Annotated in this window: 59 protein-coding genes; 25 read left to right on the top strand and 34 right to left on the bottom strand. The window is 63.4% G+C overall.

Annotation, left to right across the window (positions count from 1 at the left end):
* Positions 1 to 240: 240 nt before the first annotated feature.
* The 3 genes from AX724_RS09030 to AX724_RS09025 all read right to left on the bottom strand — a co-directional run bounded on the left by AX724_RS09030 (position 241) and on the right by AX724_RS09025 (position 1,787).
* Positions 241 to 426 (bottom strand): hypothetical protein, encoded by a 186-nt coding sequence (locus AX724_RS09030; protein WP_066765546.1) that lies wholly within the window; start codon positions 424 to 426, stop codon positions 241 to 243.
* A gap of 638 nt (positions 427 to 1,064) precedes the next feature.
* Complete coding sequence (locus tag AX724_RS22775; RefSeq protein WP_082733466.1) at positions 1,065 to 1,472, bottom strand: GNAT family N-acetyltransferase; 408 nt, start codon at positions 1,470 to 1,472, stop codon at positions 1,065 to 1,067.
* 84 nt (positions 1,473 to 1,556) lie between these two features.
* Positions 1,557 to 1,787, bottom strand: coding sequence for a helix-turn-helix domain-containing protein (locus tag AX724_RS09025; protein WP_066765545.1), 231 nt, complete (start codon positions 1,785 to 1,787; stop codon positions 1,557 to 1,559).
* A gap of 323 nt (positions 1,788 to 2,110) precedes the next feature.
* Between AX724_RS09025 and AX724_RS09020 the strand changes: the two genes are divergently transcribed.
* Complete coding sequence (locus AX724_RS09020; RefSeq protein WP_197421528.1) at positions 2,111 to 3,931, top strand: putative bifunctional diguanylate cyclase/phosphodiesterase; 1,821 nt, start codon at positions 2,111 to 2,113, stop codon at positions 3,929 to 3,931.
* A gap of 62 nt (positions 3,932 to 3,993) precedes the next feature.
* Here AX724_RS09020 and AX724_RS09015 read toward each other — a convergent pair whose 3' ends face one another.
* The 4 genes from AX724_RS09015 to AX724_RS09000 all read right to left on the bottom strand — a co-directional run bounded on the left by AX724_RS09015 (position 3,994) and on the right by AX724_RS09000 (position 10,190).
* Entirely contained in the window at positions 3,994 to 4,647 is a 654-nt protein-coding gene (locus AX724_RS09015; RefSeq protein ID WP_066765543.1) for a lytic transglycosylase domain-containing protein, read from the bottom strand.
* Positions 4,648 to 4,677: 30 nt separating this feature from the next.
* Positions 4,678 to 7,659, bottom strand: a complete 2,982-nt coding sequence (gene mobF, locus AX724_RS09010; protein WP_066765540.1) for a MobF family relaxase — start codon at positions 7,657 to 7,659, stop codon at positions 4,678 to 4,680.
* Positions 7,656 to 9,734 (bottom strand): type IV secretion system DNA-binding domain-containing protein, encoded by a 2,079-nt coding sequence (locus AX724_RS09005; protein WP_066765538.1) that lies wholly within the window; start codon positions 9,732 to 9,734, stop codon positions 7,656 to 7,658. The genes mobF and AX724_RS09005 overlap by 4 nt, the downstream gene beginning before the upstream one ends.
* A 156-nt stretch (positions 9,735 to 9,890) precedes the next feature.
* Positions 9,891 to 10,190, bottom strand: a complete 300-nt coding sequence (locus AX724_RS09000; RefSeq protein WP_066765536.1) for a CopG family transcriptional regulator — start codon at positions 10,188 to 10,190, stop codon at positions 9,891 to 9,893.
* 533 nt (positions 10,191 to 10,723) lie between these two features.
* Here AX724_RS09000 and AX724_RS08995 point away from each other — a divergent pair.
* Complete coding sequence (locus AX724_RS08995; RefSeq protein WP_066765534.1) at positions 10,724 to 11,008, top strand: hypothetical protein; 285 nt, start codon at positions 10,724 to 10,726, stop codon at positions 11,006 to 11,008.
* A gap of 159 nt (positions 11,009 to 11,167) precedes the next feature.
* Here AX724_RS08995 and AX724_RS08990 read toward each other — a convergent pair whose 3' ends face one another.
* The 4 genes from AX724_RS08990 to AX724_RS23315 all read right to left on the bottom strand — a co-directional run bounded on the left by AX724_RS08990 (position 11,168) and on the right by AX724_RS23315 (position 14,543).
* Entirely contained in the window at positions 11,168 to 12,151 is a 984-nt protein-coding gene (locus AX724_RS08990; protein WP_066765532.1) for a DUF2493 domain-containing protein, read from the bottom strand.
* A gap of 474 nt (positions 12,152 to 12,625) precedes the next feature.
* Positions 12,626 to 13,624, bottom strand: coding sequence for a DUF2493 domain-containing protein (locus AX724_RS08985; RefSeq protein ID WP_066765531.1), 999 nt, complete (start codon positions 13,622 to 13,624; stop codon positions 12,626 to 12,628).
* An 89-nt stretch (positions 13,625 to 13,713) separates the two neighbouring features.
* Positions 13,714 to 14,175, bottom strand: a complete 462-nt coding sequence (locus AX724_RS08980; protein ID WP_066765569.1) for a DUF736 domain-containing protein — start codon at positions 14,173 to 14,175, stop codon at positions 13,714 to 13,716.
* A gap of 11 nt (positions 14,176 to 14,186) precedes the next feature.
* Positions 14,187 to 14,543: a hypothetical protein gene (locus AX724_RS23315; RefSeq protein WP_156448033.1), complete on the bottom strand. Its 357-nt coding sequence runs from the start codon at positions 14,541 to 14,543 to the stop codon at positions 14,187 to 14,189.
* A gap of 299 nt (positions 14,544 to 14,842) precedes the next feature.
* On the opposite strand from AX724_RS23315, the gene AX724_RS08965 reads away from it, so the two are divergent.
* On the top strand, positions 14,843 to 15,151 hold the full coding sequence (locus AX724_RS08965) for a DUF2461 family protein (RefSeq protein ID WP_066765528.1): 309 nt from the start codon (positions 14,843 to 14,845) through the stop codon (positions 15,149 to 15,151).
* A 67-nt stretch (positions 15,152 to 15,218) separates the two neighbouring features.
* On the opposite strand, the gene AX724_RS08960 is transcribed toward AX724_RS08965, so the two are convergent.
* Positions 15,219 to 15,923, bottom strand: coding sequence for a helix-turn-helix transcriptional regulator (locus AX724_RS08960; RefSeq protein ID WP_066765526.1), 705 nt, complete (start codon positions 15,921 to 15,923; stop codon positions 15,219 to 15,221).
* An 11-nt stretch (positions 15,924 to 15,934) separates the two neighbouring features.
* Positions 15,935 to 16,561 (bottom strand): glutathione S-transferase family protein, encoded by a 627-nt coding sequence (locus AX724_RS08955; RefSeq protein ID WP_066765520.1) that lies wholly within the window; start codon positions 16,559 to 16,561, stop codon positions 15,935 to 15,937.
* A 132-nt stretch (positions 16,562 to 16,693) separates the two neighbouring features.
* Here AX724_RS08955 and AX724_RS08950 point away from each other — a divergent pair, with 132 nt between their 5' ends.
* Positions 16,694 to 17,005, top strand: coding sequence for a DUF1905 domain-containing protein (locus AX724_RS08950; protein ID WP_129402923.1), 312 nt, complete (start codon positions 16,694 to 16,696; stop codon positions 17,003 to 17,005).
* An 8-nt stretch (positions 17,006 to 17,013) separates the two neighbouring features.
* Here AX724_RS08950 and AX724_RS08945 read toward each other — a convergent pair whose 3' ends face one another.
* From AX724_RS08945 to bufA2, 3 genes are read right to left on the bottom strand one after another with little or no spacing between them, the layout of a single operon-like run.
* Positions 17,014 to 17,802: an HvfC/BufC N-terminal domain-containing protein gene (locus AX724_RS08945; protein WP_066765515.1), complete on the bottom strand. Its 789-nt coding sequence runs from the start codon at positions 17,800 to 17,802 to the stop codon at positions 17,014 to 17,016.
* Positions 17,799 to 18,632, bottom strand: a complete 834-nt coding sequence (gene bufB, locus AX724_RS08940; RefSeq protein ID WP_066765514.1) for an MNIO family bufferin maturase — start codon at positions 18,630 to 18,632, stop codon at positions 17,799 to 17,801. Before bufB ends, AX724_RS08945 begins: the two co-directional genes overlap by 4 nt.
* A 51-nt stretch (positions 18,633 to 18,683) precedes the next feature.
* Positions 18,684 to 18,971, bottom strand: coding sequence for a BufA2 family periplasmic bufferin-type metallophore (gene bufA2, locus AX724_RS08935; protein WP_066765512.1), 288 nt, complete (start codon positions 18,969 to 18,971; stop codon positions 18,684 to 18,686).
* A gap of 179 nt (positions 18,972 to 19,150) precedes the next feature.
* Between bufA2 and AX724_RS08930 the strand changes: the two genes are divergently transcribed.
* The 11 genes from AX724_RS08930 (at position 19,151) to AX724_RS08875 (ending at position 29,419) form a co-directional block, all read left to right on the top strand.
* Complete coding sequence (locus AX724_RS08930) at positions 19,151 to 19,435, top strand: BufA1 family periplasmic bufferin-type metallophore (RefSeq protein ID WP_066765510.1); 285 nt, start codon at positions 19,151 to 19,153, stop codon at positions 19,433 to 19,435.
* 20 nt (positions 19,436 to 19,455) lie between these two features.
* The gene (locus AX724_RS08925; protein ID WP_066765508.1) at positions 19,456 to 19,929 is read left to right on the top strand and encodes a DoxX family protein; all 474 of its coding nucleotides are present in this window, start codon (positions 19,456 to 19,458) and stop codon (positions 19,927 to 19,929) included.
* Positions 19,926 to 20,456 (top strand): sigma-70 family RNA polymerase sigma factor, encoded by a 531-nt coding sequence (locus AX724_RS08920; RefSeq protein WP_066765506.1) that lies wholly within the window; start codon positions 19,926 to 19,928, stop codon positions 20,454 to 20,456. Before AX724_RS08925 ends, AX724_RS08920 begins: the two co-directional genes overlap by 4 nt.
* 1 nt (position 20,457) lies before the next feature.
* The gene (locus AX724_RS08915; protein ID WP_066765504.1) at positions 20,458 to 21,102 is read left to right on the top strand and encodes an NrsF family protein; all 645 of its coding nucleotides are present in this window, start codon (positions 20,458 to 20,460) and stop codon (positions 21,100 to 21,102) included.
* Positions 21,103 to 21,352: 250 nt separating this feature from the next.
* Positions 21,353 to 21,685, top strand: coding sequence for a helix-turn-helix domain-containing protein (locus AX724_RS08910; RefSeq protein ID WP_066765503.1), 333 nt, complete (start codon positions 21,353 to 21,355; stop codon positions 21,683 to 21,685).
* Entirely contained in the window at positions 21,682 to 22,977 is a 1,296-nt protein-coding gene (locus AX724_RS08905; protein WP_066765502.1) for a type II toxin-antitoxin system HipA family toxin, read from the top strand. Before AX724_RS08910 ends, AX724_RS08905 begins: the two co-directional genes overlap by 4 nt.
* 69 nt (positions 22,978 to 23,046) lie before the next feature.
* Positions 23,047 to 23,784, top strand: a complete 738-nt coding sequence (locus tag AX724_RS08900) for a DUF5131 family protein (RefSeq protein ID WP_066765501.1) — start codon at positions 23,047 to 23,049, stop codon at positions 23,782 to 23,784.
* Entirely contained in the window at positions 23,784 to 24,698 is a 915-nt protein-coding gene (locus AX724_RS08895) for a three-Cys-motif partner protein TcmP (RefSeq protein ID WP_066765499.1), read from the top strand. The genes AX724_RS08900 and AX724_RS08895 overlap by 1 nt, the downstream gene beginning before the upstream one ends.
* On the top strand, positions 24,695 to 25,957 hold the full coding sequence (locus AX724_RS08890) for a three-Cys-motif partner protein TcmP (RefSeq protein WP_066765497.1): 1,263 nt from the start codon (positions 24,695 to 24,697) through the stop codon (positions 25,955 to 25,957). The genes AX724_RS08895 and AX724_RS08890 overlap by 4 nt, the downstream gene beginning before the upstream one ends.
* Positions 25,954 to 26,784: a hypothetical protein gene (locus AX724_RS08885; protein WP_066765495.1), complete on the top strand. Its 831-nt coding sequence runs from the start codon at positions 25,954 to 25,956 to the stop codon at positions 26,782 to 26,784. The genes AX724_RS08890 and AX724_RS08885 overlap by 4 nt, the downstream gene beginning before the upstream one ends.
* Before the next feature lie 664 nt (positions 26,785 to 27,448).
* Complete coding sequence (locus AX724_RS08875) at positions 27,449 to 29,419, top strand: TonB-dependent receptor plug domain-containing protein (RefSeq protein WP_231736595.1); 1,971 nt, start codon at positions 27,449 to 27,451, stop codon at positions 29,417 to 29,419.
* Here AX724_RS08875 and AX724_RS08870 read toward each other — a convergent pair.
* Positions 29,382 to 30,053 carry a cation transporter gene (locus AX724_RS08870; RefSeq protein WP_066765491.1) on the bottom strand — a complete coding sequence of 224 codons (672 nt, stop codon included), beginning with the start codon at positions 30,051 to 30,053 and terminating at the stop codon, positions 29,382 to 29,384. The two genes, AX724_RS08875 and AX724_RS08870, sit on opposite strands and share 38 nt — an antisense overlap.
* A 67-nt stretch (positions 30,054 to 30,120) precedes the next feature.
* On the opposite strand from AX724_RS08870, the gene AX724_RS08865 reads away from it, so the two are divergent.
* Entirely contained in the window at positions 30,121 to 30,516 is a 396-nt protein-coding gene (locus AX724_RS08865; protein ID WP_066765489.1) for a MerR family transcriptional regulator, read from the top strand.
* A 32-nt stretch (positions 30,517 to 30,548) separates the two neighbouring features.
* Here AX724_RS08865 and AX724_RS08860 read toward each other — a convergent pair whose 3' ends face one another.
* The 5 genes from AX724_RS08860 to AX724_RS08840 form a co-directional block, all read right to left on the bottom strand.
* On the bottom strand, positions 30,549 to 30,962 hold the full coding sequence (locus AX724_RS08860) for a hypothetical protein (RefSeq protein ID WP_066765487.1): 414 nt from the start codon (positions 30,960 to 30,962) through the stop codon (positions 30,549 to 30,551).
* Positions 30,963 to 31,246: 284 nt separating this feature from the next.
* The gene (locus AX724_RS08855) at positions 31,247 to 31,621 is read right to left on the bottom strand and encodes a DUF5983 family protein (RefSeq protein WP_066765485.1); all 375 of its coding nucleotides are present in this window, start codon (positions 31,619 to 31,621) and stop codon (positions 31,247 to 31,249) included.
* Positions 31,622 to 31,672: 51 nt separating this feature from the next.
* Positions 31,673 to 33,364 (bottom strand): ATP-binding protein, encoded by a 1,692-nt coding sequence (locus tag AX724_RS08850; protein WP_066765483.1) that lies wholly within the window; start codon positions 33,362 to 33,364, stop codon positions 31,673 to 31,675.
* Positions 33,365 to 33,459: 95 nt separating this feature from the next.
* Complete coding sequence (locus AX724_RS08845; RefSeq protein ID WP_082733464.1) at positions 33,460 to 34,584, bottom strand: phosphoadenosine phosphosulfate reductase domain-containing protein; 1,125 nt, start codon at positions 34,582 to 34,584, stop codon at positions 33,460 to 33,462.
* Between the two features lie 29 nt (positions 34,585 to 34,613).
* A complete protein-coding gene (locus tag AX724_RS08840) occupies positions 34,614 to 35,090 on the bottom strand; it encodes a hypothetical protein (protein WP_066765479.1) in 477 nt (158 codons plus the stop codon).
* Positions 35,091 to 35,185: 95 nt separating this feature from the next.
* Here AX724_RS08840 and AX724_RS24725 point away from each other — a divergent pair, with 95 nt between their 5' ends.
* Complete coding sequence (locus AX724_RS24725) at positions 35,186 to 35,308, top strand: hypothetical protein (RefSeq protein WP_269454141.1); 123 nt, start codon at positions 35,186 to 35,188, stop codon at positions 35,306 to 35,308.
* A 54-nt stretch (positions 35,309 to 35,362) separates the two neighbouring features.
* On the opposite strand, the gene AX724_RS22760 is transcribed toward AX724_RS24725, so the two are convergent.
* Positions 35,363 to 35,857 carry a winged helix-turn-helix transcriptional regulator gene (locus tag AX724_RS22760; RefSeq protein ID WP_197421525.1) on the bottom strand — a complete coding sequence of 165 codons (495 nt, stop codon included), beginning with the start codon at positions 35,855 to 35,857 and terminating at the stop codon, positions 35,363 to 35,365.
* A 99-nt stretch (positions 35,858 to 35,956) separates the two neighbouring features.
* On the opposite strand from AX724_RS22760, the gene AX724_RS08830 reads away from it, so the two are divergent.
* Genes AX724_RS08830 through AX724_RS08815 form a run of 4 tightly spaced genes read left to right on the top strand, consistent with a single transcriptional unit; the run spans position 35,957 to position 37,643 of the window.
* Positions 35,957 to 36,403 carry an MAPEG family protein gene (locus AX724_RS08830; protein WP_197421524.1) on the top strand — a complete coding sequence of 149 codons (447 nt, stop codon included), beginning with the start codon at positions 35,957 to 35,959 and terminating at the stop codon, positions 36,401 to 36,403.
* Complete coding sequence (locus AX724_RS08825; protein WP_066765473.1) at positions 36,400 to 36,708, top strand: antibiotic biosynthesis monooxygenase; 309 nt, start codon at positions 36,400 to 36,402, stop codon at positions 36,706 to 36,708. The genes AX724_RS08830 and AX724_RS08825 overlap by 4 nt, the downstream gene beginning before the upstream one ends.
* 40 nt (positions 36,709 to 36,748) lie before the next feature.
* Entirely contained in the window at positions 36,749 to 37,147 is a 399-nt protein-coding gene (locus AX724_RS08820; RefSeq protein WP_066765472.1) for a VOC family protein, read from the top strand.
* Positions 37,148 to 37,169: 22 nt separating this feature from the next.
* The gene (locus tag AX724_RS08815) at positions 37,170 to 37,643 is read left to right on the top strand and encodes a cupin domain-containing protein (protein ID WP_066765471.1); all 474 of its coding nucleotides are present in this window, start codon (positions 37,170 to 37,172) and stop codon (positions 37,641 to 37,643) included.
* 58 nt (positions 37,644 to 37,701) lie between these two features.
* On the opposite strand, the gene AX724_RS08810 is transcribed toward AX724_RS08815, so the two are convergent.
* The 11 genes from AX724_RS08810 to AX724_RS08760 form a co-directional block, all read right to left on the bottom strand.
* Positions 37,702 to 38,775 (bottom strand): DMT family transporter, encoded by a 1,074-nt coding sequence (locus AX724_RS08810; RefSeq protein WP_231736594.1) that lies wholly within the window; start codon positions 38,773 to 38,775, stop codon positions 37,702 to 37,704.
* Positions 38,776 to 38,871: 96 nt separating this feature from the next.
* Entirely contained in the window at positions 38,872 to 39,159 is a 288-nt protein-coding gene (locus tag AX724_RS08805) for a DUF5983 family protein (RefSeq protein WP_066765468.1), read from the bottom strand.
* A 78-nt stretch (positions 39,160 to 39,237) separates the two neighbouring features.
* Positions 39,238 to 40,476, bottom strand: coding sequence for a DUF932 domain-containing protein (locus tag AX724_RS08800; RefSeq protein ID WP_331711436.1), 1,239 nt, complete (start codon positions 40,474 to 40,476; stop codon positions 39,238 to 39,240).
* A gap of 94 nt (positions 40,477 to 40,570) precedes the next feature.
* Complete coding sequence (locus tag AX724_RS08795; RefSeq protein ID WP_066765466.1) at positions 40,571 to 41,272, bottom strand: hypothetical protein; 702 nt, start codon at positions 41,270 to 41,272, stop codon at positions 40,571 to 40,573.
* A 24-nt stretch (positions 41,273 to 41,296) separates the two neighbouring features.
* Complete coding sequence (locus tag AX724_RS08790) at positions 41,297 to 41,929, bottom strand: hypothetical protein (RefSeq protein ID WP_066765464.1); 633 nt, start codon at positions 41,927 to 41,929, stop codon at positions 41,297 to 41,299.
* Positions 41,922 to 42,410 carry a hypothetical protein gene (locus AX724_RS08785; RefSeq protein ID WP_066765459.1) on the bottom strand — a complete coding sequence of 163 codons (489 nt, stop codon included), beginning with the start codon at positions 42,408 to 42,410 and terminating at the stop codon, positions 41,922 to 41,924. Before AX724_RS08785 ends, AX724_RS08790 begins: the two co-directional genes overlap by 8 nt.
* A gap of 39 nt (positions 42,411 to 42,449) precedes the next feature.
* Positions 42,450 to 42,749, bottom strand: coding sequence for a hypothetical protein (locus AX724_RS08780; protein ID WP_066765565.1), 300 nt, complete (start codon positions 42,747 to 42,749; stop codon positions 42,450 to 42,452).
* A 148-nt stretch (positions 42,750 to 42,897) separates the two neighbouring features.
* A complete protein-coding gene (locus AX724_RS08775; protein ID WP_066765563.1) occupies positions 42,898 to 43,155 on the bottom strand; it encodes an alkylphosphonate utilization protein in 258 nt (85 codons plus the stop codon).
* Between the two features lie 65 nt (positions 43,156 to 43,220).
* Positions 43,221 to 44,000 carry a DUF1275 family protein gene (locus AX724_RS08770; RefSeq protein WP_156448031.1) on the bottom strand — a complete coding sequence of 260 codons (780 nt, stop codon included), beginning with the start codon at positions 43,998 to 44,000 and terminating at the stop codon, positions 43,221 to 43,223.
* On the bottom strand, positions 43,915 to 45,576 hold the full coding sequence (locus AX724_RS08765; protein WP_066765457.1) for a SulP family inorganic anion transporter: 1,662 nt from the start codon (positions 45,574 to 45,576) through the stop codon (positions 43,915 to 43,917). Before AX724_RS08765 ends, AX724_RS08770 begins: the two co-directional genes overlap by 86 nt.
* Entirely contained in the window at positions 45,573 to 45,908 is a 336-nt protein-coding gene (locus AX724_RS08760) for a helix-turn-helix domain-containing protein (RefSeq protein ID WP_066765455.1), read from the bottom strand. Before AX724_RS08760 ends, AX724_RS08765 begins: the two co-directional genes overlap by 4 nt.
* Positions 45,909 to 45,980: 72 nt before the next feature.
* Here AX724_RS08760 and AX724_RS08755 point away from each other — a divergent pair, with 72 nt between their 5' ends.
* The 4 genes from AX724_RS08755 (at position 45,981) to AX724_RS08740 (ending at position 49,002) form a co-directional block, all read left to right on the top strand.
* Positions 45,981 to 46,262 (top strand): hypothetical protein, encoded by a 282-nt coding sequence (locus tag AX724_RS08755; RefSeq protein ID WP_197421523.1) that lies wholly within the window; start codon positions 45,981 to 45,983, stop codon positions 46,260 to 46,262.
* Between the two features lie 197 nt (positions 46,263 to 46,459).
* Positions 46,460 to 48,058: a phosphoenolpyruvate carboxykinase gene (locus AX724_RS08750; RefSeq protein WP_066765451.1), complete on the top strand. Its 1,599-nt coding sequence runs from the start codon at positions 46,460 to 46,462 to the stop codon at positions 48,056 to 48,058.
* Positions 48,051 to 48,509, top strand: coding sequence for a DUF983 domain-containing protein (locus AX724_RS08745; RefSeq protein WP_331711435.1), 459 nt, complete (start codon positions 48,051 to 48,053; stop codon positions 48,507 to 48,509). The genes AX724_RS08750 and AX724_RS08745 overlap by 8 nt, the downstream gene beginning before the upstream one ends.
* 19 nt (positions 48,510 to 48,528) lie before the next feature.
* Positions 48,529 to 49,002, top strand: coding sequence for a GNAT family acetyltransferase (locus tag AX724_RS08740; RefSeq protein ID WP_082733461.1), 474 nt, complete (start codon positions 48,529 to 48,531; stop codon positions 49,000 to 49,002).
* The last annotated feature ends 233 nt before the right edge of the window (positions 49,003 to 49,235 follow it).

The raw sequence follows: 49,235 nt of genomic DNA, 5'->3' as shown, positions 1-49,235 counted from the left end.
TTTTTGCACGCCGATCACCCCACGAAGGGGGTGCCTATTGCACGCTGATCCTCAGCCCGGCTCGCTGCGCTGGGCTTTGCCGAAGGCTCGAACGCCAAACCGGGGCATTTCGTGATTGAGCGTGCTTTCGTCGACTGAAGCTGCATCCTGCCACACATGACAACCGAAAGCCGGCGGGCAGAATAGCACGCCCTGCCAGATCGCTTCTTACCGAGGCAGGATTGATCCGCCTGAAACGGATCACCAGTCCAGGATTTCAACAACTGCCTCGCCGCTACCACACGAACGGCCAGCGCCTTTTTCGAGAAGATCGATCGCCCACTGCACATGGACGGCCGCCATGTCCTCGTGCCCAGCATCCAGCAACAGCAGAACCTCGCGCATCAGCAGGATGGCCCGGTCACGGCTTGGGTCGCGATCGGTCACAGGGCACCGCTCAGACCAAACGCTTTGGGAGGGAACCGGGCCAGAAACGACCACAGCACTCTTGGCCTCGACCTGGCATCACGATCTTGCGCCAACAGCTTGTCCAGAAGAGGTGAACACATATCGGCCCTTTGCTCCAGCATTGTGCACCGCCCCTCCAGGCAGCCGACGGCACGTCTCCGCAAGGAGACGTGCCAGCCCTGGAACCGGGTGTTGGAAACCTGAAGATAGTCAGGCGCGAACGCCTTTGGGCCGGGTGGCCTTGGACATGCGCGTCCGCCACCCGGTAGCCTAAGCTGCCGGCTCTATCTTCAGAAGGTTTCCACGCCTCCGCCCGCGTCTCCGCGAGCAGGGTCATGGTAGGGCAAAAGCCCCAGGAATTGCAACCGCCACCCATGAATGGCGTTTGTCCGTGGAAGGCGGCGAACGACGCCTCGTCATTCCTGTTCAATCATCTGCGCGGAATCACGCCGAATCGGTCGACGGCAATGACCCTATGCTGCATCCTTTACACCGCCCCTACAAACCGCGTTGAATCAGCAGAATGCTACACCGAGTTCAGGCGGCGTGAACAAATTTAAGCCAGTATCTGGCGATGGCGAAATGGCCCCTTCCACGGAAGCTGACGGGATATGAACTCAACGCGTTCGAGGATAAAGAAACGCCCGATCAGAAACCGGCATTCCAAGTTTTTGGTAAAAGCCAACCGCATCAGGTGCAGAGACAAGCAGCAACGTTGCTTCTTCGCCAGCCAGAACTCGCGTTTCCTCGATCAGTTGCCTGCCGATTCCGCGACCTTTGAAAGCAGCATCGACAGCCAAGTCAGAGAGATAAGTGGCATAAGACCAATCAGTGAGTGAGCGAGCTATTCCCACCAGTCGCCCTGTCTCGGCTATCCTTGCAGTAACAATCAGATTAGCATTGTCGAGCATCCGCTGAAGGCGGCGAACGTCGTTCGCAGGCCTCCTTGAAGCAAGGCCAGATTTATCAAGTAAATCGGCAAACTCCGAAACCATTACGCGTTCGCGCTCATATCGAAATTGCATTTCGCCGCCCTGCTGTACTGTATTTTATGATTCACGGAAACGCTGTGGAAACGGGCTGTCATTAGCAGAAATTGTCCACGCCGCCTAATCTGCTTCTCGAAAGAGGAGATCAGGACTGATCCCAAGCCCATTGGCGATCCTCTCGATATTATCGACCGAGACATTACGCTCGCCGCGTTCAACGCCGCCGTAGTATGTCCGATCCATTTCGATTTCGAGCGCGAAATCCTGCTGGCTGAGGCCGCGCGCCATACGAAACCGGCGAACATTCGTCGCCAGAATGTTTCGAAGCAATCCGGGATGGGTGCGTTTCACTCCGCATAAATCTGCCCAAGATGGTTTTAAGGCGACGGGTTTTAAGTATCATTTAACCCGAACCGCATAAAACAGCGGTGCAACAACAGCCTTACTATTGCAGGGCCTGTATGGCCAACCTCGCGTTCAAAAACGCGGTGCACGCTTTGTAACAGGCCGCGCTCTGTAAATCAACTTGGGCATGATCACCATGTCACCGAAGCACATCAACTAGGGAAAGTGAAAACCTATCGTTTAGCAAACGCTTAAACACATGATGATATGGCCGTTTCAGAGCCGTCTCGTCTCAATCGGGCGTCAAATTCACGGGAACAGGAACAGACTTGCTCGGCTTGCGAAACACCATCCTCGAAATGATCGCCACAGGCGCCGACCTTCAGGGGACGGTTGACCGACTGTGCGCTGAAATCGAGGCATTAACGCCCGGCGTCATCTGCTCGGTACTCACCGTTGATCCTGAAGGTTTCCTCCACCCCCTTTCCGCGCCGAGCCTGCCTGATGAATATTGCGCAGCGCTCGACGGCTTGCTGATCGGTCCGGAAGTGGGCTCGTGCGGCAGTGCCGCTTACCTTCGCGAACCCGTGACCGTTACCGATATCGCCAGCGATCCACGCTGGGCAGATTTTCGGAACGCTGCGCTCCCCCTTGGTCTGCTGGCCTGCTGGTCGACACCCATATTCGGTGAAGCAGGCCGAGTCATCGGCACGTTCGCGCTCTATTACCGGGAAGCGCGATCGCCGACCGAAGGCGAACGGGCCCTTGTGGATGCGTGCATCCATCTCTGTTCCATTGCGCTTGAACGCCATGGACGGGTTCTGGAGCGCGAGCGGCGGGCAAATATCGATCTGTTGACCGGACTGGGAAACCGGACAGCGTTCAGCACGGCGCTTTCAGAGCTATCGTGTGATGCACCCGGAGCATGGGCGCTGCTCATCCTCGATCTGGACAATCTCAAAGTCATCAATGATGGCTTCGGACATCATGCTGGTGACTCGCTGATCCGGGCAGCAGCAGTCCGCGCCGAAGCCGCCGCGTCACCCGACAAGGCATTTCGCATCGGCGGCGATGAATTCGCAATCCTCGCCCAGTCACCAGAAGCGTTGCGCGATCTCGACCTGTTTGCGGCAAAAATCCTCGAAAGCCTGACCGAGCCTCTGAACTGCAACGGCCACATGGTCGTGCCCAAAGCCACCATCGGCTGCGCCGTGCTGGCACCTGGCGACCGCACCGCCGATACTGTACGGCAAAATGCGGATTTTGCGCTCTATCACGCCAAGGAGACCGGGCGCGGCGGGTTCGTTCGCTACTGGCCAGGCATCGACACCCGTATCATCCATCGCATTTCCGCCATTCGCGATGTCGATGCAGCGTTGCGCGAAGGCCGGATCGAGGCACATTACCAACCGATCGTCCGTATCGACACAGGCGAGGTCGTCGCGATGGAAGCTCTGTGCCGTATACGGATGGGCAATGGCGGCCTTCTTGCCGCGGCCGCCTTCCGTGAAGCCACGGCCGATGTCCATATCGCCATGGAAATGACCGGGCGCATGCTTGAGATTGTTACTGGCGATTTGCGGCGCTGGACCGACTGGTCGGTTCCCGTCGAGCATATCGGGCTCAATGTCTCACTGGCCGATTTCCATGGCGGTAAACTCGACCAGCAGATTTCTTCTGCCCTCGCCGGACACGGGTTGCCGCTCGAACATCTGGTGATCGAGATAACGGAGAGCGCCTATCCGGCCCTTCGGGACAAGGCTGTCCTTGAGGCTATCGAAACGCTGCGGGCAAAAGGTCTGCGCCTTGCGCTCGACGATTTCGGAACCGGCGGGGGACTACTCATGCCCCTGCTGACGATGCCGGTCGACATGATCAAGATCGACAAAATACTGGTAGACAGGCTCGCGCCGGAAGGAGCTGGCGCGGCGGTTATCGGCGGACTGCTGCACACCGCCCAAAGACTCGGCATTGCTGTCGTTGCCGAGGGGATCGAGAGCGCGGTACAGGCAACCCATCTTGCCGAACTCGGTTGCAAGCTTGGCCAGGGCTATTTCTTCTCCAGGCCGCTCGATCGTGAAGCTGCGACAAGCCTGCTGCTATCCCGCAAGTCCAGCAATATTACCCCGCTCAAGCAGCGCCACTCTTGAACCAGCGATGGCTCCCGCGTCCCTCATTTCGTTCGACCTGAATTTGCGGTGCCGGTCGCGGATCAGCTCGGCGGTCGGCGAACGACCCCAAAGCCAAGCGTCCTTACCGCCGGAGTTGCGGTCTGCCCACCAGTGGCGCTCGCCTCTGCCGCAACGGGTGTAGCGGTCGGTTCGGCCTGAGTCCGCGCGGCAAAAAGATCCCGCCCAAACCGGCGCTGCATGTGGCGCGCTACGCTCTGCGCATAGCGCCGTTGCCGCCAGGCGGTCGGACTGTGATAAACCCCGACGGCCTCCCAGAAATCCCCGGTTGAATGCAACGCCGCCAGGAATATCCACCGGGCGGCATCGGCATTGAAACAAGGATCAAACCTCAACCAATGTCGCACCTGCCATTCAGGCCGCTCAATGAGCCCGGCCAATTTGGGCACCCACCAGCTGTTGATCTGCAGCGGCCCCAGATCATGGCTGCCATTGGTGTTGCGCACCTCGGCACCGATCCAACCGCCTTCCTGGTCACGCAGGCCCCAGAGCGTCTTTTCCAGCCAGGGCTTGTCGCCAGCAGCCTGTCGAATGCAGTGGGCGATACGGGTCTCGCCCTCTCCTTCGGCGCGGGCCTGTCCCGGGATTGCGGCAAGGAGGGCTATCCCCGCACACATTGGCAAGATCATGTTGACAATGCGGGAGCGGGAAATGCTGATCCAGTTGGGATTGGGCATATTGAGTATCCTTGGCTGAGAATTTCCCGATCATCGATCGGGGCCGTGGTCGGGCTGAGGTTGAGACTGGGGCTGGTGGTGAGGCTGATGCTGTTCGGGCCGCGCTTCGGGAACGGACTGGGCCGTGCGCCCAGGATCCCGCTCCGGTCCGGATCGGCGATCGAGCGCGGACTGCAGGATGCGATCAAGAATATCGGCAATCCCGCGCGCGCCTTCGGCCAGCCGCTCACCCAAACCTTCAGGTGAGCGGCCACGATCAAGTTGCCGCTCCAAGGCTCCGTCTCGTCGCTCCTGTCGCATACGTGTCTGCTCGTCGCGGGCCTGCGCCAGGCGATCGGCATGGCGGTCAGCATAGGAGCGCGCAGAATCCTTCTGCAGCCGCCCCAGCCCTTCGAGCGCCGAGGTCTTCTCGCCCGACCGCTGTTCCAGCTTTTCGATGAGACGCTTCTCGTCCTCGGTCCAGAGCTTCACCCCGAACCGGGCGCGGGTGATGGCGGTGTAGTAATTCTGGCCGTTGACGAGGGGGGAGCCGACCGGTGCCAGCACATAGACGCGGGCGTAGGTTTTCGACTGCGCCGAATAGACGGTTTCGGCATAGCCATGATCCCAGGTCTTGTGGCTAGCGAGGTCGATCGTCTGCACCTTGTCGGTGCGATCCCAGCGGATCGTCGCCTGTGCGCCCTCCAGCTTCTCGACCGTGCCGCGTTCGGCATTTTTGAGATCGAGCGTCTTGTTGGCCAGCCGCCACTGGATGCGGTCGCCTTCGGATAGCTCGCGTTCCTCGCGGTTGAACACATTGATGTGGCGGGCCTGCCCCAGCCTTGGATCCCAACGGATCACCCGGCCATGCTCATCGACAAGGCGTACAACCTGGCGGCCATTGGCCTCGCGCCCGACGCCTGCCACACGATATTCGGCATCGCGCGCAATCCCGGCGCCGGTGACGTCGCGCGCGAACGTCACCACCTGCCCGCCTGAATAGAAGCGAGCATAATGCTTCTCCTGATCGCTCATACCCGATGAGGTGAGCACTTGCAGTCGTGCATCCTCGGCGGCGATCGCGCCTTCGGATTTGAGGGTCTCGCGGATCGTGGCATTGACGAGCAGGCGGGTGGCATTTTCGAGCACGAGGATATTGGTGGAAGCCCGGCTCCCGGGGCTGAGGCGCGTCCATTCGGCGACCAGTCCGCGCGCAAGTGCTTCCGCATCCCCCCCGCTCACAACCTTGTCGAGGCGAGCAAGCGAGCCCGCATAGTCGCCCGAACGCGCCGCGGTGACGGCCCCCTTCATGGCTCTGGTTTCCTGGCGCATGGATTCGGTGAGTTGGGCGGTGGGAAGCCCGAGCTTCTGAAGCAGCCAGAACGGCTTGCCCTGCTCGATCGCGCCGGTCTGCTTGTTGTCACCCAGCAGGATCAGCCGAGCCCCGGTCTCGCGGCTGATCTCGAGCATACGCAGTGCCTGCCGGTTGCCCAGTTGCCCGGCCTCATCGAGCACCAGAACATGGCGGTCGGTAATGCCGTGCCCGCCCCCTGCCAGCAGACTGGCGACAGTACGCGCCTCGATCCCGGCGATCTGGCCAAGATTTGCGACGGCAGACGATGTTGGCGCCAACGCAATGAGCGTCGTCCCCGGTTCCGCCGCCTCATTCAAACTCTTCATCAGGGTCGATTTACCCGCACCGCCGACGCCGTGGATACCGGTCACGCGGTCGCGCGAGGTAGCGGCCGCCACCAGCGCTTGTTCCTGCGCCGGAGTGAGCCCTGCACCATCCAGAACCGCCAGAAGCCGATCTGACGAGGCGATCGGCCGGGCGTCATCAAGGGCAAGCGCCAGGTGCTGGACAATCGCCTGTTCGAGCCGGGCGCTGCGCCGCGTCGTGCGCCCCCGCGTCAATGTCTGGTCGCCGGTCTGCGCCCGGGTCGCGAGCAGCTTGCGCCGCTCCTCATGCCCTGCGATCAGCGGGCGGATATCAGAGAAGCGGACCTCCCCGACATGGGACGCGAGCGCATGACGGTACAGGGTCCCAAGGTTGCTGACGGCCTCGCGCGTTTCAGCCTGGCGGATGCCGAACAGGGCGGCCCGGCTGGCCGTCTGCCGTTCCGGTTCGATCGCCCGTTCTCCCCGCTCCCCGGCTCTGGCTGTGACTTGGGCAAGATCACGGGCATAGGGCGCCGCCCGCGCGCTCCATTGTTCGTGCAGAGCTTCAAGCCCGACCTTCGCCTTGGGACCTCTGGTCTGATAGAAGGACGCCCGTCGCGCAGCCTGGCCGGTCAGGCCATGTTCTTGCGCATGGGCATTGATCTGCTGCGCGCGCTGCGAGGTCTCATGGATAAAATCCTGCGGTACACCGGTAATCTCGAACAGGCCACGCCTGGGATCGAAGTCGATCTCGAACCCCTTCTCGCGCAGGGAATGTGCCAGGTCATTTCGATAGATCTGGCCCGCGACCATCTGCTCGCCGTACATGGCCCGGCTTTCGAGGCTGGCCATGGGTGCGCCCTCTTGCCCGTTGGTCATGTTGAGGACGACGACGTGGGTGTGGAGGTGGGGATCAAGCTCGCGGCTGGCATGTTCGGTGAACCGCGCGAAGAGCAGCCGCCCGGTGGTCTCGTGGACGATCTCACCATTTTCGCGGCGGCGCAGCGCGGCATGTTCTTCCATGTAGGAGAGCGCGGTGGTGACGGCCTGCTCGTGCGCAGCAATGATCCGCTCATCCCCCGCCACCAATGCCATGATCGACACCGACTTAGGGGCATTGACGGCAAAGTCCCATCCGGGGTGATGCTGGATTTCGCCGCCCACGCGGTGGCGACCGAGTTGCTGCCCGGCAACCTTACCGGCGAGCAGTTCCTGGAAGACAGCCGGGTCGACCTTGCCTGCAAGACCCAGCTCCGGGGCAAGCCTACCGCCCCATTCGCTGGGTTCCTCACCGCCCTTGGTGTAATAATCGCCCACCGTATAATAACGGGCGATATTGCCGGACGTACCTTTCAGGCGACGGGGATGGATCATGCCGGCCGGGCCTTCTTCGCGGGGCCATTCTCGCGGTCATAGACATCGATCTCGATGCGCTGGTTGCCCCGGCGCGGTGCCAGTGTGAAGTCCTGCGGCGACATGTTGGGCGTGTCCGGCTCGTTACCAGTCGCCCCCCCGGAAGATGGCTTCTCGCCTGCCACAGGCGACGGTTCTTCCAGAGGGGTTCGGGTAAAGAGGTCGGGCCGGTCCAAGGGCTTTTGCTTGGCTTTGGGCGCGGCTTTGGCAGCTCTTACCGGCATTTTCTGATCCGCACGCTGGCGTTCTTCGGCCTCGCGGGCATCCGAGTCCGCATGGACGGCGTCGATAATCGCCTTGCCATCGGTATCGCGCACCGGGGGTTCCGTCCGCTCGACAAAGGCTTCGGCGATGGTAGCCACCGTATTGAACCGATCGTCGAACCGCACCACCGGCAGATTGCGCCCGAACCGCAAATAACCCGACAAGTTGGGGAGATTGGTGACCTCGGTGTGCATGACCAGAGGGCGTGTAACCTGCATGCGCGAGAGGTTGACCCCATCGCGCATGTCGTTGACGCCGTAGCTCATACCCTCATTGGCCTCGACCTGTTCGACCTGGCCGAGGTTTTCCGAGACATGCTTGGCGGTGGGGGTGTCGTTGGCCCTGAGCGCCACCCAGGTCGAACAATAGCCGGTGATCGCGGCCGCATCCTGGATACCGTAGGTCGCTTCGAGCTGCGGGTAGGACTGGAACCCCAATATGCCGCAGCCGCCATATTTGCGGGCACGGGCGAGGAAGTCGGAGAGCGAGGGCAGTTTCTGCAAGGTCGGCAGTTCGTCGATGACGCAATAGAGGCGGCGTTTGCGGTCCGGCGTCAGACTCATGATCGCCGAAATCGCGATGTCGAGCCAGACCGTGATCAGGGGACGGAGCGAGGGCAGTTGGTCGGCCTTGACCGTGATGAACAGCCAGTTGTCGCCCTCCTCATTCTGCACCCATTCGCGGATCGACAGCCCCTTCCTCGTGTCATCCAGATAGGAGAAGCTGCGCATCACCGAAGCCAGTTCAGCCTGGATGCCCGCCGAGGTTCGTTCCCCTTCCATGCTGATGAATGCGGCGGCATCGGTGCCCGCAGCATAGGCGGCAAGGTCCTTCAGCTTGGAGCGCAGCAGCCGGTCCAATAGCACCGAGACCAGCATCTCGCCCTCGCGCGCAAGCTTGCGCAGCACCGCCACCAGCGTCCCGCGCGCAGCCTTGGCCCAGAAGGGATCGCCGGTCTTGTCGGGGATCGTCGATTCCGCGATCTGGTCGTAATGATATTCGCGCGGGACATCCCCCCAGGGCGACCAGCAAGCGGTGCGCTTGTCGAGCGGGTTGAGGATGATGTCCTTCCCCGGCCGGTAGAATTTTTCGACGAAGGTGCCGGCGGTGTCATAGATGATCGCCCGCTTACCCTCCTTGCGGATGCCCTCGAGCATCTTGACGATGAGGTTGGTCTTGCCGGTGCCGGGTGCTCCGCACAGCAGGATATGTTCGGGCTCGAAGGCATCGGGCACGGGGACGCCCCCGATGGAAAAACTCCCTCGTCGCTGCCGCCAGAGCGCCCGCTTGATCTGCCTGACCGTGCCGAAACGGGCACCGCGAATATATTCGTTGGAGCCGAGGCCCCTGCCCGTCCGGGTAAAGCTGAACCAGGCGAAGGCGAGCGCGGCGAGCGCGAACACACCGGAGAGCAGCGCGCCGTGGATCAGGTAAAGCTCGAAGCTGTGCAAGGTCTTCTTCGCCAGGCCCGAAGCCAGCAGCCAGTCCGCCGAGGTCCAGTATTGCTGCCCGGCTGGGGTCTTAAACAGGATCGGATCATTGGTGCCGGGTGCGGCATTCGACTTGAAACTGGCTTCGGCCAGCTTGGTGAGGACGAAGCGCTCATAGCCGGTGGACTTCTCCATCGCATACCAGCCTACCCCCATCACCCAGAGCACGAAGCAGGCGATCACGGTTTGGAAGAAGACCTGGGTGGTCATGCGGACATTGTGAACGATCGACTGGCCGCCCCTCGTCCAGGATCCCAATGTGTCGTTGCGGAAAATGCTCATGACTGCTGCTCCCTGGCCAGGCGGCGCACCCGGAGGCGGACGCAGATCCCCAGGACCAGGAGCGGCGTGAAGCCAAGGTCCCAGGGATGACGGGATATGGCGGCAGAACGTAGCCTTCCGGGCATGCCGCATCGGCTCTGCTGTCAGGAGCCCCGCTCACCGGTCCTGCTCTGGATCGAGCAGGCCCCGCTCGCGCAGGATAGCGCGCGCATCGCCCATCCCCCGTTCGAGTATCTCGGGTGAGCCTGCACCGATCGATGTGGCAAGCAGCGTCAGTATCTGGATGCTGATGCCAAGCACCTCGTCTTGCGAGGAATAGATATAGCGCCCGCGCGGGTCAGCGGCCTGCGCAAGGATGGAGCGAATGAAGGTTGAAAAGGAGAGATCGGCGCCCACCGCGCGGCGGTTGAGGCGGTCGTAGAGGGTGTCGTCCACCCGCACGCTAACTCTGTGCATGTCAGCTTCCCAAGGAGAAGCCCGACGATGAGAGTCATGAAGCAGTGACTTATTAGCGCGAACCGGCGGAAAACTCAAGAAAAATGGCTGTCTTCCATGGCACCCGCGCCACAATGGCGGAAAACCGCCACGCGGCGCGGGTCACGACATCGCTCGGAAGCCATGGGTGCCAGAAGGTGTGTCCGGCGGGTGCCATGGCACCCAACGCAACCCCATGATTTACGGCAGTTTATCGCCGCAGCACCCGTGCGTACGGTGCATTACAATACGGCCACGGCCGTGCGTCCTTTCTTGCGCAGCGACTTCATCGCTGCGTCGCCTCGCACCGGAAGGGGCGCGGCCCTTTCCCGGCACGGGGAAGGCTCTGTTCTTCCCGCCGGCGGCACGCAGGTGAGCTCATTCCAGCGCGGCAAAATTGTGCGCGATGACGTCATGGTGCCTCCTCGATTTGCGCCCCGATCCGGGGATTGCGAACGACTTCCTGTTCCCCGATATTGGGGGCGGCGGGCAGACCATCGACCAGGAAGATGGACATGCCCAAGATGACCGACAGAGAACGCCTCGCCGACCTCGAAGCGCGCCAGCGCAAGATGGTCGAAGAGGTGGAAAAGACCCGCCGCGCGCTGCGCGGCAAATATGCCGCGATCGTGCCCGAGCTAGCGGTGGAGACCCTCACCGAGCGCGAATTTCGCGATGTTCTGGCGGCCGCGATCCGAGTGGGAGGCGGTGCCGCGGTTGCCGCGCTCAAACCCCTGCCCGAGAGTAGCGACAATCCAAAACCGCCCGCGAAGCGGGTCCCTGCGACGAGCATGGCGTAGCCACGCGCAGGAGGCCGGAGCCGCTCTTGCGGCTGCGCATCGCCGCCGCGACGGACCCGGGCCGAAGGTCCGGGCTCCCGAGCGGGGGCGACCTCTACGCCAGCAAAAAAGGAGGACCGGCCGAGCCGAAGCCCGACCGGTCCCCCTCGCCTCACCTGCTCACGCCGCCGCTTGTCCCCCGTGCTGATCCTTCAGGGCGAAGAAATGCGCCGGCACACCCTTCGCCCTCACCTCACGGGCAAGATGAGACTGAAGCCCCGAACCTTCGCAAACGATCGCCTCGACCGGACGCAGCGCGAGGAGCTGTTCGTTGCGCGCGAACCCAGCCCGCTTGCCCAGGCGCCGGTCGAGCATGAAGGCGATGAGCATGGTACCGCTCCGTGCCGCCCAGGCCGCCGCGATCGCGTCGCACCCCTTGTCCTGCGCGGTCGTTGCCAGCACCATCGCCGGGATCCGCGCCTTCACCGCATCCAGCCGTTCGGTCAGCAGCGCATGATCTTCCCAGACCTGTCCGCCCGAAAAGATTACCACCGGGCCTTGCGGGCTGTGCGCTTCCGCCCGGCGTTGCCTGCGCGCTGCGAGGAAGTCCTGCGCCGCGATCACCGAGGCCGTGCGCTTGGAGGAGACCAGCGATCCGCGAGGGGAAGACCAGGGCCGCCCGGTTTCGGCAAGGTAGGTCTGGGCCGCATGGTCGCGCATGCAGGCAACCGCCTCGCGCGCTTCGTCGAGCGACTGGCAGAGGAGCTGGGCTTCTTCGAGTTCCCCCATCATCACCTCGCTCCCGTCAGCGCTGCGGATCAGCTCCTTGATCTTGAGCGTCGCCTTGTCGGCCTCGCCATCGAGTTGGCCCGCGACCTTGTGGAAGCTGTGGACGATCCCCCAGGCGAGCCGTCCGGCGATGCTTTCCATCCGGGTATCGCGGAGCACGTCGAACATCGTGCGCACCAGCATCTCTGTCGCGAGCTGAGCTTCCGTCGCGTCGGGCATGTCCGAGGTCAGCTCCTCCTCGCCGAACCCGATCCGGCTGACATCCTGCCCTGCCTCGAAGGCCGCGCTGAAGCTGTCGCTGGTCGTCATCGTCTCGGCCGCGATGAGGTCGGCGATTTCTGAAAAGTCACGGATCGTGCGGGTTACCTTGGTCATGTCTGCCTCCTTGAATTGAATGAAAAGAGGCATTTTCAAAGGCACGGGCTGTGAGCGCCGGGGTCAAGGATCGGGCGCAGCCCGACCGCGCAGCGGCGATGGGGGGCACGATTTTCTTTGGCGGCCACCAAGGCGAGAGAGGAAGCGCCGACGCTCGCTCCGCCAAAGAAAATGGTGGGGCCCCGTCGTCCTTGAGGCCGGTGCTGTCCCCGTGCCATACTTGGACTTGTTGTAGAGAGAATTATACACCACCCTCGCCCCACGCACCCAAGGGACAACGCGGGCTCGATGCCCGTGTTGTCCCTTTTTCGCGACGGGAGAGAGGGCCCGCAGCGCCAGGAACTCGTCCACTGACCACGTCGCCGCTGATGCAAACGGTGGGGTCGGCGAGTTTCCCTCACAGCACAAAAATGGGCCGGAACGCGGGGGGATGCGTCCGGCCCGATTGTGTCGATGGTTGTGCGGAAAGAAGGATCAGGCTCGCATTCGCCGCACGGCGGTATCGGCCACCTGATCGACCTTGCGGAAGGCATGAATCGGGACATTGGCCTGCCGCAGCATCTGATAGAGATTGGCCTGCAATCCCGACCCCTCGCACAGCAGGGCCTCGACCGGCTGCAGCTCGGCGAGCTTGCGATTACGGGTAAAGGCAGTCTTGCGGCCGTTGCCGTAAAGCCCATAGGCGACCAGCGGCACATTGTTCTCCGCGCGCGCCGCCCAGGCCGCCGCGATCGCATCCGCCCCCTTGCGCTGGCCGGTCGTGACCAATGTCATGTGCGGAATGCGCGCCTTGATCTCGTCGAGCTTGGCCCAGAGCGTTTCCCAGTCGTGCCATTGGGCAGGCCCCGAAAAGACCACCACAGGTCCGCGCGGCAGATGCTTCTCACGGGCGGAGAGTTCCCGCGCCCGCAGGAAATCGAGCGCGGCGATCTGGCTGGCACTCGACGCCGAAGACGCCTTGCTGCCGCGCGCCGGCGACCAGGGCCAGCCCGACTGCACCCGGTACATCTCGGCCGCATAGTCGCGCATGCATTCGATCGCTTCCCGCTGTTCGGCGGTCGACTGACAGAGGAGTTGCTTCTCCTCCAGTTCGTTGTTGTAGATCTCGCTCATGTCGGGATTGCGCGCCAGATCGCCGACTTCCATCGCCAGCGAGTCTTCGCGCCGCTCGAGTTTGCCGGCGACGAAGTGGAAGCTGTTGACGAAGCCCCAGGCGATTTCTGCAGCGAGCGGTTCGAGCCGCGTGTCGGCGAACAGGTCGAAGATGGTGGCAATAATGCCGCCGCATTCGGCCTGTGCGGCGAAAGGCTCGGGCATCTCATATTCGCCGGGCTGTTCACCCGGCTCGACGATGGAGAGGGCGAGCGGATCGCCGAACGCGGCCTGGAATTCAGGGGTGGCGGTCATTTCGGCATAGAGGGTCTTGAGGTCGGCGAAGCGCCCGACGCTGGGGGATTTGACGGTGCTGGTCACGGTGACGGCCTTTCAGAATCTGGGAGAAGAAAAGAAAAAGGCCGGAGGCGCATGCGCACCCCCGGCCCTTCCCGGCTTGCCGTTGCGGATCAGAACGGCAGGTCTTCGCCTTCCTCGGCTCCCGCGCCCATCAGCGCGCCATCGGCGCCTGCGGTGCTGCCGCCAAAGCCTTCCTGCGTGCGCTCGTCATACGAACGCTGCGAGGTGCCGAACCCGCCCGCGAACTCGGCGCGAACGGTCTCGCGCCGCCAGGCGATGGTATAGCCGCCATCCTCGGTGGGGAAGAGCGCGACGGGCAGCGGCTCGGGCAGGCCCGGATCGTCAACCGAGCCCGCCAGGAAGGCTTCGCCGGTCTTCTTCGAGAAGGCCTCCCACAGCGCCCCGATCTGCACCCAGCGCCGGGCGACGTTGAGCGCGAGGATCTCATAGACCGGCGCGCGGTCGCTCGTGCTGTCGACCTTGCGCAGGCCGATGCGCGGCAGGTCGATGGTGCGCGTGGCGATCGAGCCCGTGAGGCGGCCGTTGACGTTGCGGATTTCACCAATGTTCATGATCTTCACTCCTAGACGATGTCGCTCTCGAACCATTTCTTCGCGACACCCTCTTCGAACCTCCTCTTCTCTGGTGTCCCGCCGTCGCGGCCCGCACCGAGCATCGACTGGCGCGCTCCCCTTTCCGCCTGCGCCACTCCCCATCGCCCGCCCGCGCGGGCCGCGATTGGCTGGCGTCCGAACATCGTCATGGCTATGATGCGGGCATGGACTCGACGACGCTCCGCACCGTGGCCGAACTCGCGCGCAAGCGTGCCGCGCGCGGCTGCTCCGGGGCGCAAGGCGATGGCATGATGCGGCTGGGCGCTGCGCGCGCCCTCAACCAGCTCGCTGCCGACCTTGAAGCGAGCGCGACCGCATGCGAGCACCGCCCCTCCTCCCGCCGCTCCCGCGCCTGAACCGGTCGCCGCACCGCGTTGCTCTCCTCTGCGAAGTCGTCCAGCTCCCGCCGCTCCCGCGCCTGAACCGGTCGCCGCACAGCACCGCCATCCGGTCCCACAACCGACACACGAGCCTTCCCGCGGCAGGAATATAAGTCCCGCCAGGGAGCGAGACCCGCGACAGCGGGGCTCGAGGCGCAGCCCGTTAGCCCGGTGCCCGCGAAGCGGGCAGCCGCCACACGCCGAGATCTCCCCTTCGGCACCACATTCCCCATCGTGCAACGGCCGTGCTCACCTCAGGCCTACGCCCAGGCGACTGGACGAGTGGCGTCGGCGAAGACGGAAAGTCCATCGAAAGCCTTGTGGCTGACCTGACCGCAGAAGCGGTTCGGATTTCGGAGCCGGGACTCAAACGGGTTCCTGCACCCTTTCCTGCCGATCACCCCCATGGTGACCTGCTGCGCCGCAAGGGTTTGACGACCTGGATCGATTTGCACGATGCGGCATTGGCATTCGGCGATTCGGGACCGGCCAACTGCGTGCAGAGCATGTGGCGCCTCCGGCCCATCATTGACCTTCTCGCGGCCTTGGGTTGAGTCGGCGGCTACGCTGCCCGCACTCATCTGGTGCCGCGCGTTTATGCGCTGAAGTGGTCGATCGACGCTAACGAGGAGCAGGTATGATTGGACAAGACTCCTGCTCGCGCCACGCGCGCCGAAGTTGGCGAAGCGACGGCGCGAAGCGCTCGGAAAGGAGGTTCCCCTCGATGATCCGGTCGGATCGAAAGTTGCGGAACGCACCGCGCAGTTCGCACCAGCCGACGATGAGGCGTACCCGCTCGAAATAGCCGATATGGATCGGCCAGACGATCCGTTCGCTCGTCCGGCCCTGTTCGTCGCCATAGACGATGGCGAGCTTGCGCCGTTCGGGGATCGCACGGCGCAGGGCCTGCATGTCGATGGTGTCGGGCACCATATCCCGCACGCAGCCCGCCGCGAGCAGCCCGGAACTGTCGGTCAGATGCCGCATGTCGCCGGGCAGGACCGCATCGAGCTTGGCAAGAAGGTCGCGAGCGCCACGGACGAGCGCCGGGTCCCCCCGCTCCATCACCCATTGCGCGCCGAGCAGCGCGGCTTCCAGTTCGTCCGCTGTCAGCATCAGCGGGGGAAGATCGTAGCCCGCCTCCAGGACATAGCCGACCCCGGCCTCGCCGCGCACCGGCACGCCGCTGGCGACAAGGTCGGCCATGTCGCGGTAGATGGTGCGCGGATCGCGCTCCAGCTCGTCGGCCAGTTCCCGCGCGGTCAGGGGCCGCCGGGCGCCGCGCAGGATCTGGATGATCTGGAACAGGCGGTCGGCCCGGCGCATTGCGTCTCCCGTCAGGTCGCCATGGCGTGCGCCATCAGTCCTTCAGCAACGGCCACGCCCTTCATCGCCCCCATGCCATCATACCATGCGGAAATCGAGGGCGTCGCTGGGCGTGCCTGCGCAAGCACCAATTGCGACAGACAGGAGAAGACCGCGAGATCGGCGATGGTGGGCGTTGGGCCGGCGACATGAGCGGACTTGCTCAGCCGCTCCTCAAGGATGGGCGCTAGGCCGGCGAGCGTTTCGTGCCCTTTCGCAACCTCCGCTTTGTTTCCTTGTTCCCTCAGAAACACGGTGTTGAACACGATGTCGCGGGTCGCGGGCGCAAGCCTGCATTGCGTCCAGTCCAGCCAGCGGTCTACCTCGGCGCGTGCCCACGGGTCGCCGGGATACCAGTCGTCGAGGCCATGCCTGTTGCACAGGTAACGCAGGATCGCGTTGCTTTCAGCCAGCGCCAGGTCGCCGTCGACCAGCACGGGCACCTGCCCGTTGGGGTTGAGCGCGAGGAAGGCGTCACTGCGATGCTCGCCCGCCATCATGTTCACCTCGCGCAGATCGTGGGGCAGATCACACTGGGCCAGCAGCGCGATCACGCGGCGCGCATAGAACGACCAGGGATTCATGTGGAGCGTGTACATTGGCGTTGTCCTTTTGTCGGATTGGGCATCCCTGGATTAGCGCAAGGCTCCTGACAGCATTATGTCAGGATGATCGAGCTGCGTCGAGCTTGACCCTTGCCCTTCCTCATCGCAGGCGGGCATGGAATGCGAATGGAAACGATACGACATACCGCGCCGCTGTGGCGCTGGTCGGGCAGTAGCGGCGGAAACTGGTTCTTTATCACTATCGACGGCGAAGCGGGCGAGATGCTTTCGGCGACCAGGCTGATGCGGCGGCTCGAAACCGGGACCGTGCGCGGCTTCGGTTCGATGAGGGTATTCGCCCGGATCGGCGAAAGCCGTTGGAGCACATCCGTCTTCCCGCAGAAGGAGGGCGGCTGGCTGCTGCCCGTGAAGGCCTCGATCCGGTGCGCCGAAGAGATCGGCGAAGGGGACAGGGTGGAATTGGCCTTGGAATTCTGACACGCGGATTATCCGGCTACCGGCAAGCCGGACGAGACGCCCTGCACGATGCCTCTCCCGATCCAGTCACCGAGCATGGCTCCGGCTTCGGCGGCCGCCTGATCGGCCGGCAGTTCCTCCGCCAACGCGGCGCAGATCTCTCCGAACGAGGAACCGGCCCGCATCGCGGCGAGGTGGTTGCCGTCGCGCGCCGGAACTTGGGCAAACACGGGTTCCAGCCCCTCGCGCCAGACGATGCAATGCATCGGAGATTCTGGCAGAGGAGCATTGGCCGGCGGTTCCTCACGCTCCAGCGCCCGCCACAGGGCGCCGCAGTCGCGCGACACCGCTCGCACATGGAGCGAGGGCATGAAGGCGAGCCGCATCGTCGCCCAATCCTCCTCGCCGAAATCGCTCGTCGCTTCGGCAAAGCCGGCCGCGTCCATCGGCGGGCAATCGGGCGCGGTGAAGGCCAGATGCATCGCCCATTCAAGCCAGGCGAGATCGGCCACGTCGGGATCGGCGGCGAACAGTTCCTCCAGCGTTTCGACGAAGCCCTCGCCGATCAGGTCCAAGGTCCAGCCCTGCGGCGGATGGAGGATCAGGCGGTGCGCGGCGGCCTGCGCGAAGGCCTCGTCGCCAACCCATAGCGCCGTCTTTGGGGAGGTTTCGCGCAGGGCATCGATCAGCCGGGTGCGATAGGCGTTGCGATAGATCGCAAGCCCCTCGCCCATGCGCGCATCCCAATGCCGCGGCAGCGGGCGCTCCTCGTCGAGCACATGGCCCATGAACTCCTGCTGGAGCGCGGCGAGGCTCATGCCGCCCGCCTTTCCGTCTGGGCGGCGATGTCCCGCGCGACGTCCAGTTCCGCCAGCAGTACGGGAAGCGGCGGGATCGCATCGTCCCGCTCGATCATGGTGGCGACCGGCCCCGTCATGGCGATGGCCTCGGCATAGAGCGCCCAGACATCGTCGCAGACTTCCCGATCATGCGTGTCGATCAGGATGGCGCCCGGCGTGTGGCCGGCAAGATGGATCTGGCGCACGCGCTCCATCGGTATGCCGGCGAGAAAGTCATCCGCGGCAAAGCCGTGGTTTCGCGCGCTGACATAGACGTTGTTCACGTCGAGCAGCAGATGGCAGCCGGTGCGGCGGCAGACTTCGGAGAGGAACTCCCATTCGGCCATCTCGTCATCGGGAAAGCTGCAATAGCTGGAGGGGTTCTCCAGCAACAGTTCCCGCCCCAGTGCATCCTGCGCGCGAGCGAGGTTGGCGCAGACCACGTCGAGTGCTTCCGCCGTATAGGGAAGCGGCAGCAAGTCGTGGCTGTTGTGGGCGCTGGTGCGCGTCCAGCACAGGTGGTCGGACATCCATAGCGGCTCGATCCGCTCTGCCAGCGCCTTCAACCGGGCAAGGTAGTCCCAATCTACCCCCTGCGCCGAACCTACGGACAGCGAAACCCCATGCATCGCTACCGGATAGCGCTCACGCACGGCATCAAGCACCGCGAGCGGGCGGCCGCCGTCGACCATGTAGTTTTCCGAGATGATCTCGATGAAATCGACCGGCACATCGCCTGCCATGAAGGCGGAATAATGGGGACGGCGAAGGCCGAGCCCGAAGCCGTGAAAGGAAGGGATCCCGCTCATGCGATACTCCGTGGCAGCGGGCCGGCTCCAGCTGGAACCGGCCCGCTCTGCTTAGCCGAGGTCGCCGATGGTGCCGCCGCGCGTCAGGCACTGCCCCGCCGCCATAGCCTTGAAGCCCTGCCCCTTGCAGCTGTTCATGCCCTTGCATTCGTGCGTGGTGGTCTTGCAGTCAGCGCTGCCCTTGCAACTGTTGACGCCATAACAATGGACGGCATCGTCCTTGCCGATGGCGCGGCCGGTGCTGCCGGCGGGCGGCTCGGCCGCAAAGGCGCTGGCGGCCGAAAGCGCGAGCGCGGCGGCGGCCGAAGCGATGCTGGCGGTCTTGCGGGTGATCGTCATGGAATGTCCTTTCAAGCGAATGGTCTTGCCCGCTGGGCATGACAGGGTTCGCCGGAACGCCGTGCGAGGTTACATCGCCCGAAAATTCATGGACGTGTAACCATTGCCCCGATTTTCGCGAACCACAGGGCAGCCATGGCCAGGCCGTGGCGCAACGCCATGACGAAAGGACGTTCACGATGAACAGAAACGCATCGCTGGCAATCGCCGGTATCGCCCTGTCGGCGGGCATCGCCGCCAGCCTTGCCGCCACTCCTGCCGATGCCGCCAAGCCCGAAATGGAAAAATGCTATGGCGTGGCCAAGGCCGGGAAGAACGAATGCGCCGCCGGACCGGGCACAAGCTGCGCCGGCACCGCAACCCGCGATTACCAGGGCAACGCCTGGAAGTTGGTGCCCAAGGGCAGCTGCGTCCGCACCCAAACGCCGAAGGGGCCAGGCTCGCTGACGCCGATCAACCGCTGATCCTTCGGGAGGGTAACGCCATGCGCCGTCTGATCGACTGGCACGACCGGATCGTTCGCCTGCTTTCCGGCCGCATCCCGGGAGCTGTCGCTCTGCTCGCCACGCGCATCGCGCTTGCCGGCATCTTCTGGCGATCGGGCCGCAGCAAGGTGGTCGAAGGAACCTGGCTGGAGATCAGCGACGCCACGCGTTTCCTCTTCGCCGAGGACTATAAGGGCGTACCGTTGCCGCCCGAACTGGCAGCGCCGCTGGCGGCATGGTCTGAGCACCTGTTCCCGATATTGCTGGTCCTGGGGCTGGCGACGCGGCTTTCGGCGCTGGCGCTGCTGGGCATGACGATGGTGATCCAGATCTTCGTGTTTCCCGAAGCCTGGTGGAGTGTCCACAGCATCTGGGTGGCGCTGTGCCTTGTCCTGATCGCGCGGGGCGGCGGGCTCTTTTCGCTTGATGCGGCAGCTGGCAGGATGATCCCTCGAGCGAGCAAATCCGCATGATGGCCGACGAGCAGACCCTTTCCCGCCTGATGGCCGCCGCGCAGGCCGGCGACCGGCAGGCCTATGCGGTGCTGCTCGCCGAGGCGCGGCGCTGGCTGCTGCGCTACCTTGCGCGCAAGGTGCCGCCCGCCCACCTCGACGATCTCGTGCAGGAAGTGCTGGTCTCGCTCCACGCCAAGCGCGCCAGATATGATCCGGGCCGGCCCTTTCTGCCCTGGCTTGCCGCGATCGCACGCTATCGCTGGGTGGATCACCTGCGCCGCAGCTACCGGCGAGCGGAAGTCGAACTGGGCGAGTCCGACGCCGCGCATGAAGGCGACGCCGATGCCGTCATGGCGCGGACCAGCCTCGATCGGCTGTTCGACAGCCTGCCACGCGCACAGGCGCGGGCTATCGAGCTGGTGAAGATCGAAGGCCATTCGATCAGCGAGGCCGCCGCCCGCTGCGGGCAGAGCGAGCCCTCGGTAAAGGTGAATATCCATCGCGGCCTCAAGAGGCTGGCCGCGCTGATCGAGAAAGCGGACTGACATGAAGCACGACAGCAACAGTCTCATCGATGCGCTGGTGGACGAGCTCGTTCCCGTGCGTCCGCTGCGCCGCGCCGAAGGCGGCGCGCTGGTTCTGGCGGCCACAGTGCTGACCGGGCTGTTGGTTCTGGCCATCAACGGGATTGCCGGCAATGTGCTGGCTGGCGCCGTCTCGCCGATGTTCCTGCTGGCGAACGGCCTTCTTCTGCTGTTGGGTGTGGCGGCCAGCGCGAGCACGATCGCCATGGCAAGCCCGCGCGTGGGCAACCGGCATGACGGTACCGGCTGGGCCCTGGCCATGGCGGCCGTCTTTCCCGCGGTTACCCTGGCGCTGCTCGCGGCCCACCGTGCGGACCTGCCCCATCTGCTCGACGTCGCCGCGGGCTGGCACTGCCTGGCCGAAGCGCTGCTATCCTCGCTTGTCGTGGCAGGCGCACTCCTGCTGTGGCTCAGGCGCGGGGCGCCGGTTTCACCGCGAACCGCTGGGATACACCTCGGGGTCGCCGCGACCGCGCTGGGAACCGCCGTCTATGGGCTGTCCTGCCCGGCGGAAACCATCTACCACCTCGGCATCTGGCACGCGCTTCCGGTGTTGGTGGGCGGCCTGATCGGTCGTATTGTAGTTCCGCAGCTACTACGTTGGTGAACTTGGACAGGCTGATCGACGATTGCCTCCACCGGTTATCGCCCCTCGCCTGAACCGTCCACTGCTCAGCGCAGCTATCAAGCTCCACCCCCTGCGGAACCTCAGTCCACATCGGAAATTACACCGCGAGCGCGGACGCAAATGAAGGTTCGACAGGTCGGCATAGGGAGAAGATGCATCGACATCCTCATCTTTAGGGCTTATATACGCTACCAAATTATGATTATGGTCGTATATATGAGGCCTTGAAGTGAAGTCGACTGTCGCTGAAACTCTGCCGATGCGTGTCAGGCGCTCCCTTGCCAAGCTAGGGGCGGACATTGCGCTCGCCCGGCGCAAGCGCAGCCTCACGGTTCAGATGATGGCGGAGCGTCTGGGCGTCGCCAAGAGCACATATCTCAAGATCGAAAAGGGCGATCCTTCGGTGGCACTCGGCACTTATGCCATGGCCTTTTTCGTGCTCGGCTTCAACGACGTGCTCGGCGACGTGCTCGATGCGCGCCACGACGAGCAGGGACTGCTGCTCGACCAGCAGCGCATCCCGAAGCGCGTGCGTCCGCCCAAGACCGCGAGACCCCTGTGAACCGCACCATCCGTATATTCATGGGCGACGAGGCCCGTCCCGTCGGCGTTCTGCGTTATGATCAGCAGGGCGCCCGCGAAAGCGCCTCGTTCGAATATGACGAGGCCTGGCTTACCAGCCCGGACAGGTTCGCCATCGAGCCGGGGCTGCGACTCGTCGCGGGTCCACAGTTTCATCGCAAGCAGGGCAACGGCTCGGTCTTCCATCCCGCCATAGCGGACACCGAGCCCGATGGATGGGGGCGACGCGTGATCCAGCGCGATCACGCCAAGCGCCGGCAGGAGGCAAGGCGGCGCGGCGCGCCTGTCGCCGGACAGGCGCTCAATTCGCTCGACTATCTGCTCGCGGTCGATGACGTCAGCCGTGTCGGCGCGCTGCGGCTCCAGGATGAAGACGGGGTCTTTCAGCGGGCACAGGAGGACGGGCGACGAACGACGCCGCCCCTGATCGAAATCGGACAACTGCTTGCTGCCAGCCATGCGGTCGAGCGCGGTACGGAAACCGAAGCCGACCTTGCCTATTTGCGCGGGCGTGGAACTTCTCTCGGAGGCCTGCGCCCAAAGTGCACGGTGCTCGACGAGGATGGCCGGCTGGCTATCGGCAAGTTTCCGAGCATCAGCGACGAACGTGCGGTGACCAAGGGTGAGGTGCTGGCCATGCGTCTGGCTCGCCGCGCTGGCATCGATGCTGCGCACGCGCGCATCATCGACAGCGACGGGACACCCGTTGCGTTGATCCGGCGGTTCGACCGTCCTGCGACAGGCGGGCGGCTCATGTATATTTCAGCAGCGACAATGCTGGGGGCTGAGCCCGGCGATCATGGCGAACATGCCTATACGGAAATCGTCGATGCGTTGCGCCAGAACGGCGCGGCACCGCAGGCTGACAGCGAGGAGCTGTGGCGCCGGATGGCATTCTCGATCCTCATCACCAACGTCGACGATCATCTGCTCAACCATGGCTTCCTGCATGTCGAGCGCGGACTATGGCGGCTGGCGCCAGCGTTCGACATCAATCCGTTCCCGGAGCGCCTGCGCGAGCTCAAGACCTGGATATCGGAAGACACCGGGCCGGAAGCGACGATCGAAGCGCTCCTCTCGGTGATACCCTATTTCAGGATAGCGGCGGATCAGGCGCGTGCCATTCTCGCCGAAGTCGAGGCCGCGGTCGCGGCCTGGCGCGAAGAAGGCGCCCGGCTTGGCATCAGCGCGGCCGAACTGGATGATTTTGCCGACGCGTTCGAGCACGAGGAGCGCGAAGCCGCACAAAAAGCGATCGGAAGAGAGAATTGAAATTGATGGCCGAGGATTGTTCTCCATTCGTTCCATTGCTAGTGTGCAGGCCTCATATTAGGCTGCGCAATGTCTGACGGAACGGCAATCGAATGGACGGATGCAACGTGGAATCCGGTTACGGGCTGCACGAAGATCACACGCGGTTGCGATAATTGCTACGCTGCCCGTTTTGCGGAGCGCTGGCGGGGAGTACCCGGCCACCCGTTCGAGAACGGCTTCGACCTGACGTTGCGGCCAGAGCGGGTGGGACAGCCGCTGCGCTGGAAGCGTCCGCGCATGATCTTCGTGAATTCCATGAGCGACCTCTTTCACAAAAAGGTGCCGCGCCATTTCATCGACAGCGTGTTCGACACCATGGAAGCGGCGCACTGGCACACGTTCCAGGTCCTGACCAAGCGCAGTTCGCCGATGCGCAATTACCTGCGCGCGCGATATGGCGAAGAGCGCGGCCCCAGCCACATCTGGTGCGGCGTGTCGGTCGAAGACGCCAGCGGCGTCCCCCGGATAACCCATCTGCGCGACAGCCCCGCCGGAGTCCGGTTCCTTTCAGTCGAGCCGCTCATCGGGGCTGTCGGCGAGATGGATCTGACTGGCATCGACTGGGTCATCGCCGGCGGCGAATCCGGCCCCGGCGCCAGGCCGATTCATCTCGAATGGGTCCGCGAAGTGCGCGATCAGTGCCTCGCGCAAAATGTCGCCTTCTTCTTCAAGCAATGGGGCGGGCTGCGGCCCAAGTCCGGAGGCCGGGAACTTGACGGTCAGGAATGGAACCAGTTCCCCGAAACGCGGTTGGAGGCGCTGTAATGCCGGACATTGCGGTTGTCGGCCCCTGGGCCCGGGAGAAGCTGGATGCCCTCGCCCGCTATCTCGACTTCTACACCAAGGTTCTCAAGAACCAGCCCTGGCGCACGATCTATGTCGATGCCTTCGCGGGCGGCGGCCAGGCGCGGATCCGCAAGGATGCCGCGCCGGCCAGCGAGGTCATCCCGCTGTTCGAGCTGGATACCGAGGCGGACGCGGACCAGGCCGAGCTGATCGACGGCTCGCCCCGGATCGCGCTCAACGTCGCCAATCCGTTCTCGCGCTATGTCTTCATCGAAAACGATCCGAAGCGATGCGCGGAACTGGAGGCGGTCAGGCGAGAGTTCGAGGGATCCCGTGAAATCGATATCCTTCCCATGGGCGCTGCCGAAGGCATCGAGTGGGTAGCGGCCAAGCCGATCTCCCGATCGAGCCATCGCGGCGTCGCTTTCCTCGATCCCTTCGGCGCGCATCTGGAATGGGCCAGCGTCGAGAAACTTGCCGACACGGGCATTTTCGAGGTGGTCGTCAATTTCGCGCTGAGCATGGCGATCCAGCGGATGTTGCCCAATTCGGGCGAAATCCCCGACGCCTGGGCGAAGACGCTGGATGCCTATTTCGGATCGCGTGCATGGTTTGACGAGGTGTACCGCGAACGCAGTCGCGGCCTTTTCAACAGCGGGGGCTACGAGAAGCGCGAGGATTATGCCGAGCGTCTGCTGCAGCTCTACCGGGCACGGCTCAAATCCGCGTTCGGTCACGTTTCCACCCCGCGGCTGATCCGCAATTCGAAAGGCGCGCCGCTCTATTATCTGCTCTGGGCGGGGCCGCATTCCAAAGGGCTGCAGGGCGCCGACTATATCCTGAGCATGGGCGAGAATCTCGGCCCCAAGCGACGAAAGTCCGCCGCTTCGTGACGAGGAAGCACTACGACTGGCGCCTTGGCGAAGCGCTGCCGATCCTCGGCGACCACAGCGTCGCCAAGCACGAGATCTTCGAGCAGTATCTCGGCATCTACGTCGAACGGCTGACGCGCACGTTCAGCCAGACGATGTTGAACCTGACGATAGTCGACGGGTTTTGCGGCGGCGGCCTCTATCGGCACCGCGGCGGCGATGCCGAGGGCTCCCCCTTGCGGTTGCTCCGCGCGGTCGAGGAGGCAGACAAGACCCTCAATGCCGCGCGGATCAAGGGATTTGAGGTTCGCGCCGATTTCGTTTTCGTCGACGAGAATGCCGATCACATCGCCTTCCTGCGCGATCTCCTGATCAAGCGTGGCTATGGCTCGCGCCTCGGCACGGACATCTTCCTGCAGTGTTCGACCTTCGAGGAGGCATGCCCGGACATTGTCGCGCGGATACGGGCCAAGGGAACCGCGCAGCGCTCGTTGTTCTTCCTCGACCAGTATGGCTGGAGTGATGTCCGTTTCACGACGATCCGGTCGATCCTGAACGAGATCAAGAACCCGGAAATCCTGCTGACTTTCGCCGTCGATGCGCTGATCGACTTCCTGACCGAAAAGCGCGCGGAATCGGAAGCCCTGCTCGGCCTCGACCTTCAGCGGGAAGATGTCCGTGCGCTTCTCGAACTCAAGAATGGGGACGGCTGGCGATTTCTGATCCAGAACGGGCTCTACCGCCATGTCCAGTCCCGCACGGGCGCTCTGTTCTATACGCCCTTCTTCATCCACTCTGTGGAGAGCCATCGGTCTTATTGGCTCCTCCACCTTTCGGGCCACCGCCAGGCGCGGGACGAAATGGGCAAGCTCCATTGGCGGATCAATAACCACTTCCAGCATCATGGTGGCGCGGGGTTCCATGCCCTCGGGTTCAATCCGGCGAAGGATCTGCGGCAGGATCTGATGCAGTTCATGTTCGATGACGACGCGCGTGCCAGGTCCGAGGCGGCCGTGATCGATCAACTGCCGCGCATGATCCATGCGGCTAATCAGGGCGACCTGGGTGGACTCGTGGTTGAGCAGCTCTTCGCCGGCAACTGCAACGACACGCCCGTCACCTCCGAAATCCTGTCCAGCCAGTTGCGGCTGCTGCGCGACGAAGGCGAACTCATGATCGTCTCCAACGAGGGCAAGGAGAAGCCGCGGGCCAAAACCATCGCCTGGGACGATCGGCTGATCCTGCCCCGTCAGCGCAGCATGTTCAGCAGGCTGGGATGACCATGTCGGACTCTTCGGCGATCACTGGCAACGAGGTTGAAGACGACGTCCGGCTATATCGCGCCTATCGGGAGGCCCGTGCCGGACTGCCGCTGATCGGACGCTTCATGCCCTATCGTTGGTACGAATTGCCGGACAAATTGAACGCGGTCTGGATGCCCTACGCGCAGATGCTGGATGAGTTCTCGACCGAGCTGGCGAATACACTGAACGATCTCACCAACCATGTGCAGCGCCTCAAAGCCTGGGCCATTGTCATCGAAAGGATGGATGACGATGCGAAGATGGCGGCCACCCATGAATTCATAGACATTCTGGCGACCAACGCAGTGAACCTGCCCTACGCGATCAAGTCGCGCTTGGCCTTTGCTGCGGCTCATCTGTGCCACCAAGCCAATATGACCCGCGATTTTGCGTCATGGCAGGACGATCTGCCGCTCGATGTCGAGATCGATCTGAACACGAGCGGCATTTACGGCCGGGGTTGGGGCAAGACATACAATCGCTTCAAGCGGGCGGTCGAAGCGATTGGCGCCAAAGCGTTTCGGGATGCGACGGGGGATTTTCGCAACGCCTATAATCACCGGTTTTCGCCGCGTTTTGTCATCGGCATGACCGGCATGGTCACGCGCAACAGGAATGAGAAAACCGGCGGGTTCTGCTATGGGTTCGGCGGCCGGGAGCCGCTGGCCTTGGCGGATATTATCGGCCTCCTCACTACCGAATGCCAGCATTGCTACACGGCGTTCGAGGCGCTGCAATCACTGGTCGAGGAGCAGATCGGCGCGATCAGGGAATTCGATGCAACAGCAAATTCGTTCGGGTAGGCCCACTCTCAAGGCATCTATTGCCACCGGCGAATACCTGATCAGGCATGCCCCATGATCTCGGGCAGCGCTGCCAACCGCACGGGGCGATGCGATCCCAGATCGCCGAGCAAGCGGCCTTCGACGCCCGGCGTGTGCGTTGGGGTTTTCGAGCATCCGGTTGCGATAGGCCGCGATGACGCGCTCGTCGGCCTCGCGCCAACCGATTTCTGATTGCTCAAGCGCATCGAACCAGACGTGAAGATGCTCGCCGTAAGTCCGCTCGGTTTCCGACGCCTGCGCGCGGCCACTGAGTTCGGCATGTTCAAGCAGATAGGCGGAGGCGTGTTAGATGATCGCCATGTCAGCGTCGAACAGGATCGGGGAGCCGACCGGGATACCCGGTGCATCCGCCGTGGCTCGGATGATCGATACCATATCGTCAAGTCCTAGCTTCGCCAGCGATAACCCTACTTCATCTAGGGGCCTGGAACCGGGATCGTTCGGTAGATTGATGTTCTTACAGGATGCATGGAACGCATCGGGTCGGGGTTTGGGCAGATCATGCCTATCGCAAGACATTACGCTTGACCCTGTAGCTGCTACAGCCTGTAGACGCGCCTCCATGCTATGAGCAGCGTGGCCATTGGTCGCCGCCGCGTTCTGAAAAGGAGAAAGAGAACAGGTGCGACGCAGTGTCATCGTTTCAGGTCTGTCGCTGTTGGCGCTCGGCATGAGCAGCGTGCCGGCGCGCGCACAGACGGCGGCGCAAGCCGAGGATCACGGTCAGGACGAGGCCGAGGAAGGCGAGGACATCGTCGTCCAGGCGACCCGCACCGGACGCCGCGTGCAGGACGAGCCGATCCGCGTCGAGGTCATCAACCGCGAGGAGATCGAAGAGAAGCTCCTGATGACGCCGGGCAACATCGCCATGCTCGTCGCCGAGACGCCGGGCGTCCGGACCCAGGTCACATCCCCCTCGCTCGGCGCCGCGAACATCCGCATGCAGGGCATGAAGGGGCGCTACACCCAGCTCCTCTCCGATGGCCTCCCGCTCTACGGCGGGCAGGCACCGGCCATCGGCCTGCTTCAGATCCCGCCCACCGATCTCGGCCAAGTCGAGGTCATCAAGGGCAGCGCCTCGGCGCTGTATGGCCCGTCCGCTCTCGGCGGCGTCATCAACCTCGTCTCGCGCCGTCCGGGCGATGCGCTCGAAGGCGATCTCGTGCTGAACGCGACGAGCCGCGACGGGCAGGATGTCACCGCCTATGCCTCGACCCCGCTCGGCGGCGACTGGAGCACCTCGGTCACCGGCGGGTTCAACCGCCAGAGCCGGCAGGACTTGGACGGCGATAGCTGGGTTGACATGCCTACCTATGAACGCTGGACCGTGCGGCCGCGTCTGTTCTGGACTGGCGCAGACGGCGCGAGTGTTTATCTGACCGCCGGCGCGATGACCGAGCAGCGCCAAGGCGGCACGTTGCCGGGCGGCGCCGCGCCCGATGGCCAGCCATTCCCGCAGACGCTGGACAGCACGCGCTTCGACGGCGGGCTGGTTGCCGAGATTCCCGTCGCGCCGGGCACGCTGCACCTGCGCGCCTCGGGCATGACCCAGCGCGACGATCGCCGCTTCGGCGCCACCATCGAGCAGAACCGGCGCCGGACCTTCTTCGGCGAGGCCTCCTTCTCGGGCCGTTCGGGCACGACCTCCTGGCTCGCCGGCGCCGCCTTCCAGGCCGATCTATTCCGTTCACGGACCTTCCCGGATTTCAACTACAGCTACACCGTCCCGGCGCTTTTCGCGCAAGTGGAGTACGACGTCGCGCGCGATGTCACGCTGGCGGGCAGCGCCAGGTGGGACGCCCACAGCGAGTATGGCTCGCGCGTAAGCCCGCGGCTGTCGCTGCTCTATCGGCCCGGCCCGTGGACCGTGAGGGCTTCGCTCGGCCGCGGCTTCTACGCGCCGACGCCGTTCGTCGAGGAGATCGAGGAAGCAGGCCTCTCGCGGCTCGCGCCGATCGGCAACCTGAGGGCCGAGACCGCCGACACCGCCTCGCTCGATCTCGGCTATGCCCGCGGTTCGATCGAAGCGAGCGTCACCTTCTTCGCCTCCAACATCGACAACGCCGTGCAGCTCACGACCATCGCTCCCGACCGCGTCGCGCTGGTCAACGCCGACGGCCTCACCCGCACGCGGGGCGCCGAGCTGTTCCTGCGCTATCGATGGCGGGCGTTCACGGTCACCGGCAGCTATGTCTATGTCGACGCCAGCGAGCCCGATCCCGACCGCATGGGTCGCCGGACGGTGCCGATCACGCCGCGCCACAGCGCCGGGCTCGTCGCCATGTGGGAGAAGCACGGGCGGGGCAGGTTCGGCCTGGAGGCCTATTACACTGGCCGCCAGCAGCTCGACGACAACCCCTATCGCACCCGGAGCCGGCCCTATTTCGAACTGGGCGCGATGGGCGAGCTTGTGCTGGGAAGGGTCAGCCTGTTCCTCAACGCCGAGAACCTGCTCGACATCCGCCAGACCAAGTACGATCCGCTGCTCCTGCCGCAGCGGGCGCCCGACGGACGCTGGACGGTCGATGCATGGGCGCCAACCGATGGGTTCACGGTTAATGGCGGGATACGCCTGCGGTTTGGCGGAGAGTGAGCCCGCGCTCGGGCGCGCGGTTGCCGCGCATTTCGCCGAGCGCTTGTCGCACGATCTGCCACCCGCCGCTGACGCCGAGTCCGGCGAGGATCGCCGCGACGGTGATGTCAGGCCACCCTGTGCCGGTTCCGAACACGCCGGCCGCTGCAGCGACCACGGCAAGGTTGCCGATAACGTCGTTGCGCGAGCAGATCCACACCGAGCGCCGATTGGCGTCGCCTTCGCGGTAGCGCCAGAGCATGGCGGCGCAGGCGAGGTTCGCGAGCAGCGCAACCGTGCCGATGATGCCCATCGTCTCGGCTTTCGGAAGCGTTCCGGCGATCGCCATCCCCACCGTGCTCGCCAGTATCCACAGCCCCAGCAGAAGCAGCGATGCGCCCTTCGCGAGCGCCGCTCGTGCGCGCCATTTGAGCGCCAGCCCGGCGACGCCCAGGCTGATCGCATAGTTGGCGGCATCGCCGAGAAAGTCGAGTGCATCGGCTTTGAGCGACGCTGAGTGGGCAATCACACCCGCCATGATCTCGACGCCGAACATGGCCACGTTGATCGCCAACGCGATCCAGAGCACGCGCCGCCATACCTTGTCCTGGGTCGGCGCCGTTGTTTCGTGGCCTCCGCAGCATCCGCCAGCCATGTCGTCACCTCGCTTTGCTCGTCGTGACGTCCTATCTACGGCCTGTAGCAACTACAGGGTCAAGGCGATGGCGTTCACGATCGGCAATCTCGGCAAGGCGACGAACACCAAGGTGGAGACGATCCGCTACTATGAGCGGATCGGCCTGCTCGCGAAGCCCGATCGAACCGGCGGCAACTATCGCGCCTACGGCCAGGACGCGCTGGCGCGGCTCAGCTTCATTCGCCGCGCGCGCGATCTCGGTTTCTCGCTCGACCAAGTGCGCGAGCTGCTCAGCCTCTCCTCGCAGGACCAGCGCGACTGTCGCTCGGTCGATGCTATTGCTAATTCGCATCTTGCTGAAATCGATCGCAAGCTCGCGGACCTGGCGGCCCTGCGCCGCGAACTCAGCGCCGTGATCGCTTTGTGCGACGGCGGCACGATTGCGGAGTGCCAGATTCTCGACGCACTCGCTCCAAGATGAAGTAGTAGGTCGGCCGCCGCCAGCTTTCTGGGTTAGCGCGTCGTCCGGCCTGCTACTTCATCCACTCCGGCATGGAAGACATTCGGCGAGCCTGGACCTAAGGAGCAGCTCGACCTGGAAAAAGCGATCGACGGCAGGGGGCCGTTAGTCAGGCAGTTTTCGAGAAGATCCGCATAAGGCGGCCAATGCTTGAAGCGCCGCGGTTCATAACGAACCACGGCGTACGGAACCCGATGGGTATCCATCCACGCCTGAAATATCGGAATGAAGGACAGGGTTTGCGGCTTTTTCGGCATCTGGGCAATCAGTACCATGTCCGGGGTTTCGCCGCGCTCGACGAGTTCGATGACCATCGCGGTGGAATCGACGCCGGCGCGCCAGGCGGCAACGACCGGCGGGCGCGAAAGCACAGCGCGTAATCGCGCATTCTGTTGAGGGCTTGCCATGAGCCACTCCGAAACAGGATTGAGAAGGTCGTAGACCGAGCCGGGTCAATCCGGCCCAGTCAGATTCCGAACCAAGACGGGGCGGTCAGGCAACCAGCGCGAGAAGCCGCTCCGTCGACTCGGGCCAGCGGCTGGTCGCGCGAAACGGTTGGACCGGATCGCCCGTACTGACGATGAATTGATCCCGGCCGCTGCTTCGTCGCCGTTGGACTGCAACCCTGTAGGCATTCTCGAACGTCGAGAGGTGTCTGAGCCGGGGTGACAAGGCCGATGGCAGATATCGGTCAGTCATGGTGATACTCCCGTTGACGAGGGTTATGGCAAGGATCGGGGATCGGCCGTGCACCGAACATCGGCAGGCCTTGCGTCGGCGGCTCATCCCGGTCGAACAACATCCACGCAGCGCCAGCCATGGCGGCCGCGCGCAGGATCGCCCAGAATTCGGGTGAGATGCTTTCCGGCCGCTCAGCCTCGTCCTCACAAACCCCGGTATGGACGAAAAAGCCGAACTGGTAGGGCTCGATCACAAGGTCAAGATGCTCCACGACCAGACGTCCCCCGACGTCGCGGGGCGCAGTGAGGATCAGCGCGTCGATGGCTTCGCGCTCCGCCTCGGGCAGATGCACTGTGGAGTAGATATGCAGCGAGGTCCGGCGCATGGCAGGGTTCCTTCCATTGGCAATGGGGTGGTAGATAGCTTGCCTCGCTCGTCAGGCAGACATGACCGCATCTTCGCCCGGCACATAGGAGAGGGTCATTTGGCCGCGTTCGGCGAGGATCGTCACGCGGCGCCCTTCGGGAACAAGCCAGCTCACCTCGTCGAGGAGAACATCGCGGATACGCTCGAGGATCGCGGTCTCTTCCCCGAGCAGCAGTTCATTGGCGACATGGCGTGCGCGCTTCTCGAAATTGCTGTGCTGGGTGTCCCAGCTGTCGTCTCCGCTATCGTCGCCCGGCGTGAAGCACGCATCCTCGATCAGCGAAGCCAGTTCATGCGGCGTAATGGCGCTGTCCTGCGTCAGCAGGATCACCGTCTGGTCGAGATCGCTGTACCAGCCATCATCCGGTGCGATCAGAACGTCGGCCGTAAAGCTATGGCGATTATCGTCTCCGGTCGCACTTGCTGACGGCTTGACCGCAACGTCGAGGGTGATGCGGGTGACCCGGCCCGATTCAATGCCGGGAGGAGGGCTCTCGCCGCCGCGATAGACATAGATGCCGGCATCGCTCTCAACGTTGAACGAGATATCCGAGACACGCGGCAGCGCGTCATACCATCCATAGCCTTCGAACCCGGCGACTTCGCGAACGAGAGTCCCGCCAAGCGGCAGCCCCTCGCACAGGATACGGCCCGCACATTGTTCGATAGGAGGCTCCTCGCATGGAACCAGTATCATGGCAGTACCGGCGACAGGATCACCGAGCAGTGTGCCGTCGGAATCGGCAGTGCGTGGCACCCAGCCCGATAGCCAGGGCGCAGCTTCGGGGAGGATCACGCCCAAGGCATGGGCGCGCTGCCATTGCTCATGGGCAAGGCGATGGCTGCCGCTGACGGCGATAGCTCTGTAGATCGCCGCTTCGGCGGCTTCGCGTAGCGTGTCGAGGACGGCATTCTGCACCATTTCCTTGCGCGCCGGCAGGACGAGCTGCAATGCGGGGGCGTCCACGATATCGACCCGGACATACCAGCACCCGTCCCCGCCAACCTCGCTCACGCTGGGCATCGGGCACGGCACGGTAAGCCCGTGGAAGTTGATGGAGACTTCGGTTGACGAACGGTAGTTCCGTCCCCGGAAGATACCGATCCGGCAGCCGTCCCACTGCTCGGTCCGGTATGCCTCGGCGAGAAAATCCCGCTGGGCGCACGGCTCTCCCTGGAAGTGGACGGGAAGCGGATAAAATGTTGCCGCCGTGGCCGCAGCAGCAGGCAGGGCGCTGGCCCACGCCGCAGGCATATCGATAAGAATCTCGGTGCCGCGCGCAATGGAACAGGGTTCGATTTCCAGCGGGGTTGCCCTTTCCCAGGCATCGGGGGCGATGGTCACGCACCAGCCTTTGCCTGCTGCCGGCGAGAAGGAGCGGATTTCGACGGGGTGACCGGCAAGGCTGAACACGCCCATGCCGGCAGGATCCTCGCGGTCCGCGATCGCGCTGTCCCAGCCGGAATCGCCCAGCGTCACGAGCTTGGCGGGATCGTCGATGCCGCTGCCATCGTCGCGCATGACCAGAACCTGCCGGTCAGCCAGCTCGAAACTGTCGATATCGACACGCGTCGCACCGGCCCGGCGGCAATTTTGCAGAATCTCGTTCAAAACGTCGGCGACACTATTATTATAGAGGCTTGTGATTTTTCCGAGGATGGACTGGCCGACGGCAGTCTGGATGGTGGCGGGAAGGGACATGAGCGCACTCCGGATGGGGCGGTTGGATCATTCCGCTCGCCTCATCCGATCTCCCCGCCTCCCCTTTGTCACGCAGTCACCAGGCCGCTCAGCCTTCAAGCCGCATGCGCATCGATGAGCTCCTCGAACCTCCGGCGTACTGAAGCGGCATCGGGGAAGTGATTGTCGAGGCCGTGACGGCTCAGGATGCCTGCCCGCGCCGCTGCAACGGCCTTCGCCTCATCCAGCGTCGGCAGCCGTGGCGGCTTGCCCTTCACGAAGCGCAGGCCGGGCGGCATTGCCGCCTCGATCGCACGGCGCTCTACGGCATCGGCTTTGGCCTGCACTATATCCCGGTGCAGCGACGGCGTGAGCAGGCGCGGCGCTACGTCGGCAAGCCAGCGCCCAGGCTGGAACGAGAAGGTCGAAGCCGCCTCCATGCCGACGAGATGACGATAGAGATCGCGATTGTCGTCGGCATCGGAAGCGGCGGCAAGATCGTGGGCGGATGCAAGGACGCAAAAGGCGCAGGACAATCGTGTCGCGCCGAAGCGGCAATAGGCCTCATGCAGCGGCAGGTCGTGGTGGGCATGAACCGCAAAAACATCATCGGCTGTCCAGTCCACGCCGGGATACCAGTTGATCATTCGGGTGCCTGCGGCGTTCCCCGGCTTGGCGAAGCGCACGTCTAGCCTCGATATTGGCGTATCCCGGCGGCCATGGCTTTCGGCGCGGCGCAGGCCGATCACTGAAACGACCTTCTCGCCCCTGAACCGCCGGGCAAGCGCCGGTCCGATCACCTGCGCCTTTAGTTCCGAGGTGCAGAAGCGCTTGTTGGCCTGACTCCAGGGACCGATCAGATGATAAAGTTCGAGATTCTCGTAACGCCGGCATCCATTGGCGAAGCGCTGCTCCCAGCGCGCGACCATGTCGCCGGCACCGCGGCGCACGACGACGAGCGGAAGGCCGAGACGCCGGGCGATCACGGCGACGGTCGCGGGCGTCGAGCGCCATTCGGCGCGGCCGAGATCGGCGTGGATTGCGATACGCCGTGCGCGAGGATGGCCCATATGATCCAGCAAGGCGATGACGGTCTGTGCCGACGCCGTGGAGTCCTTGCCGCCCGACAGATTGAAGGCGAACCAGGCGCCGCACGCGATCGCATCGATGATCAGATCATCGACGGCGACGTCAAGGTCCCTGCCACCCAAGGGGCGCACTGACGAGAGCGGAAGGCCCACGTGTGTTTCTCCAATGCAGGCTTTTGCGGTCAGTTTGCTGCCAGGAGAATGGCGAGCGCCTTGCGCATGACCTCCTCGCCGCCGGTGTTGACGATCACGGCGGCGGGATTGGTGACGGTAACCGCCCGCGTGACAAGGTCGAGCGGGCGCTTGCGCAGCGGATACTGGAATATCTGGCCGCGCTCGATCGTGATGAGATTGGTGCGAAGCAACCGCTTCAGCCGGCGATATTCGAGTTCGTGCGCCAGTAGGTCTCCGACTTCAGCCTCGAGATCATGTTCGAGAGTGAGGCCCTGGAACGGGCGGATCGGACGATGCGCCTTGAGCCAGGCATTGACCTCAGCCTCGGTCCAGCGCCCTGTCTGGCGGTAGAAATCGCAGCCCCCCTGCCCCTGATTGCGGGCGTCGAATGCGTGCTCGCCATCGATCCATATCTCCGCCGAAAAGGCGTTGGTCTCCTCCGACAATTTGGGATTGTGATTGATCCGGCGCAGTTCGATTTTCATGGAGTCCTCCCGTCACCTCCCGATTTCCGGGCACGCACACCGCCCTCCCCCTCCCCTTCGAGGTAAACGGCCAGCACGAAGAGGTGCTGATCGCAATGGTCCAAGATCTCGCCGAAGTCCTGGCGAAGGAAGGTCTCGCCGTGAGGGTACGTGTCGCTGCAAGCGCCGCCAAACGGTTGGAACGGGAGGGATCGCTGGCGGCGCGGACCTGGACCTGACGTAGGTGCCCGGACTTCAGCATTCTTCGCTACGGTGCAACCTGCATTCCAGCGCTACTCGGCTCCTTTCATGGGAACCGGGGCCCAATCCTCGAACCGGGCGGCCAGGTCGTCTCCTGGAACGACGCGCGCCTTCGTGTCGACAAAGCCGACGCGTATCTCCGCCCCGTCCGACTTGCGTATGATGGTCATCGGCGGCGTCCTGCCTTGGCCGACCCACCGGTCCGACCACTGGCGCATCGCGAGAAATGGAAGGCGAAGCGCCTCGCCCATTTCGGTCAGGAGATATTCCTTCCGCGGGCGGCTTCCATCCGCCTTGTAGTCCTGCCGGGTCATCAGTCCCGAGGCGACGAGGCGTTTGAGCCGGTCGGCAAGCACGGTCCGCGGTATGCCGATCTCGGTGTGGAAATCATCATAGCGCCGTACTCCGAAAAGTGCGCTGCGCAGGATGAGCAATGACCAGCGATCCCCCAGGAAATCGAAGCTTGCCGCGAGCGTGCAGTGACTGATGTGAATCGGGGACTGACGACGAAACGGGGGTGTGGCCATGCCTTGGAGAATATCTGAGTTGCAAAAACAAATCCAGCTTCTATGCCTAAGTGTGAAATTTGGACTCAGTATCGGGCCATAGCGAGGAGGCGCGCAGCGATGAGGGACATGAATCTGGCCATTCTCTGGCCAACGGTGGCCATGGCCGCGATGATATTCTCGGTCTGGTGCATTCTTTTGCGGCAGCGCTTTGCTCATATCGCAGCCAATAAGCCGACCGTTGCCGACTTCGCCAACGGGGAAGCCGTTGGCCGCTACTTTCGTCCCGTCGAACGGCCCGCACAAAACCTCGCCAATCTGTTCGAGATGCCCGTGCTCTATTTTACCCTGGTGCCCCTGCTGATCATGACAGGCAGCGCGTCGGGCATACAGGTTGCGCTGGCGTGGGTCTTTGTCGCCCTTCGGCTGGCGCATACTGTCATCCATATCGGCCCCAATACGATCAGGACCCGTGCTCGCGTCTACATCGCCTCGAGCATTGCGTTGTTCGCGATGTGGCTTGGCTTCGCCATTGATCTTCTGGTCCGCACCGGAGCCTCGACATGAGCGCCCCGATCGAACGAGCAGATGGATACCATGTCCTCATCATCCATGAAGTCGATGACTACGAGACGTGGAAGGCCATCTTCGACGATGCCGCGACGATCCGGCGGGAGGCGGGCGAGATAGCTTATCAGATTCTGGCCTATGACACGGATGCGAGGCACGTCGTCCACTTTTCGCGCTGGACCTCACTGGACGCGGCACGAGCCTTCTTCGAATCCCCGAGGCTGGTCGAGATCAGGCGCGTCGCGGGCGTTCGCGCGCCGGAATTCCTCTACCTCAACGCGATCGAGGCAAAAATCCTCTGATGCGCGTGAACGAGTCAATCTTTCTTCCGGGAGTGCGGCGATGATTTCCCATGTCTTTATCGGCACGAATGACCATGACCGGGCGAGCGACTTCTATGCCACAATCATGCGTGAACTGGGGTGGCGCCGCCGGCATTCCGAAGTCCCTTCGCATCTGGTGATCTGGAACCCGGCGGAGTCGACCCGCCCGCTTTTCGCACTTGGTCCGCCTTTCGACGGGCAAGCGGCCGATCCAGGCAACGGCGGCATGGTGGCCCTGCTGGCGCCTGATCGCGCCACGGTCGACCGCACCTACGCAATCGCAATAGCAGCCGGCGCAACGAGCGAGGGCGCCCCGGGTTTACGACCACAGTATCACGCCCATTACTACGGTGCCTATTTCCGGGATCTCGACGGCAACAAGATATGCATTGTCTGTCATCAGGCCGACAATTCTTGACGATCACGCGGAGGCATATCGCATGACCACTTCTCCCCCGGTGCCACGCCGCGCCATGGACATCGCGCCACGCGCGAAGCCTTCCAATTACCCGCCGCAATTTGCTGCGCGCGTATCCGGTCGGATCAAGCGCCAGCTTGGCGATGCGTTTGGCCTGTCGCGCTTTGGCGTGAACCTCACGGTGCTGCCGCCGGGCGCGCAGTCCGCCCTGCTGCATAGGCACACAGAGCAGGAGGAGTTCATCTACATCCTCTCCGGTCATCCCATTCTGCGAACCGACGCTGGCGAAGTGCCACTGGAACCGGGCATGTGCGCGGGGTTCCCGGCGGGCGGCATGGCCCATCATCTGGTCAACCCTACCGGGGAGGACGTCCAATATCTTGAAGTGGGCGACCGGAGTGCCACCGACCAGGGCGAATATCCCGAGGATGACCTCGCCGCAGCATGGTCCGAAGGCGGCTGGCGCTTCACCCGCAAGGATGGAACCCCGTGGTGAGCGAAGTCATACGAACCGTTCGGCTCACGGGCGTAGCCTCACACCCTGAATCCGGTGCTCAGGACACATGGCTGTGCCGGTGGTGCAGGTCAGGGTAATGAGCGTGGCGATGAACCATCGGTGCGTGCCGATGCCAGTGGCTGTGCGGCTCACCCGGCGCGACGTCCGGCGGATGCTCATGCTGGTGATGGCTGTCATGGACATGGCGATGCTCATGCTCGAGCGCCTCGTGCACATGCTCATGCCCGTGCGATTCGGTCAGGTGCAGCCAAATCCCGATCGCCATCAGGATCCCAGCGATGACAAGCGGCACGGTGACGGCTTCGCCGAACATCGCCACCGCCAGAAGCGCGCCGAGGAACGGGGCGGTCGAGAAATAGGCGCCTGACCGGGCCGTGCCGAGGTGTCGGAGCGCCAGCACGAACATCACGAGGCTGACGCCATATCCGAGAAAGCCGATTAGCGCTGCGCCGGCGACCACCGGCATCGCCGGCATCGACGCGCCAAGCATCATCGCCAGCGCGAGGTTGACGGTCCCTGCCGCCAACCCTTTCAGCATAGCGATCTGGACCGGGTCGGCGCTGCTAAGCTTTCGCGTGAGGTTGTTGTCGATCCCCCAAGCGAGACAGGCGCCGGCAATCGCCAGCATGCCAAGGCCCCCACCCGCAGGACCACCACGCCAGGACAACAACACCGCGCCTGACAGGATTGCCGCGGCTCCGACTAGCAGGCGCCGGTCGACATTCTCCCGAAACACCAGCCACGCGATCCCAAGGGTCGCGAGACCTTCGAGATTGAGAAGCAGGGAAGCGGTGGATGCGGGTGTCGTCGCAAGCCCTGCCATGAGCAGGACCGGCGCGATGGCGCCGCCTGACAGGATGACAAGCGCCAGCCAGGGCAGATCGGCTCGGCCGAGCGGCGCTTCCGCTTCGCCGTGACCGGCGGCTTTCCGCACGAGATGGACAAGCGCAAGGCCGAGGCCTGACCCCAGATATAGCAGGCTTGCAAGAAGCCAGGGGTTCACGCCGTTCCCGAGCACCAGTTTGGCGAACGGCGTGCAGGCGCCAAACAGCACCGCCGACAGCATCGCCAGACCTATCCCTGGCGTCAGCATCTTTGGACGATCGTTCACTCTATGATATCCTGCGCGATGGTCACTCGATCATAGCGCATCGCGGCCATCGGCGACATCATGGCGCCGCCGGCAACAACGAAACCCTATGCGACGTTACCAAGGGAATATCGTCAGGCCGTCGATTTCGCCGGCATCGCAGTCGAACAACAGATAGTCGCAGCCCTGCTCGCGTCCGAACCGCATGGCGGCGAGCACTTCCTTGGGTATCTGCTGGCGGTCTGGTTCCTCTGGCATGCGAGTCGGGATGAACCAGCCATAATGCGTCGAGGCGACGGCGAGTGGACGGCTGGATGGTTCGAGCACGGCCCAAGCGTTGAGCAGATCGGCGGTCTTCATGCACACATGCACGGTGCCGAGCACGAGATAGCGCCCGAATTCCATGTGATCGCCTTTCATATTGCACAGAGCCGCGCCGGTCCGTCGCCATCAAGGAGACGACCCGGCGCCGCGTCGATGGGGTTAGTTGACGCGTTCGAGCAGCTTGCGCGCCTTGCCTTCCAGCTCCAGCCTCGTGTCCTGGTTGGTCTTCGTCCGGGCATGGGCGGTAATGCCCTGCACGAAATCATAGAGGCTTTCCGGTGGATGGCCTTCCTCGACCAGCACCGCCGTAATGATCTTCGAGGTTTCGGCCTTGGAGAAGCCGCGCTTCCTCAGGAAATCCTCGCGGTCATCGTCCTTGCGGGCAACGATCCGCTCGCGGGCTTGTTTGATCCCGTGGATGAAGCTCTGCGGTGAGGAGTCGGCGAAATGCTCGAGCGCGGGCGCGGCCTCATGCGCGAAGCGGTTGGCCGCGAATTTCGAGTGACGGATATTGATTTCCTCGAAATTTTCGACACCCCACAAATTGCGATTCATACACACGGCGCGCAAATAGAATGTCGCGATTCCCAAAGACTTGGAACCGACTTCTGAGTTCCAACAGTAAAATCCGCGGAAGTAGAGATCGGGTTCGCCATTGGGGAGCTTGCCCGCCTCGATCGGATGGGTGTCATCGACGAGGAACAAAAACACGTCACGGTCCGAGGCATAAAGGGTGGTCGTCTCCAGGCTGACATCGACATGCGGATTGTAGACCATGCTGCCCCAGTCCAAAACGCCTGGGACCTTCCAGCGGGTATCGCCGACACCATTGCCCGCGATCCGCATCACCGCGCTCACAAGCTCGTGATCCCAGATTCGGCCGTAGTCGGGTCCCGTCACTGCGCGCAGTTCGGTGCGGCAATCGTCGGTCTGGAGCAGTTTGACCTGCTCGCCGCGATGGGACAGCAATCCGTGCTGCATATTGATGCCAGCAAGCGCGGCGGGGAGCGTGCGCAGATAGGATGCCGGCGCGCCGACCAGACTGGCGAGTTGGCCGAACGACCAGTTGGTCGGCGCGACGGGCCGTTCATCACCGGGTATGATCAGCGACAGGCGTTCAGGATCGTCGCTGCGCGCCTCGACCCGTACCGACTTGCTTTCGACCACGCGGGTGGTCGCGTGGTCGGCGCGCCTACGGACGCTTGCATGCAGATCCGATAGCGACAGGAACCGTTCGTCGTCAGGCCTGGAGAACCATTCGGACGAGACACGGCTAACATTGCGGCCACGGGAAATATCGACCCGGTAGCCGCTGCTGACTGGGCGGTCGCGAGAGGAACCGGCGGGCGCCGGATGGTCGAGGACATCGTGGTCGATTACGCGGGCAAGACTGGCCATGAAGATGCTCCTGGGAACTGAGGTGGAAGAGCCGGTGCATCGCCGCATCCGCGCTCACCCTCTCCCACCCCCTTCCTTCCAGCGCCGCGATCTCTCAGGACGCGATAGGTTGCCATTCATAGAGCAAATGGGCGTCTGGTTCGTGCTCGTTACCGACTGCGATCCGCACCAGGCGTCCGTCGCAGGCAAAGTTGGCGGCGCGCGGAAAGTCGCAATAGCTGCGCCCCTCGAACACGAAATCCTTCGAGCGGATCTGGATGACCCTGCGGGCCGTGCCCAGTGCCCGATGCTTGTAGGGGGCGTGCAGCAGGGTCAGGCTGTCTCCGGGCTTCAGACGCTTCTTAAAGCTCGCCAGGGACACCAGATTGTCGACGGAATTGGCTTTGCCGCGCCGGGCCGCGAGCGCCGCCCAATAGGCAGGGACGATGCGCACTTCGTTGTAGAACGAGACCGCCATGAAGTCCTGGTAGAAGTTGGAACGGGCGTAACCGAAACGCTCGATCTGATCGCGCACCCTAACGATGAAGGCCTCCTGCGCCTCCCGGGTGGTCAAATCGTCCGGTGCATCGAGCACCTCGGCAATGATCTTGCGTCCGCCGGAAAATCGCTCGCTGCGAATGGCAAAGCGGACTTCGGGGAAGTGGCTGGCGAGATGCCGCTCGATCCGGCGGCACAGCACCGGCAAATCGTCGTCGGGGCAATAAAGATCGCCCTGATAGTGAAAATTGCCGCGTTCGTCGTGATCGGTCTGGCTGTACAGGCGTGCCGAAGGCTCCGCCGGTGCGGATAAGGTCATGGTACTGTCCTTGTGTCTGAAGGGTCAGGCCGCGCGCACGGCAGCCCAGGCGTGATAGCCGAGGCGTGTATCGCCATTGGCGACCTCGGCCTGCCAATCGGCGAGCGGATGTTCTGGAAACTCGTCCCAATGCCCCTGCCCAGGTGGCAGGGCATCGTTCGGAACGCTACTCAGCGCCCGTTCGAGCATCTGCGCGGTGTTGTCGAAGACGATGCGATCAGCAAAGATCGCACAGGCGCCACCGCCGAACTCACCAATCCGTGGTTTTGAGCAACTGCAAGCCCATTCGAACCCGATGGGAGCATCATGCAGTGTGGTCTGACAGCAACGCTGGATGAGTGCGGCCAGCGGGTCAGGTTGGAAATCGGTCGTGCTATAGAAAATGACCGTGCTGATCTGTGGCTGCTCCTGAGAATTTCCGCCTTCGAAGTCGACACCGAAGTTCGGAAAATCCGGATCGGGGAAGATCGCGAAGAAGCCACTCCAGAGTTTATCGGGCGATACGGGCGGGAACGCCGCGAGGAATTCCGGCGTCGGCTCTGTCGGCGTGTCGCCGGCCTCGAGGTCATAGCTCGCCTGGAACGCCTCCTCGATCAGCGCCATTTCCTCATGGGTGCAGGTGAACGCGAAGCTGCCCTGGACGTAGCTGTCAGCCATGGACCGCCTCCTCGGCAGGAGCGACGGCAGCATCGCCATCATCGACGATCGTGAATGGCGGCGGCACGAATTCGGCCTGCTCGAACCAGGCCCAGACTGCTTCCATGGAGCCGAGTTCGCGGATCATGCTCCGGGCAAGGACGATCTCGTCATTCTCGGTCATGTCGAACTGCACGGCGGCTCCGGCGCCGGTGAAGACCACGCGCTCGGGTCCGAAAACCCCGCCACAACTGCCGGAGTACCGAACATAGGCAATGCCCTGTTCTTCGCAAAACTCTTCGGTCGATTCGAAGGTGCCGCCCGGCAGTTCATAGGCGAATGCCTCCAGGGCCGAGCCCTCGTGAAGCGACGAGAAATCAAGCGGCTCGCCCTCCCAATCGGCGCGGCCGCCGTCGCTGGCGATGGCCTCGATAAGGCCGAGAATATGGGAACGGCGAATGGTGCCGCCGATCATGATCGACGCACTGGCTCTGTCAGCCATGATTCTTCTCCTGGTCCGGAAGTTGAGGAAGCCGAGCGATCAATGCTCGGCGGCCGCGCCGATCAGATGGCGCAACTTGGACCAGGCGAGATCCTCGCCCGCGCGCAGGCCTCGATTGAGGCCCTGGCCGTAAAGCCGGTAGGCGGCCGCTGTGACTTCAGGAGTGGCGGAGGCCGGAAACAGGGTGATGAATTGGCCTTCATCGTCGAGCAGCTCAAAGACATCACCGCCGGACGACAATTTGGTCATCGCGATGCGCGCCGGGCTGTTCAACGCCTCAAGGTCGGCATTGAAGCTTTCGACGAACAGAGGGTCGAGAATGGGGTCGTTCTGTGCCATGGAGGCCTCCAGGAAAAACGCCCGATCATCCGGGCGCACTCTCCCTCCCCCACTTTCTCCATGGCACATGGACCAATGCGGTCGTACAAACCCGGGCCAATGGACAGGCTGTCAGCCAGGTTGCGGTTCAGATCCGGCAGTTCAGGGTTCAGCGTTTTCGGACAAATTCGGCTCGCAGCACCAGGCCCTTGATGCCATCATATCTGCAATCGATTTCCTGGGGATCGCCGGTGAGCCGGATCGACTTGATGAGCGTACCGCGCCGCAGCGTTTGCCCCGCCCCCTTGACCTCGAGATCCTTGATCAGCGTGACCTGATCGCCATCGGCCAGCACATTGCCCACGGCATCGCGCACCTCGACCCGTTCGGCCTCGGCGCGGCGCGTAGCCAGTTCGGCCGCCGGCATCCATTCGCCGGATTCGTCGTCATAGACATAGTCTTCGTCGTTCACTTGGCTCTCCAGACTGTGAGTTACGCTCTGCGACTGCCTGCGCGATCCGCGGCAAGGGCAATCGGGATAAGAATTGCGGCGATGACCGTCCCCAGGCCGAGGCTGGCGCTCGCAAGGACAAAGTGGCCAAGCGCAGCTACAACGGCACCGCCCAGGAATGCGAAGCCGAACAACAGCGGCGCGACCATATTCGCCGCTTTACGCCCCAGGCACAGATCAGCCAGTCCTTCACCAAGCCGGACCAGTTGGTGCGTCGCCGACATGGCTTGGGCGACAAGGTCATCGGAACCATCGAGCGTGCAGTGCGCCATGCCGATGGCGGCGGAAAGCAGGAAGCCCGGCCAAAGGACAACATCCGATAGGTTGAGATAAAAGGCGGTGGCAAGCAGGCAAGCCACGATTACGACAACGGCAGTCCGGGGGTTCCGGCCGCTGCGGTGAACGATGCGCGTTCCCGCCATAGCGCCGGACACCACGCCAATGACCAGCAGGCCAATCTGGGCGGCCCTGCCCCAACCATTTGCCAGGTTCACCGCGAACATCGTGGCAAAGGTTTCGGGCGAAGCGACGAAAATCCCGCCGAGAAGGATAAATCCGGTCGCGTCAATAAATCCCGCCAGAAAAGCCAGACCGAGAGCGAGCCTGAACATGCGGCGATCCGCGACCCGACCCACTTGGAGGCGTAAATGCCTCGATTTTGGCGATCCGGCCATGTCAGGCTTCTCCAACGACCTTTGCCGCGGCGGCAATCGCTTTGGCGTAGTTCGGCGCATAAGTAAGCTTGCCCGAAGATCGGCCAAGGCGCGCACGCTTGAGCATGCTGAACGGCTGCGGCCTGATACCCGACAGGATAACCCGAGCGCCCGCGATGCGGGCCTGCTCTACGAACTTTTCGAGCGCCTGCACCCCGCTGGTATCGAGTAGCGGTACGAGACGCATGCGCAGAATGATCGCCTTGGGCGGCTCGCCGACGCGGCGCAGCGTGTCGAGCAGTTCTCCGGCCACACCGAAGAAGAACGGCCCGTTGATTCGGAAGACCTCGACGCCGGGCGGCAAGGCATCGCGCTGGTGCATGTCCTCGGCATCAAGCTCGGGATCATTCGTCACGCCGGCATCGACCTCCACCGCCTCGGCCATGCGCGCCATGAACAACAAGGAGGCAAGCGTGACCCCAACCCCGATCGCAACCGTCAAATCGACCAACACCGTCAGGCCGAAGGTCAACAGCAATACGGCCCGATCGCTTCCCGGCATGCGCAACAGGGCAAGGAAGCGTTCATACTCGCTCATGCCCCAGGCGACCATAAACAGGATCGCGGCGAGCGCCGCCATCGGCACAAAGGCCATGAGATCGGTGGCGAAGAAAACGAAGATCAACAGGAAAGCGGCATGCATCATGCCCGCGATCGGTGTCCGCGCGCCGGACCGGATATTGGTCGCAGTGCGAGCAATGGCGCCGGTCGCGGGCAGGCCGCCGAACAGCGCGGATGCGACATTGGCGATGCCTTGCCCGATCAGTTCCTGATTGGACCGGTGACGTGTTCCCGCCATGCCATCGGCCACGACCGCCGAGAGCAGCGCCTCGATCCCTGCGAGAAAGGCTATGGTGAAGGCCGAGGGCAGAACCTCATTCACCTTGGCGAGGGAAAATGCTGGAAGCGACGGCATCGGCAGTCCGGCGGGCAGATGCGGGAAGCGCGAGCCGATCGTATCGACCGGCAGCTTCAAGAGCGCCACGACGACGGAACTCAAGACGACCGCGATGAGGAAACCAGGCAATTTCGGCGCGTAACGGCGAAGCCCGACAATGATAGCTAGCGCCCCCGTCCCGACAGCACCCGTCGTCCCCTGGATGGTCGAAATGGCGCCGAAATAGGCCTGCCATTTGGGGAGGAAATCCGCAGGCACCGAATTGATCGCCAGCCCGAGAAAGTCCTTCACCTGGCTCGAGGCGATGATCACCGCGATCCCGGCGGTAAAGCCGGTGACCACCGGATGCGGGATATATTTGATCATCTGCCCGAGGCGGGCGGCCCCGGCCACGATCAGGATTGCACCGGCAAGCAATGTTGCGATCAGCAACCCGTCATAGCCATGCTGGGCAATGACGTTGAAGACGACGACGACGAAGGCGCCCGTGGGCCCGCCCACTTGCACCCGCGATCCGCCAAGCGCCGAGATCAGGAAACCGGCGACAACGGCGGTCACCAGCCCCTTGTCGGGCGATGCGCCGCTCGCAATGCCAAGCGCCATGGCGAGCGGCAGGGCAACGATGGCGACAGTCAGTCCGGCAATGGCGTCGGCGCGGAACGTCGTCGCCGAATAGCCTTCGCGCAGTGCCGTGATGAGCTTGGGCGTATAGGACGTCGTCGTCACCGCTCGGCGTCCTCGGAGGCTGCCTGCTCGATGGGAGCCTTGTCGTAGAGCATCGACGGCACAGGTTTGCGCGATCGGCTGCTGGCAGTTTCACGCAGCCGCACGCCGCGTCCCACGCCGGTGCTCGGCGCATTTTCGCCAAGCAGTTCGATGCCAGCGCTCTCGAACGCGGTGATCACCTTGACCAGCGTGTCGACCACGCCGCGCACCTGCCCATCGGAGGATTCCATCCGCTGGATCGTGGGCAGCGACAGCCCCGCCAGTTCGGCCAGCTGGCGCTGGTCCAGCCCAAGAAGGGCACGCGCGGCCCGCATCTGCTGCGAAGTGATCATGCGAACTCCATGATGTTTAATACATCAAATAGCAGTCTTATCAAATCAGAAGGCTATTTGTATATATGACTTATGCCATCCGCTGAATCAGGTACTGTGGGGAGCGATCCCGCTGTCGGCGAAGCGCATTCGCGCTTGCCCGTCAGCAGGGTGACGGCCCAATTGAGCCCGATTTCGCAGGCTCTGCAGAACTTCCGGGTCGTGCTGACACTCCACGAGGCCGATGGTTCGCTTTACGAAGCCGCACTTACCCCGATTGAAGCTTCGATCCTGGTTTCTGAAATTGCCAACGCCCTGGCGGAAGGCGACCGGCAGATCGTCGCTTCGACCAGAGGTTCAGGCGATGAGCGATGACGATCGCAACACGAACGAGCGGCAGCGATATCGGCCGCGCCGAAAACGCCGAGACGAGACGGCTCCATCCCCGGCGCCCATGCTCGCACCCGAGAAGCCGCACCGCCGCAAGCTTTCGCTCAGGTTCGGGTCGTCCCCGGACGATCGTGAAAGCTGATCTGTTTCAATTCAAATTCCGACGTTGAGAGGACAATGCCATGATGCTCACCCCGAGCTTTCCCGAAATCGCTGTCAAATCGGGCGGTGCCCTGCATCGCAACCTCAACACGCCCCAACTCGTCGAAATAGCACTGCGCCGCAGTGAAGGCCGCATGTCCGAGCATGGCGCTCTGGTAGTCGAGACAGGCAAGCACACGGGCCGCTCCGCCCAGGACAAGTTCATCGTCAGGGACGCCGAGACCGAAACGGCGGTCTGGTGGGGCGCGACCAACAAACCGATGAGCGGCGAAGCCTTCGCCAACCTGCGCGAGGATTTCTTCAAGCATCTCGCCTCGCTCGACACGGTGTTCGTGCAGGATCTGTTTGGCGGCTCGCAGGCGGAATATCGCGTCGGGGTGCGGGTGGTCACCGAACTCGCCTGGCACTCCGCTTTCGTGCGCACCATGCTCGTTCGTCCCAGCACCGACGAGCTGGCGGCCTTCGGCGCTGACTATATGATCATCGACCTGCCAAGCTTCCGCGCCGATCCCGAGCGTCACGGCTGCCGTTCGGAGACGGTCGTCGCAGTCGATTTCACGCAGCGCCTGATCCTGATCGGCGGCACCGGCTATGCCGGCGAGATGAAGAAGGCCGTTTTTTCGGTTCTCAATTACGTCCTGCCCGAAAAAGGCGTCATGCCGATGCACTGCTCGGCCAACATAGGCCCTGACGGCGATACCGCGATCTTCTTCGGGCTTTCGGGAACCGGCAAGACCACGCTCTCGGCCGATGCCTCGCGCACGCTGATCGGTGACGACGAACATGGCTGGTCGGATACCGCCGTCTTCAATTTCGAAGGCGGTTGTTATGCCAAGATGATCCGACTCTCGGCCGAGGCCGAGCCGGAAATCCATGCCACCACGCAGCGCTTCGGGACAATACTCGAAAATGTCGTGATGGATCCGGAAACCCGCGCGCTCGATCTCGACGACGCCTCGCTCGCCGAGAATAGCCGCGGCGCCTATCCGATCCACTTCATCCCCAACGCTTCGGGCGAAAACATGGGGCCGGTCCCCAAGAACATCATCATGCTGACAGCCGACGCCTTCGGCGTGCTACCCCCGATCGCCAGGCTCACACCCGAACAGGCGATGTATCACTTCCTATCGGGCTACACGGCGCGCGTGGCCGGTACGGAGATTGGCGTGACCGAGCCCGAGGCGACCTTCTCGACCTGCTTCGGCGCACCCTTCATGCCGCGTCACCCCAGCGTCTACGGCAATCTGCTGCGTGAGCGCATCGCGAGCGGCGGAGTCGATTGCTGGCTGGTCAATACTGGCTGGACTGGCGGTCAGTATGGCACGGGCTCACGCATGCCGATCAAGGTGACGCGGGCATTGCTGAACGCCGCCTTGTCCGGAACGCTCAAGAAATCCGACTTCCGCACCGATCCGAATTTCGGCTTTGAAGTCCCCGTCGCGGTGAACGGCGTCGACAGGGGGATACTCGATCCTCGCTCCACCTGGGTCGACCGCGATGCATATGACCTGACCGCGCGTTCCCTCGCCGACCGCTTCCGGCGCAATTTCATGCAGTTTGCCGCGCATGTCGATGATGCCATCCGGGCCGCAGCCCCGCCCGGCATGCTCGATGCCTGATTTCATGGTGACGCCCTTCGACCGGATACCGGTCAGTCCCGATCCGATACCCGCGCATGAGGCTGGCGACCTGACGGGGAGCCCTGTGCTCCCCGCCTCAGGTTGGAAGGCCATGTTGCGCGGCCTGTGCGGTCGATGCCCGCGGTGCAACGAAGCGAAACTGTTTCTCCGCTTCCTCAAACCCATCCAGTCCTGCCCGCATTGCGGACAGGACTGGATGCATCACCAGGCGGACGATTTTCCTGCCTATGTCTCGATCTTCCTGACCGGCCATTTGATGGCGCCGCTGATCATCGCTTTGCTTCGGGATGCGCAACTGTCCGTGCCCGCACTGATGATGATCATTCTGCCGTTGGCGATGATCCTGATGATCGGGTTGCTCCAGGCGCGATCATCGCCCTACAGTGGTGGTTCGGCATGCACGGGTTCCGCAAAGAACGGCCCGACATGACGCAGAGTGAGGCGGATACGTGATCGAATTTCGTCCGCTTGTCTCGTCCGACATCGGTGAGGCTGTGAAGCTTTGGGAGGCGTGCGAGCTAACCCGGCCATGGAACGATCCGGTCGCGGATGCCGAGCGTGCGCTCGGTGGACCGTGTTCGACCATCATCGGAGCTTTCGCGGCCGGGCATCTGATCGGAACCGCCATGACCGGATGGGATGGCCATCGCGGGTGGATCTACTACCTCGGGGTCGACAAGGATTTCCGGCGCTGGGGCATCGGGCGCAAGCTGATCCTGCATTGCGAGGAATGGCTCGGGCAGTTCGGTGCGCCCAAGATCCAGCTGATGGTGCGGAGCGAGAACGACGCCGCTGCACGCTTCTACGAGGCCATCGGCTACGAAGAGGACAGCTTTCGCCTATTCTACCGCAGACTTGGCCGATCACGGTCGCAAAGCATCCGACCGGCGGTGATACGGGGCACCAAATCGGGTAAGTCCTGACCTGTCCCAAGCCCCGCCGTCGCACCTCCAGAGAACGCCCCACAGGTCATTGCCATGCTTTCATCCAGTTCTCCTCGGCTCACGCCGCGCAACAGCGAATTCTATCTGCAGCGCCTCAAGGAATGCCTGGCAGAAGCCGAGGAAACCTCCCTGCCCCAGGTACGGGAACGCTGTTTGCGCGCCGCAGCGGCCTGGCAGGAAATGTACGAGAAAGCTTCGACGTTCGACAGACG

The sequence above is a fragment of the Sphingobium sp. CCH11-B1 genome (assembly GCF_001556865.1).
In the GTDB taxonomy this organism is placed as follows: Bacteria; Pseudomonadota; Alphaproteobacteria; order Sphingomonadales; family Sphingomonadaceae; genus Sphingobium.
The sequence above is the reverse complement of the archived record's forward strand: the minus strand, read 5'-3'. Positions and strand labels throughout refer to the sequence as shown.

Coding starts and splice junctions, on each gene's coding strand:
- AX724_RS08945 (WP_066765515.1), bottom strand. CDS start 17,802: ATGAGCCTCGCCGCGCTCCAGCAGGAGTTCATGGGCCATGTGCTCGAC.
- bufB (WP_066765514.1), bottom strand. CDS start 18,632: ATGAGCGGGATCCCTTCCTTTCACGGCTTCGGGCTCGGCCTTCGCCGT.
- AX724_RS08930 (WP_066765510.1), top strand. CDS start 19,151: ATGAACAGAAACGCATCGCTGGCAATCGCCGGTATCGCCCTGTCGGCG.
- AX724_RS08760 (WP_066765455.1), bottom strand. CDS start 45,908: ATGATCACTTCGCAGCAGATGCGGGCCGCGCGTGCCCTTCTTGGGCTG.
- AX724_RS08785 (WP_066765459.1), bottom strand. CDS start 42,410: ATGGCTGACAGAGCCAGTGCGTCGATCATGATCGGCGGCACCATTCGC.
- AX724_RS09015 (WP_066765543.1), bottom strand. CDS start 4,647: ATGCCCAATCCCAACTGGATCAGCATTTCCCGCTCCCGCATTGTCAAC.
- AX724_RS08855 (WP_066765485.1), bottom strand. CDS start 31,621: ATGCGCCGGACCTCGCTGCATATCTACTCCACAGTGCATCTGCCCGAG.
- AX724_RS08860 (WP_066765487.1), bottom strand. CDS start 30,962: ATGGCAAGCCCTCAACAGAATGCGCGATTACGCGCTGTGCTTTCGCGC.
- AX724_RS08955 (WP_066765520.1), bottom strand. CDS start 16,561: ATGTACACGCTCCACATGAATCCCTGGTCGTTCTATGCGCGCCGCGTG.
- AX724_RS09005 (WP_066765538.1), bottom strand. CDS start 9,734: ATGAGCATTTTCCGCAACGACACATTGGGATCCTGGACGAGGGGCGGC.
- AX724_RS22760 (WP_197421525.1), bottom strand. CDS start 35,857: ATGGCCACACCCCCGTTTCGTCGTCAGTCCCCGATTCACATCAGTCAC.
- AX724_RS08920 (WP_066765506.1), top strand. CDS start 19,926: ATGATGGCCGACGAGCAGACCCTTTCCCGCCTGATGGCCGCCGCGCAG.
- AX724_RS08800 (WP_331711436.1), bottom strand. CDS start 40,476: ATGGCCAGTCTTGCCCGCGTAATCGACCACGATGTCCTCGACCATCCG.
- AX724_RS08960 (WP_066765526.1), bottom strand. CDS start 15,923: ATGCGCCGGGCCGACCGCCTGTTCCAGATCATCCAGATCCTGCGCGGC.
- AX724_RS08995 (WP_066765534.1), top strand. CDS start 10,724: ATGCCCAAGATGACCGACAGAGAACGCCTCGCCGACCTCGAAGCGCGC.
- AX724_RS08900 (WP_066765501.1), top strand. CDS start 23,047: ATGTCTGACGGAACGGCAATCGAATGGACGGATGCAACGTGGAATCCG.
- AX724_RS08745 (WP_331711435.1), top strand. CDS start 48,051: ATGCCTGATTTCATGGTGACGCCCTTCGACCGGATACCGGTCAGTCCC.
- AX724_RS22775 (WP_082733466.1), bottom strand. CDS start 1,472: ATGCAATTTCGATATGAGCGCGAACGCGTAATGGTTTCGGAGTTTGCC.
- AX724_RS08990 (WP_066765532.1), bottom strand. CDS start 12,151: ATGACCAAGGTAACCCGCACGATCCGTGACTTTTCAGAAATCGCCGAC.
- AX724_RS08805 (WP_066765468.1), bottom strand. CDS start 39,159: ATGGAATTCGGGCGCTATCTCGTGCTCGGCACCGTGCATGTGTGCATG.
- AX724_RS08925 (WP_066765508.1), top strand. CDS start 19,456: ATGCGCCGTCTGATCGACTGGCACGACCGGATCGTTCGCCTGCTTTCC.
- AX724_RS08840 (WP_066765479.1), bottom strand. CDS start 35,090: ATGAAAATCGAACTGCGCCGGATCAATCACAATCCCAAATTGTCGGAG.
- AX724_RS08830 (WP_197421524.1), top strand. CDS start 35,957: ATGAGGGACATGAATCTGGCCATTCTCTGGCCAACGGTGGCCATGGCC.
- AX724_RS09000 (WP_066765536.1), bottom strand. CDS start 10,190: ATGCACAGAGTTAGCGTGCGGGTGGACGACACCCTCTACGACCGCCTC.
- AX724_RS08980 (WP_066765569.1), bottom strand. CDS start 14,175: ATGAACATTGGTGAAATCCGCAACGTCAACGGCCGCCTCACGGGCTCG.
- bufA2 (WP_066765512.1), bottom strand. CDS start 18,971: ATGACGATCACCCGCAAGACCGCCAGCATCGCTTCGGCCGCCGCCGCG.
- AX724_RS08885 (WP_066765495.1), top strand. CDS start 25,954: ATGACCATGTCGGACTCTTCGGCGATCACTGGCAACGAGGTTGAAGAC.
- AX724_RS08815 (WP_066765471.1), top strand. CDS start 37,170: ATGACCACTTCTCCCCCGGTGCCACGCCGCGCCATGGACATCGCGCCA.
- AX724_RS08820 (WP_066765472.1), top strand. CDS start 36,749: ATGATTTCCCATGTCTTTATCGGCACGAATGACCATGACCGGGCGAGC.
- mobF (WP_066765540.1), bottom strand. CDS start 7,659: ATGATCCATCCCCGTCGCCTGAAAGGTACGTCCGGCAATATCGCCCGT.
- AX724_RS08915 (WP_066765504.1), top strand. CDS start 20,458: ATGAAGCACGACAGCAACAGTCTCATCGATGCGCTGGTGGACGAGCTC.
- AX724_RS08950 (WP_129402923.1), top strand. CDS start 16,694: ATGGAAACGATACGACATACCGCGCCGCTGTGGCGCTGGTCGGGCAGT.
- AX724_RS24725 (WP_269454141.1), top strand. CDS start 35,186: ATGGTCCAAGATCTCGCCGAAGTCCTGGCGAAGGAAGGTCTCGCCGTG.
- AX724_RS08870 (WP_066765491.1), bottom strand. CDS start 30,053: ATGGCTGGCGGATGCTGCGGAGGCCACGAAACAACGGCGCCGACCCAG.
- AX724_RS08775 (WP_066765563.1), bottom strand. CDS start 43,155: ATGCCGGCGGCCGAACTGGCTACGCGCCGCGCCGAGGCCGAACGGGTC.
- AX724_RS08865 (WP_066765489.1), top strand. CDS start 30,121: ATGGCGTTCACGATCGGCAATCTCGGCAAGGCGACGAACACCAAGGTG.
- AX724_RS08750 (WP_066765451.1), top strand. CDS start 46,460: ATGATGCTCACCCCGAGCTTTCCCGAAATCGCTGTCAAATCGGGCGGT.
- AX724_RS08850 (WP_066765483.1), bottom strand. CDS start 33,364: ATGTCCCTTCCCGCCACCATCCAGACTGCCGTCGGCCAGTCCATCCTC.
- AX724_RS08825 (WP_066765473.1), top strand. CDS start 36,400: ATGAGCGCCCCGATCGAACGAGCAGATGGATACCATGTCCTCATCATC.
- AX724_RS08895 (WP_066765499.1), top strand. CDS start 23,784: ATGCCGGACATTGCGGTTGTCGGCCCCTGGGCCCGGGAGAAGCTGGAT.
- AX724_RS08790 (WP_066765464.1), bottom strand. CDS start 41,929: ATGGCTGACAGCTACGTCCAGGGCAGCTTCGCGTTCACCTGCACCCAT.
- AX724_RS08795 (WP_066765466.1), bottom strand. CDS start 41,272: ATGACCTTATCCGCACCGGCGGAGCCTTCGGCACGCCTGTACAGCCAG.
- AX724_RS08780 (WP_066765565.1), bottom strand. CDS start 42,749: ATGGCACAGAACGACCCCATTCTCGACCCTCTGTTCGTCGAAAGCTTC.
- AX724_RS08755 (WP_197421523.1), top strand. CDS start 45,981: ATGCCATCCGCTGAATCAGGTACTGTGGGGAGCGATCCCGCTGTCGGC.